Below are 55568 nucleotides of genomic sequence, written 5' to 3' on the forward strand. Positions count from 1 at the left end.
CCGCGGTCGGAGTGCCGACGACCGTGTACGCGGTGGGGAGTCCCGCGGCCGTCGAGGCCTCCGCGAGTTCGGCGATGTCGTCGAGCCCGAGCGTCGAGGCGCCGTCCGCGGTCTCACCGCCGGGCGTGCGCAGCGTCTCCAGCAGCTGCCGCAGCTCGTGGATCGCGTCGCGCGCCGAGCCCTCGACGCCCGACAGGATCTCGGCGGCCCGCGCGGGGTCCTGGGCCAGCACCAGGCGCGCCGCGCCGGCCTGCACGCCCATGACCGAGACGTGGTGGGCGACCACGTCGTGCAGCTCGCGGGCGATGCGCACCCGGTCGAGGGCGACGGCCTGCGCCGCCGTCACCTCGCGCTCGCGCTCCAGCTCGGTCGTGCGCTGCTCCAGCACCGACCGCTGCTCGGCGGCGGCCCAGGACCGTTCGCCGAAGTAGTAGGCCCCGCCGAAGTAGAGCCCATTGAGCAGGATCTGGATCAGCATGAAGGCGACGTAGGGCGACATCGCCCCGGCCACCACCTCGGCCTTGTCCGCCTCGCTGATCGCGTCGCGGTACATCGTGAGGAGCAGCCACACGAACATCCCGACGATGATCGCCACGCGCACGATGAGGGCGCGGCGCCGGTCGTTCATCCACGCGCCGACGGTGTAGAGGCCGATGAACATCGCGATGTTGCCGACGTAGATCTCCGGTACCCGGATCGTGACGGCCGCGAAGTAGGCGACGGATACGACCACGGCCACGGTGCCGGGCCAGCGTCGACGGAACGCGAGCGGACCGGACACCACGACGGCGTAGAGGAGGGCGGTCCACAGCGGGGCCTGCTCGTCGCCGTACACCTGGGCGATGGAGGAGAGCGCGGCGCTCAGGATCGCGCCGACGAACAGCACCCCGGCGAGCAGCAGGTCGCCGCGGCGGTCGCGCTCGGTCGGCGTGCGGGTGAAGGGCATCCCTCCACCGTAGGGCGGCGTTCGGCGGGGCCGCATCCCCCGGACGGCGGAGGCGGCGCGGAGGGGTCTTGACCGCGCACTTGTTTTTTGCAAGTATCACCGCATGAGCCTCTTCCTCACCTGCCCGGTCGAGAGCGTCGAACGCGCGACCGCCTTCTACACGGCCATCGGCTGGACCCTCAACGAGGAGATGTCCGACCACAACGTGTCGTGCTTCGCCATCGCGCCCGGGCAGTACGTCATGCTCGGCAGCCGCGAGATGTACGCCAGCGTCGGCGGCGTCGACGAGCTCGTCGGCGGCCCCGACACCCCGTCCAAGGTCACCGTCTCGTTCGACCTCGGCAGCCGCGAGGCGGTCGACGAGCTGGTCGAGCGCGCGAGAGCGGCGGGCGGCCGCATCGGCGAGACCGACGACTACCCCTTCATGTACCAGCGCCAGTTCGACGACCCCGACGGCTACCACTACTCGCCGTTCTGGATGAAGCCGGACGCCGACGCCGACGCGTGAGCGACCTCGGTGCCGCGCTCGGCGTGGTCGGGGCGCGCTGGGCGCTGCTGATCGTGGAGCGGCTGCTCGACGGACCCCAGCGCTACGGCGATCTGCAGCGCGACCTCGGAGTCCCTACGAACATCCTCGCCACGCGCCTGCGCGAGCTGGAGGCCGCCGGGGTGCTCGCGCGACTGCCGCTCCGGCACAACACCCGGGCGTACGCGCTCACCGACCGCGGGCTCGCACTGCGGGAGGCGATCGAGGCGCTGCGGGCGTGGGGTGCCGCGGAGGAGGATGAAGTTCCCTCGACGAGAACGGAGAAGTGACATGAGCGAAGACGCACCCGGTCGCATCCTGATCGACCTGTTCAGCACCCTCGACGGCGTGGCCCAGGGCCCCGGCGGCGTGGGGGAGGACACCTCGGGCGGATTCCGGTTCAGCGGATGGCAGGCCGGTTACCCCTCACCCGGCATGGGCGCCGAGGTCGACGCGGGGATGCGGGGCCTCGACGCGCTGCTGCTCGGCCGCCGCACCTACGACATCTTCGCCTCGTACTGGCCGCAGCACACCGATGGCGAGGAGGGTCACATCGGCCGGCTCTTCGACGCGGTGCCGAAGTACGTGGCGTCGCGGAACCCCGACCTCGCGCTCGACTGGCAGGGCAGCTCGCGCGTGGGCGACGACCTGGCCGCCGAGATCGCCCGCCTGCGCGCGACCCACCGCGAGGTGGCCGTGATCGGCAGCATCGACTTCGTGCACACCCTGCTCGCCGAGGGGCTGTTCGATCAGCTCAACCTGTGGGTGTACCCGCTGCTGCTCGGCACGGGGAAGAAGGTGTTCGACGACGCAGCGCTCCCGTCGGTGCTGCGACTGCTCGAACCGCCGGTCGTCGACGACGCGGGCGTGATGCTCCTCCGCTACGGCCGCACCGATCGCACCCCGGAGGTCGGCACGTTCGGCGCCTGAGGCGGGTCAGCCCAGCAGTCGCTCGATCACGCGCGCGACGCCGTCCTCGTCGTTGGTCGCGGTGACCTCGTCGGCGGCGTCCCGCACCACGGGCTCCGCGTGCGCCATCGCCACCCCGCGCCCCGCCCAGCGGAGCATCTCGACGTCGTTCAGCGCGTCGCCGAACGCGACGACCTCGGCGCGGTCGATGTCCAGGTGCGCGCACATCCGCGCGAGCCCGGTCGCCTTCGTCACGCCCTCGGCCATCACCTCCACGAACGGCGCACCGGACAGGGTGGCTTCGAAGCCGGTGAGCCCGAGCGAGCGCAGCGTGTCGAACAGTGCGGCGGGTGCGAGCTCCGGGTGGCGGATCACGAGCTTCAGGCTCGGCGCCGCGAGCACCTGCTCCAGCGGCACGCCGCCCATCGTCGCCGGATCGCGCTTGTGGTCGGACAGGCTCGCGATCGCCGCGTAGCCGTCCTGCGCGACGAAGGTCTCGCCGCCCTCGCGCACGCTCGCGAACAGCAGCCCGGGGATGCTCGCGCGGAGGGCATCGGCGAGCGTGCGGATCGTGTCGGACGGCAGCTCCTCGGCGAACAGCATCCGTCCGTCGCCGAGGTGCACCGCGTAGGCGCCGTTGCTGCACAGCGCCCACCCGTCGAATCCGGCGTCGGCGGCGATCGCGCGCAGTCCGATCGGCTGGCGCGCGGTGACGGGCACCACGGGGATGCCCCGCTCCCGCGCCGCGTCGAGCGCCGCGCGGGTGCGCGGTGTCACGGAGGAGGAGGGGTCGAGCAGCGTGCCGTCGAGATCGGTCGCGATCAGTCGCACGTCGTCGCGCTCCGTCAGGAGAAGATCATCGGCAGGTCGTCGTCGGCGTCTGCTCCGCCGAAGTCGAGGTCCACCACCACGGGCACGTGGTCGCTGGGCTGCTCGCCCTTGCGCTCGTTGCGATGGATCGACGCGCCGGTGACCGCGTCGGCCAGCGTCTTCGAACCGAGGATGAAGTCGATGCGGATGCCCTCGTTGCGCGGGAACTTGAGCCGCTGGTAGTCCCAGTAGGTGTAGCCCTCGGGCAGCAGCGGGCGCACCACATCGGTGACACCGGCATCGGCCAGGGCGAAGAACGCCTCACGCTCGGCGGGCGAGACGTGCGTCGAGCGGCCCACCACGATGTCGGGGTCGCCGTTGTCGTGGTCGAACGGGATGATGTTGAAGTCGCCGACGAGGGCGAGCGGCAGGTCGGGGTTCGCCGACAGCTCGGCCGCGGTGGACTGCCTCAGCTGCTCGAGCCAGTGCAGCTTGTACGCGTAGTGCGGGTCGTCGAGGGAGCGCCCGTTCGGCACGTACAGGCTCCATACGCGCACGCCGTCGACCATCACCCCGAGCGCGCGCGCCTCCTGCGGAGCGTCGGGGCCCTCGTGACCCTTGGCGAAACCGGGCATGCCGTCGAACGCGGTGCGCACGTCGGTGATGGGCAGGCGGCTGGCGATCGCGACGCCGTTCCACTGGTTCAGGCCGTGCACCTCGACGTGGTAGCCGGCCTCCTCGAAGGGGGCGAAGGGGAACTGCTCCGGCTTGCACTTCACCTCCTGCATCGCGAGCACGTCGATGTCTTCACGGACGGCGAACTCGACGGTGCGGGCGACACGGGTGCGGATGGAGTTGACGTTCCAGGTGGCCAAGCGCATGCGTCCAGCCTAGTTGCGGCCTCCTACACTGGATGCCGTGACCGCACTCGACGCAGACCGCCAGACCCTCCTCGACCTCATCACCGACGAGGCGGTGTTCCACGGCGACTTCACCCTCTCCAGCGGCAAGAAGGCCACCTACTACGTCGACATGCGCAAGCTCACGCTCGACCACCGCGCCGCTCCCGCCATCGGCCGGATCATGCTCGACCTGATCGCCGACCTCGACGTCGTCGCGGTCGGCGGTCTCACGCTCGGCGCCGACCCCATCGCGAACTCCGTGCTGCACGCCTCGGTCGGCACCGACCGTCCGCTCGACGCGTTCGTCGTGCGCAAGGAGCCCAAGGACCACGGCCGCGGCCGTCAGATCGAGGGCGCCGACGTGAAGGGCAAGCGCGTGGTCGTGCTGGAGGACACGTCGACCACCGGGCAGTCGGCGCTCAAGGCCGTCGAGGCGCTGCGCACGGAGGGCGCCGAGGTCGTGGCCGTCGCCGTGATCGTCGACCGCAAGACCGGAGCGCAGGCGGCCATCGAAGCCGAGGGGCTGGAGTGGCGCGCCGCGTTCGACCTCGACGACCTCGGGCTCGACCCGCAGTGACCCGCTACGCCCTGGCCGTCGACGTCGGCGGCACCAAGATGGAGGCCGCCCTCGTCTCGGCGGACGGCGTGCTCGTCGAAGGCAGCCGCAGCCGGCAGCCCACCGGGCGCGCGGCCACGCCCCCGGCCCTCGCCGCCGCGGTCGACGCGATCGTGCGGCATGCCCTGGCCGCACTGCCGGCCGGCGCGGAACTCGTCGGGGCGGGGATCGGCAGCGCCGGTCCGGTGGATCGCGTCGCGGGCACCATCGAGCCGGTGAACATGCCGCTCGCGCACGGCTTCGCCCTCGCGGCGGCGGTGCGGGACGCGGCGACGGCGGTGCTCGGCCGCGACCTTCCCACGACGCTGGGCCACGACGGGGGTGCCCTCGCCCTGGCGGAGTCGTGGCTCGGGGCGACCCGTGACGCGGGGGCCTCGCTGTCGATCGTGGTGTCGACGGGCGTCGGCGGCGGCTTCGTGGTGAACGGCGCCTACATCCCGGGAGCCACCGGCAACGCGGGTCACCTCGGTCAGGTGCGCCGCGAGGGAGGGCTCACGCTCGAGGAGATCGCCTCCGGCCCCGCGAGCGCCGCCTGGGCGCAGGAGCAGGGGTGGACCGGCGCGACGGGGGAGGACCTCGCGCGCGACGCGGCAGCCGGAGACGCGATCGCCCGCGCGGCCATCGAGCGCTCGGCCCGCGCGGTCGGCGAAGCGCTCGCGGACGCCGCGACCCTGGTCGACCTCGACGTGGTGGCCATCGGCGGCGGGTTCTCGCGGGTGTCGTCCGACTACATCGACCTCGTGCAGCAGGCGCTCACCGCGCACGCCGTGCACCCGTACTCCCGGCGTACCCGGGCCGTGCGCTCGGGCCTCGGCGACGAAGGGCCCCTCATCGGCGCCGCCGCCCTCGCGCTCCGTTGAACCCTCACGCGCACGCCCTCAGCGCGCGGCGGTCAGCAGGTGGCGGGGTGGTCCCTCGAGGCGGGCGACGGCGATCTTGAGGTCGGTGACGTCGGCGCCGACGGCGTCGAGGCGGGTGGTGAGCTTCTCCTCGACGGTGTCGATGCGGGTGGTGAGCTTGTCCTCGACGCTGTCGATACGGGTGGTGAGCTTCTCGTCGACGGCGTCGATGCGGGTGGTGAGCTTCGCGTCGACGGCATCGATGCGGCGCACGACCCAGGCCATGGCGGCGAACATGCCGGTGCCGAGGGTGAGCACGATGCCGATCGCGCTGATGACGACCGTCAGGCTGTCGGTGGACACGGATGCTCTCCTCGGGTGCGGTGTGTCTTCGACGATACGTCGCCGCGGGTGTGGCGACTCCCGGAATCCCGGCATCTGTGAGGAAGGGGAGAGAGGCGCGGATGGGGGAGGAGGAGCGCCTCAGCCGGTCGCCGACACGCGCCGTCCGGAGCGCGACGTCACGAGCATCAGGACCGGGACGACAGCGCACAGCACGGCCGAGACGACGAAGGTCGCAGGAGCCGCCGGATCCCGACCGATGAGCAGGATCAGCGTGGGCACGAAGGTGCCGCCCACCGCGCCGCAGGCGACCAGGGCTCCGGTCACGGCGGCGCTCCGTGCGGGGTCGAGGCGGTCGAGGGCGAGACCGAGGATCAGGCCGTAGCTCGGCGCGAGCAGCACGACCACCGCCGCCAGGGCCACGAGCGCTCCCACCGGCTGAGGGCCCACGAGCGCGCCGGCCACGCCCATCAGCACGGCCGCGCCCGCCGTGGCCGCGACCAGGATCGCGAGCGGGGGCACCGACGCGCGGCGCAGGGCCGCTGCCCCGAAACGGCCCGCCGCCATCAGGCCCCAGAACGCGGAGGTGCCGAGCGCGGCCGCGGCCGGTTCGAGCGTGAGCACGCGCTCCGGGATCACGGCCGACCAGCCGGAGAGCACGGTCTCGACCCCCACGTAGAGCGGCAGGGCGAGCGCGAACGGCAGCAGCACCGCGAGCGACCGCACGTCACGCGGCGCCGGGGCTTTCGCGGCGACCGTCGGCACGGGCGCGATGAGCACCGACACGGTCACCAGCGGCACCGCGGCGAGAAGGGCCAGCAGCGGACGGGTGTGCGCTCCCAGCACCACCGCGAGCGGGGTGGCCGCGGCGCACACGGCGACCGTGCCCATCAGCGCACTCAGCAGCCCGGTCGCGCTGCGCGTGCTCGCGGCCTTCGCGGCCACCGAGCCCGAGGCCTCCACGAGCCCGAAGCCGAACCCGGCGACGGCGGCGGCGGCGATGAACACGACCGCATCGCCCGCCCACGCGGCGGCGACGAGCGCCACGGCCTGCAGGGCGCTGCCGAGCAGCAGTGTCGTGCGCGGGGGCTTCCGCGTCAGCAGCGGACCCGAGGCCAGCACGCCCACCAGCAGCCCGGCGAAGAGCACGGGCACCGCGGCGCTGAGGTCGGCGCCGATGTCCCGCTGCGCCGAGGGCAGCACGGCGGGGACGAACGCCGCGGTCACGCCGAGTCCCGCGAACGCGCTGAACAGGCCGAGGCGGATCCGGCCGTCCGCGCCCGTCATGCGCCGTTGGCGCGCACGTGGTGCACGGCCGCGAACGTGTCGCGCAGCGCCTCCATCGAGCGGTCGTAGTTCGACTGGGCGACCCCGATGAAGATGCAGTCGACGACCATGAGCTGGGCGATGCGGCTGCCGAGCGCGCCGGAGCGGAACCCGGTCTCGCGCGCGGCGGTCGTCAGCACGATGTCGGCCTGCCCGGCCAGCGGCGCGCCCGCATGGTTGGTGATAGCGATCGTGGTGGCCCCCGCCTTGCGGGCCAGGAGCAGGAACTCGATGGTGTCGGTGGTCGCGCCGCTGTGCGACACCGCGATGGCGACGTTGCCGGGGCCGAGGGTGGCGGCGGAGGTCCAGGCGGCGTGCGGATCGGACCACTCCAGGGCCGTGCGCCCGATCCGGGTGAGCTTGCGCTGGAGGTCGAGGCCGACGATCGAGCTGGCCCCGACGCCGAAGATGTCGACGCGGCTCGACGACGTGATCGCCTCGACCGCGGCGCGCAGCGACTCGGTGTCGAGCACCTTGGCGGTGTCGGCGAGCGACAGCGTCTCGGCGAGGGACACCTTCGCCACGATGTCGGCGAGCGTGTCGTTGCGGTCGATGTCGCCCGACACGGCGGGGAGCGCGGCGGTGTCGTACGTCTCGCGCTCCACCTCGCGCAGCACGTGGTTGCGCAGCTCGCGCACGTGCTCGTATCCCAGGCGCTTGCAGAAGCGGACGACGGAGGTGGTGGAGGTGTCGCAGCGGTGGGCGAGCTCGGCGACCGAGAGGCCGGCGGTGGCGGCCGGGTCGGCGAGGAAGAGATCGGCGATGCGCTGCTCGCTCGGGCGGAGCTCGGGGCGGATCGCCCGCATGCGCACCAGCACGGGGGGAGCGCCGGCGTCGTCGCGGGCGGCGTCGTGGGACATGTGTTCTCCGATCGGTGTTCATAACAGTAGAGGAACTTCTGTTACACCGACAGCGACCTTCGTGTACTTTTGGTACCACCCAGACCGACGATGTTCACGGGACGTCAGGCAGCATCGCCTGAACCCAGCCAGGGCGACGCGGTCCCAGCCAGGAGGAAACAGCATGAGCACAGTACGGCGGGCGTCATTCGGCGCTCTCTCCGCCGCGGGCGTCGCGATGGCGCTCGTCATCACCGGGTGTTCCGCGCCGGCGTCGAACCCCTCGCCCTCCGAGGGCGGCACCGCGGGCGGCGACCTCGTCATCGGCGTCACCAGCGACCCGGACACCCTCTTCCCGTGGAAGGCCACGCAGTTCCAGGCGGTCAACGTCCTGCAGAACCTGTACGGCACGCTCACCGAGTTCGACGAGGACCTGAACGTGGTGCCCGGCCTCGCCGAGTCGTGGGACGTCTCGGAAGACGGCCTCACCGTCACCTTCCACCTCCGCGAGGGCGTCACCTTCGCCGACGGCAGCACGTTCGGCTCCGAAGACGTGAAGTACTCCCTCGACGCGATCGCCGCCGAGGCCACCGCGGCCGTCGCGCGCAGCTCGCTGGCGTCCGTCACCGCGGTCGAGGCGACCGACGAGACCACCGTCACCCTCACCCTCAGCGCCCCCGACGCGGCCCTGCCCGCCAACCTCGCCGTGATCAACATGGCCATGCTCTCCTCCGACGACACCGAGGAAGCGCTCAACACCACCCCGAACGGCACCGGCCCGTTCGTGCTCGAGGACCGCACCGCCAGCCAGTCGCTCACGCTCGCCAAGAACGACGACTACTGGGGCGACAAGGCGCTGCTCGACACGGTCGAGTTCCGCGTGATCCCCGACGAGTCGTCGATCGTATCGGCCATGCAGTCCGGCAACGTGCAGCTCGCGGTGTTCGACGACCCGCTGGTCGCCCAGACCGCCGAGGGCGCGAACGTCGAGGTCGCCACGACCCCGCAGCTCAGCTACCACGCCCTTCAGCTCAACGCCACGCGCGGCGACCTGGCCGACGTGAACGTGCGGCTCGCGATCCAGTGCGCGATCGACCGCGAGGAGGTGCTGGAGACCGCCGCGCTCGGCGAGGGCGAGGTCACCGGGCCCATCACGTCGCCGGCGTTCAAGTCCGACCCCGACGCGCGCCCGTGCCCCGAGCGCGACCTCGACAAGGCGGCCGAGTACCTGAAGAAGGCCGGCAAGGAGGACGGCGTCACGATCAAGACGATCGTGTCGCAGGGCGAGTACGCCACCTCCGTCAACGAGGCGCAGAACCTGAAGGCGCAGCTCGCCGACGCCGACATCACGCTCGACCTCGAGGTGCTCGAGTCCGGCGCGTTCGTCGACCGCTGGATCGCCGCCGACTTCGACGCCGCGGTCGCCCTCAACGGCGGACGCCCCGACCCCGACGGCATGTACGGGCGCTACTTCACCAGCACCGGCAACCTGAACAAGGTCGCGGGGTACTCCTCGCCCGAGCTCGACGCGCTGTTCGCCGAGGGCCGCCAGACCGCCGACACCGAGAAGCGCAAGGAGATCTACGCCGAGGTCTCCGAGAACCTCGAGGACAACGCCGCCTGGATCTGGCTGTTCACCAGCTACACCTACACGGCCACTGCCACCAGCGTGGACGGCTTCACCCCGATGGCGAACGGCTCGCTGCAGTACCTGCGGACCACCTCCATCCAGTAGCGGACCGGAGGGGGCGCGGCCGCCCGCGCCCCCTCCGTCCCCCTCCGACGACAGGCACCCTCACACGCGCATGTTCAGACAGCTCCTCCGCAACAGCGTGCTGCGACGCATCCTCGCAGCCCTCGGCACCCTCTTCGGGGTCGCCGTGTTCGTCTTCCTGATGCTGCGCGCCATCCCCGGCGACCAGATCAGCTCGGGACTCGGCACCGAGGCCGCCGCGCTCACCCCGGCGCAGCGTGAGGCTCTCGAGGCCTACTACGGCCTGGACCAGCCGCTGTTCGTGCAGTTCTTCTCCTGGCTGGGCAACATCTTCACCGGCAACCTCGGCTTCTCGTCGCGGGCGCAGACGAGCGTGCTCGACCTCACCGCGGCCGCCCTGCCCGTCACGTTCGAGCTCGCGATCCTCTCGATCGTGATCGCCCTCGCGATCGGCATCCCGCTCGGCATGCTGTCGGCCTCCAAGCCGGACTCGCTCCGCGACGGCGTCGGCCAGGTCGTGGGACTCGCGGGCCTCTCGATCCCGGCGTTCCTGCTCGGCACGGCGCTGCTGGCGATCCTGGCCCAGTCGCTCGGCTTCAACCCCAACGGCCAGGGCTACGCGCGGCTGTTCGACGACCCGCTGCTGAACCTGCAGCAGATGCTGCTCCCGTCGATCGTGCTCGGCTTCGGCATCGCGGCGCCGATCATGCGCACGACCCGCACCGCCGTGCTGGAGATCCGCGCGAACGACTTCATCCGCACGGCCCGGGCGAAGGGCGTGCCGCCCCGCCGCCTCCAGGTGCGCCACGTGCTCGGCAACGCGCTGGTCCCGATCGTCACCATGACCGGCCTGCAGTTCGGCTACCTGCTCGGCGGCGCCGTCGTGGTGGAGCAGATCTTCTCGCTCCCCGGCATCGGCCGTCAGGTGCTGCTCGGCATCCAACAGAAGGAGTACGCGCTCGTGCAGAGCACCGTGCTGGTGATCGCGCTCGCCTTCGTCATCGTCAACCTGCTCACCGACCTGCTGTACCGGGTCATCGATCCCCGGGTGCGTGCCGCATGACCGACATCTCTCAGACACCGGCCCTCGCCCCCGGCGGAGGGCGCACCATGGAGCGCGTGCGTCTCCTGCTGCGCAGCCGCAGCGGGCTCGCCGGCCTCATCATCGTGTTCCTGCTGGCGGTGCTCAGCGTCGTGTCGGCGTTCGGCCTGCTGCCCTTCGACCCGCTGGCGCAGGATCCGCCCTCGCGCCTGCAGCCGCCGTCGGCCGTGCACTGGTTCGGCACCGACCAGTTCGGCCGCGACGTGTTCTCGCGCGTGGCCGCCGGCGTCGCGAACTCGGCGCTGATCTCGGTCGTCGCGGTGGCGTTCGCGACCGTGGTCGGCACGGTCTGCGGCCTCATCGCCGGCTTCTACCGCGGCATCTCCGACGGTGCGATCACCGCGGTCACCAACGTCCTGTTCGCGTTCCCGCCGCTGCTGCTGGCACTGTCGCTCGCCTCGGTGTTCGACCGCAACTGGTTCACGATCGCGGTCGCCATCGCGATCGTCTACGTGCCGATCTTCATCCGCGTCACGCGCGGCCCGGTGCTGTCGCTGCGCGAGGTCGAGTACGTCAAGGCCGCCAAGAGCACGGGGCAGGGCCGCATGGCCACGATGTTCCGGCACGTGCTGCCCAACATCACGTCGATCATCATCGTGCAGGTCACGCTGTCGCTGTCGTGGGCCGTGCTGACCGAGGCGTCGCTGAGCTTCCTCGGCCTCGGCACGCCGCCGCCCGCGCCGTCGCTCGGCTCGATGATCTTCGAGGCGCGCACGCTCGTCACCATCGCGCCGTGGACCATGATCGCGCCCGGCGTGGTCGTGGTGCTGCTCGTGGTCGGGCTCAACCTGCTGGGCGACGGGCTGCGTGACAGCCTCGACCCGCGGAACCGGGGGAAGCGATGACCCTGGAGGATCTCGGCGCCCTCGCCACCGAGGCCAGCGACCCCCGCTACGCGCGACTCGACCAGATGAGCGTGGCGGAGCTCGCCCAGACCATGAACGACGCCGACGCCACGGTGCCCGCGGCCGTGCGGCGCGCACTGCCGCAGATCGTCCCGGCCATCGAGGCCACCGCGGAGCGGATGGCGCGGGGCGGACGGCTGGTCTACGTCGGGGCAGGGACGCCCGGTCGCATCGGGGTGCTCGACGCCTCGGAATGCCCGCCCACGTTCAGCACGCCGCCCGAGCTGGTGTTCGCCATCATGGCCGGCGGGCCCGGCGCGATCGTGAACCCGGTCGAGGGCGCGGAAGACGACGCCGAGGCCGGAGCCGCCGCGATCGACGCCGCCGACATCGGCCCGCTCGACACCGTGATCGGCATCGCCTCGAGCGGCCGCACCCCGTACGTGGTCGCGGCCGTCCGCCGGGCGCGCGAGCGCGGGGCGCTGGGCATCGGGCTGTCGTGCAACGCGGACACCCCGCTGAGCGCCGTCGCCGAGCACGGCATCGAGGTCGAGGTCGGCCCCGAGGTGCTGTCGGGTTCCACCCGCCTCAAGTCGGGCACGGCGCAGAAGCTCGTGCTCAACATGTTCTCGACCATCTCGATGGTGCGAGGCGGCAAGGCCTACGGCAACCTGATGGTCGACGTGAAGGCCACGAACCACAAGCTCCGCGAGCGCGCGATCCGCATGGTGCGCACGATCGCCGAGGTCGATCGCGACACCGCGGTCGCGGCGCTGGAGACCGCCGCCTGGGACGTGAAGCTCGCGTCGATCATGATCCGCCGCGGCGAGGACCTCGCCGCGGCCACCACCCGACTCACCGCGGCAGGCGGACGCCTGCGCACGGCACTGGAGGAGAACTGATGCGCGTCCTCGGACTGATCTCCGGCACCTCGCACGACGGGATCGATGCCGCCGTCGTCGACTTCGCGACCAGCGGGGGCTTCACCGACCACGGCGTCGACCTGACCGGCACCGTGCTCGCGGCCACGAGCGTGCCGTACGCGCCGGAGCTGCGCGCCCGGCTGATCGCCGCCCTCCCGCCCGCGCCGACCACGCTCGCTGAGGTCGCGGAGCTCGACACCCTCATCGGCCAGGCGTTCGCCGACGTCGCGGCCGACATCGCCGCGCAGGTCGGCGGGGTCGACGCGATCTGCTCCCACGGGCAGACCGTGTACCACTGGGTCGACGGCGCCCACGCCCTGGGGACCCTGCAGATCGGGCAGCCCGCCTGGATCGCGGAGAGGGTCGGGGTGCCCGTGGTGTCGGACATCCGCATCCGCGACATCACCGCGGGCGGCCACGGCGCCCCGCTGGTGTCGTTCCTCGACGAGCTGCTGCTGCGCGGACGAGCCGGGGTCACGGCGGCCCTCAACCTCGGCGGCATCTCGAACATGACGGTCGTGCGACAGGACGGCCTGGTCGCCTACGACATCGGTCCCGCGAACGCGCTGGTCGACGCGGTCATCGTGGAGCACGGGCTCAACCCGCTCGGCTACGACGACGATGCGGCCGTGGCGCGCACCGGCCGCGTCGACGAGGCGCTGCTGTCGGCCCTCCTCGACGACCCGTACTACGCGCTGACGCCGCCGAAGAGCACCGGCAAGGAGCACTTCCACCTCGGCTACGTGCACGAGCACCTGGCCGCGCAGGGCCGCGACATCCCGGTCGCCGATGTCGTGCGCACGCTCACCGAGCTCACCGTCCGCACGGTCGCCCGCGACGTCGCCGCGGCGGGCATCGGCTTCCTCGCCGTCTCGGGCGGCGGGTGCCGCAACCCGCTGATCCTCGAGGGTCTGCGCGCCGCGCTGCCGGAGACCGAGGTCGTGCTGGCCGACGAGCTGGGGGCTCCCGCCGACAGCAAGGAGGCGATCCTGCTCGCGCTCATCGGCTGGTCCACGATGCACGGCGTCCCCGCCATCGTCCCCGGCGGCACGGGCGCCCGCGAGCCCCGCATCCTCGGCACGATCACGCCCGGCGCCGGCCCGCTGCATATGCCGGAGCCGGTCGCGGCGATCGATTCGCTCACGCTCGGGGAGGCGACGGCGTCGTGAGCGGCCACGGAGCAGGCCAGGTGCGCGGCGCGAGCGCTGCGGGGGCCGTCGCGGCGGTGATGCGCGGCGACACCGCCCCCCGCGCGGTGGTCGCCGGGGTGGTCACGAGCACCTCGCGTGACGTCGCGGTGGGTGGCCTCGCGGACCTTGCGGGAACCCCGGTCACGCGCGACACCGCCTTCGACCTCGCCTCGGTGTCGAAGGTCGCGGCGACCACCACGGCTCTGCTGCGCCTGGTGAGCACGGGCGACCTCGGCGTCGACGACCCGGTCGACCGCTTCCTCCCGGGCACCGCGTGCGCTCCCGGCACCACGGTGCGCCACCTGCTGCAGCACCGCGCCGGACTGTGGGAGTGGCAGCCGCTGTACCTCGACCCCGCCCCCGCCGACGCGGTCGTGGACGCCCTGCCGTTGCGCTACGGCCTCGACGAGGGGCGGCACTACTCCGACCTGGGCTTCATCCTGCTCGGGCGCCTCATCACCGCGGTGACCGGCCTTCCGCTCGACGCCGCCGTGCGGGAGCTGGTGACCGCGCCGCTGGGACTCGCGCACACGGGCTACGGCCCCGTCGGCCCTCCCGTCGCGTCCTCCGGCATCGGCGACGCCGCCGAGCGCCGCATGGTGGCCACGGGCGACCCCTACCCGATCCTCACGTCGCGCCGGCACTTCCCGTGGCGGGAGGACGAGATCGCCGGCAGCGTCAACGACGGCAACTGCTTCCACGCGCTCGGCGGCGTCTCCGGGCACGCGGGCCTGTTCGGCACGGTCGATGACCTGCTCACGCTCGGCGCCGCGCTCGCCGACGCCGACCGGCACACCGACCTCTGGCACCCCGACGCGGTCGCCGACTTCTTCCGCGACGGCCCGGACGCCGGTCAGGCCCTGGGCTGGCGCAGCGACACCGTGCCGGTCGACGGCCGCCCCACCCGTCTGCTGTGGCACCCGGGCTACACCGGCTGCGCGCTCGGCCTCGTGCCGGCGACGGGCACCGCGGCCGTGCTGCTGAGCACCCGTCTCCTCGCGGCCGAGATCGCCCCGACCGAGACCCTGTGGCGTGCGGCGCTGCCCGCCCTCCTGGACCCCGAAGGAACGAGTACCCCATGAGCACCACCCCGCCCGTGCTGAGCATCGACGGCCTCGCCGTCGCCTTCCGGACCGGTTCCGAGCTGATCACCGCGATCAGCGACGTGAACATCGACATCGCCGCGGGCGAGACCGTCGCGGTGGTCGGCGAGTCCGGCTCGGGGAAGTCCACGACCGCCGCCGCCGTCAACCGGCTGCTCCCCGAGAACGGCGTGATCACGGCGGGCAGCATCCGCTTCGACGGGCGCGAGCTGACCGAGCTGCCCGAGAGCGCGATGATCTCGCTGCGCGGCGCCGGGATCGGGCTCGTGCCGCAGGACCCGATGTCGAACCTCAACCCGCTCATGCGCGTGGGGGAGCAGATCGGCGAGGCGCTGGAGGTGCACGGTCACACCAGCGGCGAGGCGACGAAGGTCCGCGTGGTCGAGCTGCTGGAGATGGTGGGCATCGCCGACGCCGCCCGGCGCGCACGGCAGTACCCGCACGAGTTCTCCGGCGGGATGCGCCAGCGCGTGCTGATCGCGATGGGGCTCGCGTGCAAGCCCCGGCTGCTGATCGCCGACGAGCCCACCTCGGCCCTCGACGTCACGGTGCAGCGCCGCATCCTCGACCAGCTCGACCAGCTCACCGACGAGCTCGGGACCGCGGTCTTCCTCATCACGCACGACCTGGCGCTCGCGGCCGAGCGCGCCGACCGCATCGTGGTCATGTTCCGGGGCCGCGTGGTCGAGGAGGGCACGTCCGCCCAGGTGCTGGGCAACCCGCAGCACGAGTACACCAGGCAGCTGCTGGCCGCGGCGCCGAGCCTCTCCTCCCGGCGCGACGCCCTGCCCGTGCGCACGGCCGCGACCGACGCCGTGCCGTTCGTGGAGATCCGCGACCTGCGCAAGGAGTTCCCGGTGCGCGGCGCCAAGGCCGGGGAGCCCCAGACCTTCACGGCGGTCGACGGTGTGAGCCTCACGATCCGCCGCGGCACGACCGTGTCGATCGTGGGGGAGTCCGGGTCGGGCAAGTCCACGACCGCGAACATGGTGCTGGGGCTGGAGGACGCCACCTCCGGATCGATCCTGTTCGACGGGCTCGACCTCACCACGCTGCGCCGCAAGGAGCTGTTCGCCCTGCGCCGCCGCGTGCAGCCGGTGTTCCAGAACCCCTACGCCTCGCTCGACCCGCGGTTCACCGTGGAGCAGTCGATCGCGGAACCGCTGCGCGTGCACCGCATCGGCACCGCGGCCTCGCGTCACGCCCGCGTCCTGGAGCTGCTGGAGCAGGTGGCGCTCCCGGCCGCGATGGCCGAGCGGCTGCCGCACGAGCTCTCCGGCGGACAACGGCAGCGCGTGGCGATCGCGCGGGCGCTGGCGCTCGAACCCGAGCTGGTGGTGCTCGACGAAGCCGTGTCGGCGCTCGACGTGCTGGTGCAGGCGCAGATCCTCGATCTGCTGGCGGAGCTGCAGACGCGCCTCGGCCTCAGCTACCTCTTCATCAGCCACGACCTCGCGGTCGTGCGGATGATCTCCGACGAGGTGCACGTGATGCAGCGCGGGGTCGTGGTCGAGAGCGGCACACCGGAGCGCATCTTCGACGCTCCGCAGCACCCGTACACGCGGGAGCTGCTGGCCGCGATCCCCGGGGCCTCGCTGGCGTCCTGACCGCGGCCGGAGGCGACGGCCGCGGGCTCAGCGCTGGCGGTCGTCGTCGTCCCAGGGGCCTTCCCACCAGCCGGCACGACCGTCGTCCGAGCCGCGGCCGCGACGGGAGCGCACGAACTGCACGATGATCACGGTGAGCGACGTGAGCCCGATCAGGATCAGCACGAGGAACAGCAGGTCGTTCTGGGTCATGGGCGTTTCCCCTCCGCGGCGTCCGCCACGATCTTCGCGATGCGGGCGGCCTTCGTCTCCGGTCGCTTGGCCATCGCGATGTGCGTGAGCCCGAACTTCTTCACCGACTTCGGGAACGCGTCCCAGTTCTCACGGGCGGCGGGGTCCGCGTCGAGTGCGGCCGTGAGCTCGGGCGGCTCGATGCCCGCCTCCGGTCCGTCGAGCAGGGTCCACGAGCCGTTGGCCTTTGCGACCTCCAGGGCCCGGACGCCCGCGGGGGCCAGCAGCGCGGCGGCCTCCAGCTCGGCGATGCGCGCCTTGTTCGTCGCCGCCCACCCGCTGCCGGGCCGCCGCGGCGAGAACCATTGGCCGTTCGTCTCCTCGTCGAAGCTGCGCACCGGGCCGTCGATCCACCCGAAGCACAGCGCCTGCCGCACTGCGTCCTCGTAGCCGACACCGGCGGCGGAGCGGCCGCGCACGCTCAGCAGCCACACGCCGGCCGTGCGCTCGTGATGCTCCTCGAGCCAGGCGCGCCAGGCCGCGGCATCCGCCGCGGTGATCCGCTCGCCGTCGTCGAGGGCGCCCACGTCAGTCCTCGTCCAGGGTGGGGATCGACTCCGTGATGGTCGGCAGCAGGTCGGCGACGGAGTCGACGATCTCGTCGGGACGGAACGGGTACTGCTCGATGCTGCGCCGGTCGCTGATGCCGGTCATCACGAGCACGGTGTGCAGGCCCGCCTCGATGCCGGCGACGATGTCGGTGTCCATGCGGTCGCCGATCATGCCCGTCTTCTTGGAGTGCGCACCGATCTTGTTCAGCGCGGAGCGGAACATCATCGGGTTGGGCTTGCCGACCACGTAGGGCTCCTTGCCGGTCGCCTTCGTGATGAGCGCGGCGATCGCGCCGGTGGCCGGCAGCACGCCGTCGACGCTCGGGCCCGTCGCGTCGGGGTTGGTGACGATGAACCGCGAGCCGTTGATGATGTGACGGATGGCCTTGGTGATCGCCTCGAACGAGTAGTTGCGGGTCTCGCCGACCACCACGAAGTCGGGGTTCGTCTCGGTCATGATGAAGCCCGCCTCGTGCAGGGCCGTGAGGATGCCGGCCTCGCCGATCACGAAGGCGGAACCGCCGGGCAGCTGCTGGGCCAGGAAGTCGGCCGTCGCGAGCGCCGAGGTCCAGATGCGCTCCTCCGGCACGACCAGGCCGCTCTGCCGCAGGCGCGCGGAGAGGTCGCGGGCGGTGAAGATCGAGTTGTTCGTCAGCACCAGGTAGGGGATGTCGTTGCGCTCCCACCCGGCGAGCAGTTCGGAGGCCCCGGGGATGGCGTCGTTCTCATGGACGAGCACGCCGTCCATGTCGGTGAGCCAGCATTCGATGTCGTCACGGTGTGCCATGTGCTCAGCCTAGAGGCCGCGTGTTTCCGGCAGGTCTCAGGCGGTGATCCACACGACGCCGGCGCTTCCGTCGGGAAGGGCTCGCTCGACGCCGTCCAGGCGCACGCCGTCGGCGAGGACCTCGACGGTGCTGCCGACCGTGAGCCCCTCGGCCTCCAGGGCCCGCAGCAGGTCGGAGTCGCGGTCGTCGACCCGCAGCACGCGACCGCTGTGCCCCTCCGCGGCGTCGGCGAGCAGCACGAACGGCTCCCGCTCGATGTGCCCGTCGGCGTCGGGGATCGCGTCGCCGTGCGGGTCGAAGCGCGGGCGGCCCAGGCGGGCGTCGATGCCCTCGAGCAGCCGGTCGCTGATGGTGTGCTCCAGCACCTCGGCCTCGTCGTGCACCTCGTCCCACCCGTAGCCGAACTCCTGCACGAGCCAGGTCTCGATGAGGCGGTGGCGCCGCACCATCGCGAGGGCTCTGGTCGTCCCGGCTTCGGTCAGCCGCACGGCACCGTAGGGCACGTGCGACACGAGCCCCGCGGCGGCGAGCTTCTTGACCATCTCGGTGACCGACGACGGGGCGATGCCGAGCTTGGCCGCCAGCACCGACGGGGTGATCGGGGCGTCCTGCCATTCGGTGTGGGCGTAGACGGTCTTGAGGTAGTCGTCAGCTGCGGGGGAGGCCACCCGTCCAGCCTACGCGGTGGCGTCGGAGGCTCTTTCGGCGCGCGCCCACGCGGTGAGGCCGTGGATGAGGGCGCGCACGCCGATCTCGAACGTGCGGCGGGCGGGGTCGGAGCTGAGGCGGGCGCGAGCGCGCTCGGCCTCGGCGAAGGTCGGGTAGGCGGGGGCGAGGTCGCCGGGGGACATGTTGTCCGCCGGGGCGAGGGCGTCGAGGGCGGATCCGATGATGAAGGACTCCAGGGCGACGATCGCGTCGACGATGGTGTCGGTGGGCCAGCCGTCGTCGGCGAGCAGGCGGGCGATCTGCTCGTAGTCGGCGAACGAGCCCTCGTCGGCGTCGATGGGGGAGGTGGCGAGCATGACCATCGCCTGGGGTGCGGCGATCGTGGCGTCGCGGTAGCTGTGCGCCCAGGCGAGGAGCGCGTCCTCCAGTGGCAGGGCCCCGGGCTCGGGGGTGGCGAGGTCGCGGCTGATCCGCCCGCGCATCGCCCGGATCACGGCGTCGCGGCTCTCGAAGTGGTGGTAGAGCGCCGAGGTGCGCACGCCCAGGGACTCCGCGAGCGCCGTCATCGTGAACTGCCGTGGTGTGCGCTCGGCGCTGAGCCGGAACGCCGCCGTGAGGATCCGCTCCTCGGTGAGCACCCTGGTCGACGGGCGGCCCACGCTGCGCGGGGATGTCGTCATCGTGGCTCACTCCTGCTCGGTGTCTGCTACTTTATTGAAACTCTTTCAATTCGCTCGAGGAAGAACGCCATGACGGGTTTCGACGCCGACACTATCGTCACCGGCGCGCGCGTCGTGACCATGGACCCCCGCCGCCCGGAGGCCTCGGCGTTCGCCGTGCGCGACGGCCGCTTCCTCGCGGTGGGTGACGACGCGCTCGTGCGGGAACTGCGCGGCCCGCGCACCGTCGTCCACGACCTCGCGGGAGCCGCGGTCACCCCGGGGCTCATCGACGCCCACCTCCATCCGCTGCAGGGGCTCGAGCTCACCGCCGGGGTCGACCTCGGCGGCATCACCACCGGCACCGGCTTCCTGGCGGCTCTGCGCGCCGAGGCCGACCGCGCGCTGCGCGACGACCGCGACCCCTGGGTGCGCGGCTGGAACCTCGACTACGACGTCTTCCACGAGCTCCCCATGACCGCCGATGCGATCGACGACGCCGTGCGCGGGCTCCCCGCCCTGTTCATCGTGTTCGACGGGCACACCGCCCTCGCCAGTCACGAGGGTCTCCGCCGCGCCGGCATCACCGGGCCCCGCGAGACCGACGACTCCTCGTGCATCGTCGTCGACGGCGACGGGCGGCCGACCGGGGAGCTGCGCGAGCTCGCGGCGTACGAGCCCGTGCGCCTCGCCGCCCCCGCCCTCGACCGCACGCAGACCCTCGCGGCGGGCCACGAGCTGCTGCGCGGACTGCGGGACTCCGGCCTCACGGGCGGCACCATCATGGACGGCGGCTTCGCCACGCTCGACCTGCTCGACGGTCTCGAGCACGGCCCGGGTCTGCCCCTCCGCATCGTGTCTGCGATCGACCACGAGCCCGGGTTCGACGCCGACCGCACGGCGGAGAACCTGCGGATGCGCGACCGCCGCGGCGAGCGGTGGCGCGGCGGGGTCGTGAAGCTGTACGCCGACGGGGTCGTCGAGACGGGCACCGCGTGGCTGTACGAGCCCGATACGGCCGGCGGCGGCACGGAGCCCTTCTGGAAGGACGCCGCCGCCTACGCCCGCACCGTGCGGCGCTACGCCGACGCCGGCTTCCAGGTCGCGACCCACGCGATCGGCGACCGCGCGGTCGGCGAGGTCGTCGACGCCTACCTCGCCGCGGGCGCGCGCTGCGCCACCGGAGCCCCGCACCGCATCGAGCACCTGGAGACCACGACCGACCGCGACGTCGCCCGCATCGCCGCCGCCGGCATCACCGCATCGATGCAGCCGCTGCACCTGCAGTGGCGCAAGGCCGACGCCTCCGACGACTGGTCGCGGCGCCTCGGCCCCGCCCGGGCCGCCCGGGCCTGGCGCGTGCGCGACTACTGGGACGCGGGTGCCCCGGTCGCCCTCGGGTCGGACTGGCCCATCGCGCAGAACGACGCCCGGATCGGCCTCGCGTGGGCCATGCTGCGCCGCCGCCCCGGCGACCGCGACGCCCCGGTGTTCGAGCCCCACCAGGTGCTCACCCCCTTCCAGGCGCTGCACGGCTACACCGTGGGCGCTGCGCGGGCGCAGGGCGACGGCGACCTCGGTCGCATCGCCCCCGGCTACCGCGCCGACTACGCCGTGTGGGCGGAGAACCCGCTGCACGTCGCACCCGACGACCTCCCCGACCTGCCCGTACAGCGGACGGTCGTCGGCGGCGTCGAGCCCTGACCCCCGGCTCGACCACCCCCTCCCTTTCCTTTCACACCGAGGTGAACCCCATGCCCGAATTCGGCGCCCTCGCGCTCCTGCCCATCGCGGTGATCCTCGTGGTCGCCGTCGCCACCCGCCGCACCCTCTTCGCGCTCCTCTGCGGCACCGTCGCCGGAGCTCTGATCCTCGGCGGCTGGGGCGGCTTCGACGTCTGGGTCGAGTACACCGGCAAGGCCCTGTCGAACGAGACGGCGCAGTGGCTGCTGCTGATCGTCGCCCTGTTCGGCATCCTGATGATGCTGTTCGAGAAGTCGGGCATCGTCACCGACTTCGCCCGCTGGGTCGAGCGGTTCGTGACCTCGCGGCGCAAGTCGACCCTGCTCACGTTCCTGCTCTCGATCGTGCTGTTCGTCGACGACTACCTCAACGTGCTCACCACCGGCACGTCGATGAAGCAGGTGACCGACCGCTACCGGGTTCCCCGCACCCAGCTCGGCGCGATCATGAAGATGACCGCTGCCCCGATCGCCGTGCTCGTCCCCGTGTCGACGTGGGCACTGTTCTTCTCGGGCCTGTTCGAGGCGCAGGGGGTCACCGTCGGCGGCAGCGGCTTCGGGGCCTACCTGCAGTCCATCCCGTTCATCTTCTTCGGCTGGGCGGCCATCGCGGTGGCGCTGCTGATGAGCATCGGCTGGCTGCCGAAGCTCGGCCTGATCAAGAAAGACGCGCTGCGCGCCGAGCGCGACGGCGACGTCTTCCCGCTCGGCACGACAGACGCCGAACGCCGGGCCGAGGGCGCGGCGCTGCTCTCCGAGCTCCGCGCGGACGACGCGGACGGTTCGACCGCGCAGCGCGTCGCCGTGGCGCTCGAGACGACCACGGACACCGCGCGCAAGCCGCAGCCGTGGTCGTTCCTGATCGCGATGGCCGTGCTGGTCGGCGTCACGATCGCGACGGACGCCAACGTGGTCGCCGGTACCGCGGCGGCCCTCGCGGTCACGGTCGTGCTGGTGCTCGTGCAGCGTCGGCTCTCGGTGCGCGGCGTGCTGGACGCGGCGCTCGAGGGCATCGAGAGCATGCTCTTCGTGATGGTGCTCACCGTGCTCGCGTTCATGGTGCAGGAGATGAACATCGCCCTGCAGCTCGCCGAGTTCGTGATCCAGGTGACCGAGCCCGTGCTCACCCCCGCCCTGCTGCCGGCGATCGTGTTCGCGGTGTGCGGCGTCTACGCCTACGCGACCGGGTCGTTCTGGGACCTCGCGGCCGTCATCACCCCGGTCGTGCTGCCGCTGGCGCTCGCCCTCGGTGCCGACCCGATCCTGGCCGGTGCCGCGGTGTTCTCGGGCGCCGCGCTCGGCAGCACCACGTGTCTGTACGGCGACGGCATCATCCTGGCCTCGCGTTCGATCGGCATCAAGCCGATCAACCTCATGCTGGCGATCCTGCCCTACGCGGGGATCGCGGCCGGGCTCTCGCTCGTGCTCTATCTGGTGACGGGGTTCGTCGCGGCCTGAGTCACGGATTCGCGACGGCGACCAGCAGGCCGAAGGCCACCTGCCCCGCGAAGAACACCACGAGGAAGCCGAGGAGGGCGGCGGCGAGCGACAGGCGCCCGTCGAAGCCCTCCACCTCGGCGATCCCGACCTTGCGCGCGCGGAAGGCGAGCACGAGCGTGGCGATGCCGAGGGCGAGCTGCAGCCACGGTCCGAGCGGGCCGACGACCTTCGGGAACGCGATCAGCACGGCCCCGATCACCCCGGTCGCGATTCCGATCCAGGTGAGGATGCGGACGGTGCGGCGGGCGTTCTCGGCGGGCATGGTGTCGAGCCTATCCGGGCTCATGCCCCCGTCAGGACCAGCCAGAGCAGCGCGGCGTTGAGGGCGATGAGCAGCACCGAGGCGACGACGCCGGCGATGGTGGTCCACGCGCGGTTGGCCCACACCCCGAGCGTGCGCCGCTGCGCGGTCAGCGCCACCAGCGGGATGAGCGCGAACGGGATGCCGAACGACAGCACGACCTGGCTCAGCACGAGCGCGAGGGTGGGGTCGACGCCGAGTCCGAGGATCGCGAGGGCGGGGATGAGGGTCACCAGCCGCCGTGCGAGCAGCGGGATGCGCACGTGCAGCAGCCCGTGCATGATCTCGGCGCCCGCGTAGGCGCCGACCGAGGTGGACGCCAGGCCGGAGGCGAGCAGCCCCACCGCGAAGAACGTGGCGACGACGGGACCGAGACCGGCGGCCAGGGCGGCGTGCGCGCCCTCCAGGGAGTCGGTGCCCTCGACCCCGGCGAGGTTCGCCGCGGCCAGCAGGAGGATGCCGAGGTTGACCGACCCCGCGATGACCATCGCGATCGACACGTCCCAGCGCGTGGCGGTGAGCAGGCGGCGGATCCGGGAGGCCTCGGTCCGCGTGGCCTCCTCGTGGGGCAGACCCGCGCTCCCGAAGCGGTCGCGGGCGAGCGAGGAGTGCGCATAGATCGCGTGCGGCATGATCGTGGCGCCGAGGATGGAGGCCGCGAGCAGCACCGAGCCGGTGCCCTCGAAGCGGGGCACGAGTCCGCCGATGACACCCGCGGGGTCGGGCGGGGCGAGGAACAGGCCGGCCAGGAAGCCGACCGTGATGACGAGCATCAGTCCGATGATCACGAACTCGAAGGGGCGGGCGCCGCGGCGGCTCTGCACGGTGAGCAGGATCATCGACACGGCCCCGGTGATGAGGCCGCCGAGGAGCAGCGGCACGTCGAACAGCAGGTACAGCGCGACGGCGCCGCCGATCACCTCGGCGAGGTCGGTCGCCATGGCCACCAGTTCGGCCTGGAGCCAGTACGCGCGTCGCGCCCATGGGTGCTTCAGGCGTGCACCGAGGACCTCCGGCAGGCTCTGCCCCGTGACCACGCCGAGCTTGGCGGAGAGGTACTGGATGAGCCAGGCCATGACGTTTCCCGCGATGACCACCCACACCAGGAGGTAGCCGTACTGCGCGCCGGCGGTCATGTTGCTGGCGACGTTGCCCGGGTCGAGATACGCGACACCGGCCACGAGGGCGGGGCCGAGCAGCCACAGGCTGCGCGGGGCGGTGGCGGCGGTCGGGGTCACGGGGGCGACGAGATTTTTCGGCACACCGAAACCTTAGCGTATTTTTCGGCTTGCCTAAATATCCGGATCTGGGCCACCTCGGTGACGACGATCGCTCCGCCGAGACAGGCGGCAGTGGGGCGGCGATAGCCTGGCGGGATGGATGCACGCACGCCCGAGAGCCCGGCGACGGACGACCCCGCGGCCCCGGTCCCGGACGGCGCGGGCGGGTCCCTCGCCCAGCCCGGCTACGGCGTCGGCCCGTGGCCGGGAGGACGGGACGCCTGGCCCGAGGGGGAGCAGTACGACCCGGAGCTGCTCGCCAACGGCGACACCCGCAACGTGATCGACCGCTACCGCTACTGGCGGATGGAGCGGATCGTGGCCGACCTGGACACGCGGCGGCACCCGTTCCACGTCGCGATCGAGAACTGGCAGCACGACATGAACATCGGTTCGATCGTGCGCAGCGCCAACGCATTCCTCGCCGACACCGTGCACATCATCGGGCGCCGCCGCTGGAACAAGCGTGGTGCCATGGTCACCGACCGCTACCAGCACGTCGTGCATCACGAGGACGTGCCGTCGTTCGCCGCCTGGGCTGCGGCGGAGGGGCTGCCCGTGATCGCGGTCGACAACGTCGAGGGCGCCGTCCCCGTCGACCGGGCAGACCTGCCGCGTGCGTGCGTGCTGCTGTTCGGGCAGGAGGGTCCGGGGCTCTCGGACGAGGCGCTCGCCGCGGCCTCCGCGCACGTGGAGATCACGCAGTACGGCTCGACCCGCTCCATCAACGCCAGCGCCGCGGCCGCCGTGATCATGTACGAGTGGTGTCGCCGCCACGCCGCGGACTGAGGCGCGCGTGTTCGGCCCGCCGCGCCGCGACGGTCAGGCGGCGGCGGAGAGCCAGCGTCCCGACCGCACCCGCCAGCCGAGCGTGCCGAGCCGCGCGAGCAGGTATACGCCGAAGAAGGCCACCGCGAGCCAGATCAGGCCAGCCGCGCCATCCACTCCCGTCGCCGCGATGATCCACAGCACGGGCAGGAACGGCACCAGGTTCAGGCCGCCCGCGATCGCGAGGTAGCGCGCATCGTTCGCGCCCATCAGCACACCGTCGAGCACGAACACGACACCGGCGATCGGCTGGGCGACCGCGAGCACCAGCAGCGCCGGCTGCACGAGTGCCGCGACGTGCGGGTCGCCCGTGAACACGATCCCGAGCACGCCCGACAGTGCGGCGATCACAGCGCCGACCGCCACGCCGAACCACGCGCCCCAGGCGACCGTCCGGCCGAGGACGCGCTGCACCTGCTGCTCGTCTCCGGCGCCCAGCTCCTTGCCGATCAGCGCCTGCGCGGCGATGGCCAGGGCGTCGAGGGCGAAGGCGGCCGCGGAGAAGATGGTGAACACGATCTGCCACCCGGCGAGCTCGTCGGTGCCGACCCCGGTCGCGACCGCCACGGTCGCCAGCAGCGCCACGCGGAGGCTGACCGTGCGCAGGAACAGCCATCCGCCCGAGGTGGCGGTGTTGCGCAGGCCGTCGCGCTGCGCCCGGAGCGAGGCGCTGTGGCGGGAGGCGAGCCGCTGCACCACCAGCACGTACGCGGCGACCATGCCCCACTGCGCGGCGACCGTGCCGGCCGCGGATCCGGCGATGCCCCAGCCGAAGCCGTAGATGAAGAGCCAGTTGAGCAGCGCGTTGGCACCGAAGCCGAGGCCGGCGATCCAGAGCGGGGTCATCGTGTCCTGCATGCCGCGCAGCAGCCCGGTCGCCGCGAAGACGATGAGCATCGCCGGCAGCCCCCACATCGAGATCACCAGGTACTCGTCGGCCTGGGCGGCCACGGCCTCGCTCGCGCCGAACAGCGACACGAGCCATGGCGACGACACCGCACCGATCACGGCCAGCACGGCCCCGAGGCCCAGGGCCAGCCACATGCCGTTGATCCCGACCGACACGGCCTCGCCCGGCTGCCCCGCGCCGAAGCGCCGCGCGACCGCCGGGGTGGTCGAGTACGCGAGGAACACCATCAGGCCCACGATGGTCTGCAGCACGGCGCCGGCGATGCCGAGCCCCGCGAGCGGCGTGGTGCCGAGGTGGCCGACGAGCGCGGCGTCGACGATGAGGAACGCCGGCTCGGCGATCAGCGCACCGAGTGCCGGAACCGCCAGTCGCAGGATCTCTCGGTTGAGGGAGGTGCGCGCGGCCATCCTCCGAGCCTATGACCTCGCGCCGACACCCGTGCCGTGCCCCCGGACCGCACGTAGGCTGGAGGAGAGCAGGATGCGGCGGAGGTGCATCATGTCCGATCCCCGAGACGAGGCGGCGCGGTACCTCGCGCGCCGCCGGTCGCAGGGCGACGGTGCCGACGACGAGGCGACCGTCTCCTCGACGCCTGGTGCGGCGGCGGCCGTGGATCGGGCGGCGTTCATCGAGAGCGCGATCCAGGTGGCGATCCGCCGCGGCGACTTCGACGACCTCCCCGGTGCCGGCAAGCCCATCGAGGGGCTCGGCACCCACCACGACCCTGACTGGTGGATCCGGCGCAAGATCGAGACCGAGAACCTCACCGGGCTCGGGCCGCCCGCGCTGCTGCTGCGCACGGAGGACCGCGAGCTCGACGGACAGCTCGACCTCCTCGGACGAGAGTCCGACGTGCGGGCGGTGCTCGAGGACTTCAACCGCCGCGTGATCGAGGCCCGGCGGCAGCTGCAGGGCGGCCCGCCCGTGGTCACGGCGCCGCGGGACGTGGAGGCCGAGGTCGCCGCGTGGCGCGAGCGCCGCTCCGCCCGCGGGGTCGCATCGTCGGCAGAGGCCGCCGCCGCGCGTCCGCGTCGCCGGCTGTTCGGGCGACGGCCGCGCTGATCCGTGTCGGGGCGTGTCCGCCCTCGACACCGTGGGGGACCCCCGTCATAGGCTGGAGCGCATGACCGACGCGCTTCCCGTGGGCCTCGCCCTCGACGAGTTCAGCCCCGACATCCGCCCGCAGGACGACCTGTACCGTCACGTGAACGGCGCCTGGATCTCCCGCACCGAGATCCCCGGCGACAAGGCGCGCTGGGGCTCCTTCCACCTGCTGGCCGAGCAGGCGGAGAAAGACGTCCGCACGATCATCGAGGAGTCGCAGGACGCCGAAGAGGGCACGCTCGCCCGCAAGATCGGCGACCTGTTCGCGAGCTTCATGGACACCGACCGCATCGCGGCCGCCGGGGTCGCGCCGCTCGCGGAGACCCTCGCCGAGATCGACGCGATCGCCGACATCCCCGGCTTCCTGCGCACCGTGGGGGCGTACGACCGTGACGGGCGCGCCGCGGTGATCGGCCTCTACGTCGACGGCGACCCGGGAGACCCGGAGCGCTACATCCCGGTGCTCGTGCAGGCCGGGCTGTCGCTGCCGGACGAGAGCTACTTCCGCCTCGACACCTTCGCCGACACGCGCGCCGCGTACCGCGCCCACCTCGAGCGCCTGCTGTCCCTGGCGGGCATCGCCGACGCCGCGGACCAGGCCGAACGCTCCATCGCCCTGGAGACCGAGCTCGCGGGCCACCACTGGGACAACGTGCGCAGCCGCGACGCGGTCGCCACCTACAACCTCAAGACCTGGGACGAGCTGCAGGAGCTCGCGGGCGTCGACCTCGCACCGTGGCGCGAGGCCGTCACGCTGTCGAACCCCTCCGCGTTCGACGAGGTGGTCGTGTCGCAGCCCAGCTTCTTCGAGGGGCTGGGTGCGCTGCTCACCGCCGAGCGCCTCGACGACTGGAAGGCCTGGCTGCGCGCCAAGGTCGTGCACGCCGCCGCGCCCTACCTGACCGACGACCTGGTGCTGGAGAACTTCTCGTTCTACGGCACCGAGCTCACCGGCGTCCCCACGATCCGGGAGCGCTGGAAGCGCGGCGTCTCGGTCACCGAGGGCGCGCTCGGCGAGGCGATCGGCAAGGTGTACGTCGAGCGGCACTACCCGCCGACGGCGAAGGCCGCGATGGACGAGCTCGTCGGCAACCTCATCGAGGCGTACCGGCAGAGCATCGAGACGCTGGAGTGGATGACGGCGGAGACCCGGCAGCGTGCGCTCGCCAAGCTCGACGCGTTCACGCCCAAGATCGGCCACCCCGAGGTGTGGCGCGACTACTCCAGCCTCGTGATCGACCGCGAGGATCTGCTCGGCAACGTGCGTCGCGCGGCGACCTTCGAGCACGACCGCAACATCGACAAGGTCGGCAGGCCCATCGACCGCACCGAGTGGCACATGCCGCCGCAGATGGTCAACGCGTACTACAACCCGTCGATGAACGAGATCGTCTTCCCCGCCGCGATCCTGCAGTATCCGTTCTTCGACGCGGGTCGCGACGCGGCCGCGAACTACGGCGGCATCGGCGCGGTCATCGGACACGAGATCGGTCACGGCTTCGACGACCAGGGCAGCCGCTACGACGGCGACGGACGTCTGCAGGACTGGTGGACCGACGCCGACCGTGCCGCGTTCGAGGAGCGCACCAAGGCGCTGATCGCCCAGTACGACGAGCTCGTCCCGGAGGGGCTGGACGCGGAGCATCACGTGAACGGCGCCCTCACGATCGGCGAGAACATCGGCGACCTCGGCGGTCTGGGCATCGCGCTCCAGGCGTACGACCTGTCGCTGGGTGGGCAGGAGGCGCCGGTCATCGACGGCTACACGGGCGTGCAGCGGCTGCTGCTGTCGTGGGCGCAGGTCTGGCAGCAGAAGAGCCGGGAGGCGGAGACGCTGCGGCTGCTCACGATCGACCCGCACTCGCCCAACGAGTTCCGCTGCAACCAGATCGTGCGCAACATCGACGCGTTCTACGAGGCCTTCGACGTGACGCCGGACGATGCCCTGTGGCTGCCCGAGGCGTCGCGGGTGACCATCTGGTGACCATTCTCCTCAGGCTGTGAGGTGTCCCCCGGCGGTGGGGTTACGATAGCCCTGCCGCTGGGGAGCGACTCCCTTGGCATGCCGATCAGCCCCCTCCCGAAGGATCACGCGTGGCCGCACTCGAGCCTGGCGACGGGTTCCGGAACTCCCCGGTCCCCGAGTCGATGGGAGGCGCGTCCGCGTCATCGAGCGGGCGTCGTTCGCAGCAGCGCACGAGTCGTCGTCTGCCCCGTCGGGCCGCCCTCGGCCGCCGATCGTTCACGGCCACGCTCAAGGCTCTTGAGGGCCTGGCCGATGCGGGCGCCCAGGTGTCGGTGCACGTGGTCGACCTCGACTCGCACGTGCATGTCCTGGCGGGCGACGACCACGTCACCATGCCCGTCGGCGGGCTCGGGGTCGTCCCGCTGCTGATCGAGGTCGCGGCGGCGTTCGAGTCCGGAGCGCTCGACCCGCTCGAGATCGTGGAGCGCGCGAGCGTCGACGCGGTCGAGTCGTCCGGGTTGTGGCGGCACCTGCGGGCTCCCGCGCTGCCCTTGGAGGATCTGGCGGTGCTGGCCGCGACCGCGGGCGACCCCATCGCGGTCAACATCCTGTTGGAGAAGGTCGGGCACGACCGGGTGCGCGAGCGCATCGAGGGGCTCGGCCTGCGCCGCACCGCGCTGCTCGACCGGTTCCGCGACCGCCGTGGCCCCGACGACGCGCCGCAGGTGGCGGTGGGGTCAGCGCGCGAGTTCGCCGGGCTGTTCTCCGCGCTCGTCAACTCCCAGGTGGTCGATGCCGCGGTGAGCGCGCAGGTGGCCGAGTGGCTGAGCCTCAACCAGGACCTGAGTCTGGTGGCCTCCGCGACCGGGCTCGACCCGTTCGCGCACGACCACGACGCGCACGGGCTGCTGTTCGTGAACAAGACCGGCCGCGACCGCGGTGTCCGTGCCGAGGCGGGCGTGCTGGCGGGACCGCGCGCGGGCGTGGGCTACGCGCTCATCGTGTGCTTCGACGACCTGTCGATCACGCACCGCCTGCGTGCGCACGACGCGTTCCGTGTGCTGGGCGTCGAGCTCATGGAGTACACCCACTGAGGCGACCGGCAGGGCAGCTCTCGACGAACCAGCCACTCATGTCCTCCGAAAGGTGGACAGACATGTGACGCATGACATGTAACACTCTACAGGTCCACTGCGCTCACCCTTCGTCCAAACTCGATGCGGGTGCGCCCGAAGAGTTCAAGGAGATCAGCATGCGCTCAACGGATTTCGGGGTCCCGGGATCGAGCGGGAAGGTCGACCAATGAGGCGGGGTTTGCAGATGTTCCTCGGCGCTGCCGTCGTACCTTGCACGGCACTCGCGACGGTGTCGCCCGCCAGCGCGCGAGAAGACGTGGCGGCGACGCCGAAAACGAGCGGTAGCGTCGCAGGTGCCCCTCCCGCAGGAGCGGTGGGCGGGGACGCATCGATCAATGCGCTTGTATCGCGGATCAATCAACTCGTGGCCGCCTACGACCACGACGCGCACCGGTTTGATCTCGCTGCAGTGCCGAGCGAGGTCTTGAACAGCGACGAAGGGCAGGCGTTCCTCGCGGTTGTGTCTCTGGGAGAGGCTGGCGCAAGCCCCGCCGAACTGAGTGAGGCATTTGCAGAGTTGCGCGACGGACTTCGAGAAACGAACGCACCCTCGTCGGTGGAGATCGATCGCAATGGCGTCGTCTCCACCTATGAGCTCGCGCCCGGGATGACCATCGTCTTTCCGACGGCTCTGGCCGCGGGAAGTGCGGTCCGCGGCCTCATGAGGGCGGCGGTGGTTGGCGGTGCTGACCCCTGGCCGTACATTCAGCTCACGAATGCCGAGCAACAGGCAATGGTGACCGGCGCATCTGGTGCGTTGGTCGCAGCGATCTGTGCGCTGCTCGCGCCGACCACCGCCGGTGTCGGTTGCGGCGTCGGTGCCGCTGTGATCGCAATGATCGTGGGAATCATCGTCGCCAATGGGGTATGCCCGTACAACCGACAGATGAGGATCTATCCGCTGGTCGGGCCGACTGGATTCAGTTGCCAGCGATGAAACGGAGACGAATGAGGCCGGCGCTGTTCGCGACACTTGTCATCGCACCGATCGTCGTCCTTCAGGGATTCTTCGTTGCGGTAGGGCTCTGGGCTGCATCGATCGAGTTGCTGTCCGTGCTCGCAATCGATGCCGGATTCTGGGTTGTGACCTACGTCCTCTGGTCTCAATCGGGTCGCATTCGCCATTGATCCGGCCCGCCCGCAGCGCACAGACTGGAGAGGCTCGCGCACGACGCGTTCCGCGTGCTGGGCGTCGAGCTCATGGAGTACACCCACTGACGCGTCGCGCCGAGGGCGTCACTCGGGCAGCGACGGATGCTGCTCGGCGGCGCGGCGCCGCGGGATGAACAGCGACAGCACGACCGCGAGCACCCCGGCCGCGATCGCGAGCCAGAAGCACACCTCGAACGCGCTGCGCGTAGGGACGGCCACCCCGTCGACGTCGATGCTCATGGCGGCGAGGACGCCGCCCATCACGGCCGAGGCGGTCGAGGTGCCCACCGAGCGGAACAGCGCGTTGAGCCCGTTCGAGGCGCCGGTCTCGTTCGCCGGCACCGAGCGCATGATGATCATCGGCATCGCGGCGAACGTGAACCCGATGCCGATGCCGATGAAGATGTTCGCGACGAACACGTGCCACACGGCCGTGGACCACAGCAGCACGAACACGTAGGCGAGCACGATCGCGATCGCGCCCACGGTGAAGAGGGGGCGCGGTCCGACGGTGCGCTCCAGCCAGCCGGACAGCGGGGAGATCACCATCATCACCAGGCCGGCCGGCATGATCACGAGCGAGGCCGCGACCATGTCGAGCCCGAAGCCGCCGCCGACCACCGGCATCTCCAGCATCTGCGGGAACGTGACGTTCGACGCGAACAGGGCGAAGCCCATCCCGATCGCGGCGATGTTGGTGAACAGCACGGCGGGCCGCGCGGCCACGCGCAGGTCGAGCAGCGGATCCCTCGTCCTGAGCTGGTACCAGCCCCACACCAGCAGCACGGCGACGCCGCCGATCACGCACGCGAGGGTCACGGGCGACGTCCAGCCCCACTCGGCGCCGCGCGACACGAAGAGCAGCAGCCCGGTGAGGCCGATCGCGAGGCCGACGGCGCCGAGCACGTCGAGCCGACCGGGGGAGCGGAGCACGTCTTCCGGCACGACCGCGAGCACGAGCGCGAGTCCGGCGACGCCGAGCGCTGCGGCGAGCCAGAAGAGCATGTGCCAGTCGGCGTTCTCGGCGAGCAGGGCAGCCACGGGCATGCCGATCGCGCCGCCGACGCCCATGGTCGCGCTCATGAGGGCGACCGCGGTGCCCAGGCGCTCGGGCGGGAGCACGTCGCGCATGATCGCGATGCCCAGCGGCACCACGCCCGTCACGGCACCCTGCAGGGCGCGGCCGATGATCACGCCGACGATCGAGCCGGACACGGCGGCGATCACGGAGCCGAGGATCAGGATCGCGAGCAGCACGATGACCACGCGGCGCTTGCCGTACATGTCGCCGAGGCGGCCCGAGATCGGGGTGGCGACGGCGGCGACGAGCAGCGTGATCGTGACGACCCACGTGGTGTCTTCGCGCGAGGCGTTCAGCAGCTGCGGCAGCTCGGCCTGCAGCGGCACGACGAGCGTGAACATGAACGACGAACACAGGCCCGCGAAGGCCAGCACCGCGATGATCGCCCACCGGGGCGGGGTGCGGGAGAGGCGCTTCCTGGCTCTGTCGTCGCTCGCACCCACCGGCCCAGGCTATCGGCCCGTGCGCGGTGCGGGGCCGTTCGGCCGTGGCTAGCATGTGGTCATGGTCACGAGCAGCGTCGCTCCGGACGATCCCGCCGCCCACCGCGGCATCTCCCGGCGTACCCAGTCCGACATCTATCGCGCCGGGATCAGCGGCACCCGACCGGCCGTCCCGGTCGCTCCGGCCACGCTGGAGGAGGCGGCGCGGAAGACGCTGAGCGCCGAGGCCTTCGCGTACATCGCCGGGGGTGCGGGAGCGGAGCACACGGTGACGGCGAACCGGGCGGCGTTCGATCGGTGGCAGGTCTGGCCGCGGCCGCTGCGCGACGTCAGCGAACGCGACCTCGGCGTCGAGTTCCTCGGGACACGACGGACGAGCCCGCTGATCCTCGCGCCGCTCGGGGTCATGGAGCTCGCGCACCCCGACGCCGACCGTGCGGTCGCCCGCGCCGCCGCCTCCCTCGGCGTCCCGTACACGCTGTCGAACCAGGCGTCGCTCCCGATGGAGCACGTGGCGGCCGCCGCGCCATCCGGGTCACGGCTGTTCCAGCTGTACTGGTCGTCGTCGAACGACCTGAACCGTTCCCTGCTCGCCCGCGCCGCGGCGTCCGGCTGCGAGGCGATCGTCGTCACGCTCGACACGCACCTGCTGGGGTGGCGCACCCGGGACCTCGACCTCGCCTACCTGCCGTTCACCCGGGGCCTGGGCATCGCGCAGTACACCAGCGATCCCGTGTTCCGCGAGCTCGTGCGACAGCGGGCGGCCGCCCCGAAGAGCGACGCCTCCGCGGTGAAGGTCACCCCGACGGCAGTCGCCGCCGCGCTCAGCATCGCCAGGAAGGGCGCGGCCCTCACCGAGGGCGGACGCCTGCGCGACAACCTGCGCTCGCCGTTGCCGCGGGCGGCCGTCGAGACGTTCCTCGACGTGTTCTCCACCCCCGCGCTCACGTGGGACGACCTCGCGAAGGCGCGCGAGTGGACCACGCTGCCGATCATCCTCAAGGGCATCGTGCACCCGGACGATGCGCAGCGCGCGCTGGACGCGGGCGTGGACGGCATCTGGATCTCCAACCACGGCGGACGCCAGATCGACCGGTCCGTGCCCACCCTCGACGTGCTGCCGACGATCGCGGAGCGGGTGGCCGGGCGGGTGCCGATCGTGTTCGACTCCGGGGTGCGCGGCGGCGCCGATGTCGCGATCGCCCTCGCGCTCGGTGCCACGGTGGTCGCGCTCGGCCGGCCGTACGCGTACGGCCTCGGGATCGCGGGCGAGCAGGGGGTGCGCGAGGTGGTGCGGAACGTGCTCGCCGAGCTCGACATCACCCTCGGCCTCGCCGGGCTGACCGCGGTCGCGCAGCTCGACCGCGATGCCCTGCGCGCCGTGTGACCGGGTGGACAGTGCCGTGGTTGCATGAACGGATGAGCGACGACGCCCCACCCACGCAGCACCCGGCCGATTCCCCGTTCCACCGCCGGCTGCCGATCGGAGAGGTGCTCGACGCCTCGGCGATCGCCGACGGTCTGCCGTGGGCCTTCGAGACGGTGACGATGCGACCGCTCGAGCCGATGCTGGTGCCGGAGGAGCCGAGGGCGGGGGAGCTCGACCCGCGCGAGTGCGGGCACTGCGGTCCGAGCCCGCACACGATCTGGCACGACGACCTCTGGCAGGTGCGCGCCGGCTGGGACGTCGGCGGCCTGCCGTTCATCGGCGGCGTCGCCCCGCGCGAGCACTGGCTGCTCGAGGACGCCCCGCATGACGTTCTCGCGGCGCTGGGCCCGCTGCTGCAGCGGGTGTCGCAGGCGGTGAAGAGCGTCCCCGGGGTCGCCCGCTGTCACTTCGGACGCTGGAACGATGGTTCCGCGCACTTCCACATGTGGGCGATGGGGCGCCCCGCCGGCATGATGCAGGGGCGCGGCGCGGTGCTCGCGTTCTGGGACGAGATCCTTCCCCCGCTGCCGCCCGAGATGGCGTCGGAGCACCTCCGCGTCGTCGCCGATGCGCTCGCCGCGGGCGGGGGAGAGGCGTTCCCGTACCGCTGAGGCCCGCCCGGGTTTCCGCGAACCCGCCGTGGAGGGGCAGACTGGAGCCGTGCGTACCATCCGTGACCTCGACACCGTTGAACTCATCCTCGACGCGCAGGGCCTGCTCGACTCCATCCGGGGTCCGCAGCGCGTGGTCGATGCCGGCACCCTCCGCGCCCTGCAGCAGTCGGGCAACTACGTCGTCGGGTTCTTCGACGGCGAGGGCGATGAGGAGCGCATGGTCGGTGCGTCCATCGCGTTCTTCGGCGAACCGGCCCGCCGGGCGATGCACTCGCACATCACGGCGCTGCTGCCGGAGTACCGCGGCCGCGGCTGGGGTCGCGAGCTGAAGGAGCACCAGCGGCAGTGGGCGTTCTCGCGCGACGTCGGCCGCATCACGTGGGTGTTCGACCCGCTCGTGGCCCGCAACGCGCACTTCTTCTTCTCGGTGCTCGGGGCCCGCGCCACCGGCTACTCCGTGAACCGCTACGGCATCTTCGGCGGCGGTGACGCGGGCGATGAGAGCGACCGGCTCGATGTCGAGTGGGCGCTGGCCGACATCGCCAAGCCCCCGGCCGATGGTGATGTCGTGGAGACCCTGGAGATCCCGGACGACATCGAGGCGATGCGGGTCTCCGACCCGGCGGCCGCGCACGAGTGGCGGCTGCGGCTGCGCGCGCAGATGGAGGGTCTGCTCGGCAGCGGGCTGCGGATCGCCGGTTTCGAGTCGGGGCGCGGCTACCTGTTCACCGCCTGAGCCCCTCGCCGGGTGACGGCGCGGCTCAGCGCACGCCGCGCATGAGGCGCAGCACCGGCTTCACGCTCAGCAGCATCCCGACGCCGACGAGGATCGCGATCCCGCCGAGGATCGAGAAGAACGGCACCTCGTTCTCGGGGTCGTAGAACTGCACGAGCCACCCGGCGATCGCCGTGCCCAGCGCCACCGACAGGAAGAACAGCGCCACCATCTGCGTGTGGAACACCGCGGGGGCGAGCTTGGTCGAGGCGGAGAGCCCGACGGGGGACAGCAGCAGCTCGGCGACCGTGAACACGAAGAGGATGCCGACGATCGCCAGCAGCGGCGTGGAGTTCTCGCCGCCCCCGGAGAACGGCAGGAACAGCAGGAACGCCGCGCCCATGATGATGGCGGCGAGCCCGAACTTCACCGGCGTCGACGGCTGCCGGGTGCCGAGCTTGGTCCAGATCGCGGCGAAGACGCCCGACAGGATGATGATGAACACCGGGTTGATGGACTGCACCCACGACACCGGCATCTCCCACCCGAACAGGTTCCGGTCCAGGCGCTTGTCGGAGTAGACGGTCAGCACGGTGAACTGCTGCTGGTACAACGACCAGAACGCCACGCTGGTGAGGAACAGCGGGACGAAGCTCCAGACGCGCGAGCGCTCGGTGGCGTCGATGCGGTGGCTGGACAGGATGACCGCGAAGTAGGCGATCGCCGCGACGATCGTGCCGATGATCACGATGAGTGCGAGGTTGTCGGCGTGGATCAGCCCGGTGAGCACGCACACGGCGATGACGAGCACGGCGCCGCCCGCGATGATCCCCACCAGCGGGTAGCGCGAGCGGGGCAGCGGGTTGGGCACCTCGCGCGCCGTGTCCGGGAGCCCGCGCCGTCCGAACGCGTACTGCACGAGGCCGAGCGTCATCCCGAGCGCGGCGAGTCCGAAGCCCCAGTGGAACCCGAGCGTGGACTGGAGCAGACCGGTGAGGATCGGCCCGAGGAAGGCGCCGAGGTTGATGCCCAGATAGAACAGCGAGAACCCGGCGTCGCGGCGCACGTCGTCCGGGGCGTAGAGGGTGCCGACGACCGCGGTCGCGTTGGCCTTGAGGCCGCCGGAGCCGAGCGCCACGAGCACGAGTCCGACCCCGACGCCCACGAAGCCCGGCAGCAGGGCGAGCGCGAGGTGCCCGGCGACGATCACCATCGCGCTCACGAACAGCACGCGCTCCGAGCCGAACAGCCGGTCGGCGAGCCAGGCGCCGAGGATCGTCGCGAGGTAGACCGAGCCGCCGTACGCGCCGAGGATCCCGCCGGCCGTGGCCTCGGGCAGACCGAGACCGCCCTGCGTGACCGAGTGGTAGAGGTAGATGAGCAGGATGCCCTGCATGCCATAGAAGCTGAAGCGCTCCCACATCTCGACGCCGAAGACGTGCACGAGGGGCCAGGGCTGCCCGAAGAAGCGGGTGTCCTCGTCGCGGGAAGCGGGCTGTCGCTCGGTGGTGCTCATGCGTGGGACGGTACTCTCCGGCGGCGACCGCGGCCAGGGGGCGCGCTGCGACCACCGATAGAATGGGGATGCCCGTGCTCACGGGCGTTCTCCGCATCCGACCATTGGAGCCACCGTGGCCGAACAGTCCCGTCTTGACAAGGTCATCGCCCTCGCCCGCCACCGCGGGTTCGTGTTCCAGGCGGGTGAGATCTACGGCGGTTCCCGGTCGGCCTGGGACTACGGACCCCTCGGCACCGAGCTCAAGGAGAACATCCGTCGCCAGTGGTGGCAGACGTTCGTGCGCGGCCGTGGCGACATGGTCGGCCTCGACTCCAGCATCATCCTGCCCAAGCGCGTGTGGGAGGCGTCGGGTCACGTCGCCACCTTCACCGACCCGCTGGTGGAGTGCCTGCAGTGCCACAAGCGCTTCCGCGCCGACAACCTGATCGAGGACTTCGAGGCGCGCAAGGGCCGCAAGGCCGAGAACGGTCTCGCCGACATCCCGTGCCCGAACTGCGGCACCAAGGGCCAGTACACCGAGCCCAAGGCGTTCTCCGGTCTGGTGAAGACGTACCTCGGCGTGGTCGATGACGAGTCCGGCCTGTACTACCTGCGTCCCGAGACCGCGCAGGGCATCTTCGTCAACTTCTCCAACGTGCTCACCGCGAGCCGCAAGAAGCCGCCGTTCGGCATCGGCCAGGTCGGCAAGGCGTTCCGCAACGAGATCACCCCCGGCAACTTCATCTTCCGTACGCGCGAGTTCGAGCAGATGGAGATCGAGTTCTTCACGCCGCCCGCCGAGGCCCCGCAGTGGTTCGACCACTGGGTCGAGGCGTGCTGGAACTGGTTCATCGACCTCGGCATCGACCCGGAGAACATGCGGCAGTTCGACGTGCCCGAGGAGGACCGCGCGCACTACTCCGCCGGCACGATCGACGTGGAGTACCGCTTCGGTTTCGCGGGCAAGGAGTGGGGCGAGCTCATGGGCGTCGCCAACCGCACCGACTACGACCTCTCCAGTCACAGCGAGGCGTCCGGCCAGAGCCTGACCTACTTCGACCAGGCGACGGGCGAGCGCTACACGCCGTACGTGATCGAGCCGTCGTTCGGCCTCACGCGAGCCATGATGGCGTTCCTCGTCGACGCGTATGTGGAGGAGCAGGTGCCCAACGCCAAGGGCGGCACCGACACCCGCACGGTGCTCAAGCTCGACCCGCGTCTGGCTCCCGTCAAGGCCGCGGTGCTGCCGCTCAGCCGCAACGAGAACCTGTCGCCGCTCGCGCGCGAGGTTGCCGACACCCTGCGCGGCTCGTGGGCCGTGGACTTCGACGACGCCGGCGCGATCGGTCGCCGCTACCGTCGTCAGGACGAGATCGGCACCCCGTTCTGCGTGACGGTCGACTTCGACTCGCTCGACGACCGGGCTGTCACGGTGCGCGACCGCGACACGATGGCGCAGGAGCGGGTGCCGATCGACGGCCTGCACGCGTACCTCGCGGAGCGCCTGCGCGGGGCCTGAGCTCCGGGTCAGGAGCCCGCGACGGCCCTGGCATACCGCTCCGACAGCAGCTGGAGTCGGGGCAGCAGTTCGGGCGGCGACTCGACCGTGAAGTCCATCATCAGCATCCCGATGTAGGCGGCGATCGTGTCGAGGCTGTCGGCGCCGGTGACGAGGATGCAGTGTTCCTCGTCGACCGGCTCGACCACGCCGACCGCGGCGTGGATGCGGTCGAGCACGGCCTCGGCGGGCGCGTCGATGCGCAGTCGCGCGTGCACCTGCCAGCCGCTCACGGCGATGGTGCGCATGGCGAACGCGGTGTAGTCGCCCCCGGGCAACGGCTGCGGGTCGAAGCGGCGGCGCGTCGGCATCCGCGGCTCCATCCAGTCCACGCGGTACGTGCCCCATTCGCTCGTCTGCGGGTCGCGGGCCACGAGGTACCAGCGTCGCACCCAGGTGAGCAGGCGGTACGGCTCGACCAGCACGGGGCGGCCGTCGTAGTCGAAGCGCAGCCACTCCTGGTCGCGGATCGCTCCCGCGACGGCCCGCAGCACGGCAGCGTCGACCTCCGGGTCTGGCGCGTCGGTGTCGTTGTTCTCCGGCGCGCGGTCGACGCTCGTGCGCAGTGCGTCGACGGTGGGGCGCAGGTGCGAGGGGAGGACCTGTTCGAGCTTGGCGAGCGCTCTCGCGCCGGAGTCGGCGATGCCCGCGATGCCGGCGGCGGCGCGCAGGCCGACGGTCACCGCCACCGCCTCCTCGTCGTCGAGCAGCAGCGGGGGGAGCTTGCCGCCCGCCCCGAGCCGGTAGCCGCCGGTGGAGCCGCGACGGGCGTCGACCGGGTATCCGAGTTCGCGGAGGCGCTCGACGTCGTGGCGCACGGTGCGGGGTGAGACGCGGAGCCGCTGCGCGAGCTCGCTGCCGGATCGCTCCGAACCCGTCTGCAGCAGGGCGAGCAGCGCCAGGAGCCGTGCGGTCGGGTCCGCCATGAGGCCTCCGAAAGTCGCCGAATCATTAGGAACGTATCCAGCCTAATGGGCTTCTATCGTCGGAGACATGAACACCACGACCCTCGCCTTCCGCCCCTTCTCCGTCGACGTCTTCGACGCCGAGGTCGCCGACCTCCGCGACCGCCTCGCCCGCACGCGCCTGCCCCGCACCGCGCCCGTCGACGACTGGGACGCCGGCACCCCGAACCACTTCCTGCGCGAGGCGCTGACCGCGTGGCGGGAGTTCGACTGGGCTGCCGCGCAGGAGCGGCTCAACGCCCACCCGCAGTTCACCACCGAGATCGACGGCCAGACGATCCGCTTCCTCCACATCCGCTCGCGGCACGAGAACGCGACCCCGCTGCTGCTCGCACATACCTACCCTGGTTCCTCCGTCGACTACCTCGACCTCATCGACCGGCTCACCGACCCCGAGGCGCACGGCGGTCGCGCGGAGGAGGCGTTCCACCTCGTGATCCCGGATGCCCCCGGCTACGGTTTCTCGCAGCCGCTCGCCTCCGCCGGGTGGACGGTGGCGAAGGTCGCCGCCGCGTACGACCGGCTCATGCGCGGCCTCGGCTACGACAGCTACGGCATCCACGGCTCCGACAACGGCGCGATGGTCGCGCGCGAGCTCGGGCTGCTGGCGCCGGAGGGCTTCCTCGGGCTGCACGTGCTGCAGCTGTTCTCGTTCCCGTCGGGCGACCCCGCGGAGTTCGAGAAGCTCGAGCCGCAGGACTACGCGGGATTGGAGCACATGCAGTGGTTCCAGTCGGTGGGCGGCTACAACGCGATGAACGCCTCCCGTCCGCAGACCGTCGCGGTGGGCCTGAGCGATTCCCCGGTCGGGCTCCTCGCCTACAGTGAGCTGTTCACCTCCTTCGGCAACGGCACCTCGCTCGTGCCGCTGGAGAGCATCCTGCTGGAGGTGAGCGTGAACTGGTTCGCGAACGCCGCCTCGGGCATGAGCCGCAGCTACCTGGAGAACGCGCGCGCCGAGGCCGAGCCGCAGGTCAACCACGCGCGGACCGGGGTCGCGGTGTTCGCGGACGACTTCCAGACCATCCGGGTCTTCGCCGAGCGCGACAACGACAACATCGTGCACTGGAGCCGTTTCGACGAGGGCGGGCACTTCGCCGCGCTGGAGCGCCCCGATCTGCTCGCCGCCGACCTCCGGGTCTTCTTCGCCGACCCGCGCTGAGCTCGTGCCATCATCGCCCCCGCGCCCCCACGCGCGGGGGCGATCGCGTGCCGACCCTGGCGTCGGGAGCCCGGGGCTGCTACGGTCTCTCTCCGTGGGTACTCTGATTCGCTAGATCGGGACACTGCGTCGAGACGTCTTCTCCGCGGTGGGTCCTGAGCGAACGCGTCCTCTTGTGACGCGATCGAGGTCCGTTTCCCTGCGTCGTCCGACGCGTATCCGCGGTGCCGTCCGCACCGCAGCGAGGACCCCTCATGTTCCCTGTACTCCCTTCCCCTTCTCCCTCCACCGTCCCGGCGATCCGTCCGCACCGCGTGTGTGAACTGCGCGCGGCCGGCGTGCGCTTCGCCGCGCACCGGGTGCTCGACGGGATCGATCTCGTCGTCGGTCCCGCGGATCGTCTGGCGATCATCGGCGACAACGGCGCCGGCAAGTCCACGCTGCTCGAGCTGCTCGCCGGAACGCTCGCACCGACCGCCGGGGAGGCGCGGCTGCACCTCCCGGGCGGTGTGGCCCACGCCCTCCAGAATCCGGAGTTCCCGCCGGGGGCGACGGTCTCCGCGGCGATCGACGACCTGCTGGGCGACCTGCGCGCGCTGGAACGCGAGCTCGCGCGGGCCTACGAGCAGCTCGCCTCGGCCCTTCCCGCCGAGCAGGCGCAGCGCCTGGCAGCCGTATCCGACCTGCAGGACCGTTTCGAGACCAGGGCCGGCTATGACGTCGACCACCGCATCGACGTCGCGCTCGACCAGCTCGGCGTCGGAACCCTGGACCGCACGCGTCCCGTGGCCGCGCTGTCCGGCGGGGAACGTGCCCGGCTCGCGCTCGCGGTGGCACTGTCCTCCCGCGCCGAGCTGCTGCTGCTCGACGAGCCGACCAACGATCTCGACGAGCACGCGCTCGCCTGGGTCGAGGAGCGGATCGCCGCGCATCGCGGGGCCCTGGTCGTGGTGACCCACGACCGCGACTTCCTCGACCGCTTCGCGACCGCGGTCGTGCACGTGAGTGACGGCGGCATCCGCCGCTACGGCGACGGCTACGCGGGGTTCCTGCGGGCGCGGGAGACCGAGCGACGACGACTCGCGGAGCGACACGAGGCGTGGAAGGCCGAGGTCGCCCGCACCGAGGAGCTGCTCGCGACGAACGCGTTCCGCCTGGACGCGATCCCGCGCAAGCTCGAGCTCGACGGCTTCGGTCACGGCGCCTTCCGCGCCCGCAGCCGCGACCACGGCGCGGTCGGCCGCATCCGCATGGCGAAGGAGCGACTGTCTCGGCTGCGGGAGGATCCGGCGCCGCCCCCACCCGAGCCGCTGCGGTTCGTGCTGCCGGACGGCCCGGCTCCGGACGCGGAGTCGTCCGGCGAGGACGACGCCCTCGTCACGCTGCACGATGTCGTGTTCCAGGAGCCGGGCCGCCGGCTCACCGTGACCGCGTGGACCGTGACGCCGGGTGACCGCTGGCTCGTGACCGGTCCGAACGGGGCAGGCAAGACCACGCTGCTCGACCTCCTCGCGGGCGAGCTGAGCGCCGCATCGGGTTCGATCGACCGGCGCCCGGGACTCCGTGTCGCCCGGCTGCGGCAAGACGTGGGGGCGGCCGCACGCGGCTCCGCGGTGGAGGTGTTCGCGCGACGGGCGGCGGTGCCCCCGAGCGATGCCCGTGCGGCTCTGCTCGCCCACGGCCTGTTTCGCGAGGACGAGATCGAGCGCCCGGCGCGGGCCCTGTCGGTCGGGCAGCGGCGCCGGCTCGACCTCGCGATCGCGCTGGCCTCCACGTTCGACGTGCTGCTGCTCGACGAGCCGACCAACCACCTCGACCCGGAGCTGGTCGAGCAGCTGGAGCGGGCGCTCGACGACCACCCGGCCGCGGTCGTCACGGTCACCCACGACCGGCGGTGGCTGCGGCGGGCGCGCCAGCAGGGTGCCGCGGCGGTCCGTGTGACGGAGGGTGCGGCCGTGGTGGCGTCGTGACCCGGCGGCCGCGGGGGCGTGCGGTCAGCCGGTGACGGTGACCGTCGCGCCCACGTCGCCGCCCGCTTCGGCCCAGGCGAGCGAGTGCTCCAGGATCCCGCGCAGCACCGTCAGGTCCACCTGCTCCAGGTCGGAGAGGTAGAGGCAGCCGACGCCGGTGGTGTGCGGCCCGAGCCGTGCCAGGTCGTCCGCGTGCGCATCCGTCCCCTCGAAGAGGTAGATCGTGGTGGCGGCTCGGCGCGGCGCGAAGCCGAGGAGCGGGCTGTCGCCCTCGGTACCGGTCGGGTAGCGGTAGTGGCAGGAGCCGAAGCCGATGATGGTGCCCCAGGTCTGCGGCTCGCGGCCGGTGATCTCCTGCATGAGCGCGGTGAGCGTCTCCGCGTCTCGGCGCCGAGCGGCGGGGGAGGAGCGGGCGATGAGCCCGGCGACGTCGTTCCCCGTGGGCTTCACTTCGCCGCCTTGGCCGCGGCCTTCATCGCCTTCTTGTACTCGCGCACCTTCGTGAGCGACTCGGGGGAGACGATGTCGGCGACGCTGCGGTACGAGCCGTCCTCGCCGTAGGGCGCCGAGGCCTCGCGCCAGCCCTCGCCCGTGAAGCCGTACTGCTTGCCGAGCAGCGCCAGGAAGATCTTGGCCTTCTGCTCACCGAAGCCGGGCAGTGCCTTCAGGCGCTTCAGCACCTCCGCACCGTCCGGGTCGCCCGCGGTCCACAGCGCTGAGGCGTCGCCACCCCACTCGTCGACGATCGCCTGGCACAGCGTCTGCACGCGGGCGGCCATCGACCCGGGGAACCGGTGCACGGCGGGCGTCTGGCGGAACGCCTCGAGGAACTCCTCGGGTGCCATCCCCGCGATGGCCGCGGCATCGGCCGCACCGGTGCGCTGTTCGATCTTGAGCGGACCGGCGAAAGCGGTCTCCATGGGCACCTGCTGGTCGAGCAGCATCCCCACGAGCAGCGCGAGCGGGTTCTCGGTCAGCAGGGTGTCGGCGGCGGTGTCTCCGGTGATGTGAAGGGCCATGCCCCCAGTGTCCCATCCCGGGCGGATGCCGCGGGGGCGGTGGCAGGACCGTGCAGTGCAACGTCAGCGCGTATGACGCGATGTACCTCGTGCTCGCGCGCGCGGCGCAGTGCTCATTGCTGACTCTCGATGCTCGTCTCGCGGCATCCGCTGCGGATTGCGCACTGCTGCCGTAGTTCTTCGCGCATGACTGGCGTCGCCGCCTCCGGCTGAGCGGCTACGCGCTGATCCCGGGCGACCGTGCCGTCAGGCGGAGGCGGCGTCCTCGGCGGCGGGGGCCTCGGGGCTGAGGCCGTACAGGGCGGACAGCGCGGCGGCGAACTCGTCGGCCCTGCCCTCCGCGGCGAGCTCGTGGGCGCGGACGGTCGGGGTGTGCAGCAGCACGCCGACGAGGTGCCGCAGCGCCTGCTCGACCTTGCCGTCCTCGTCGCCGCGCGCACGGGCCCGGTCGATCTCGGTGTCGAGCAGCGAGAAGATGTGCGACCGCAGGGCCACGACGGAGGGGGTCACGCTCTGGCGGGCACCCACGACGTGGAAGGTGTCCGCGGCCTCACGAACGACGGTGCGGGCGGCGTCGGTCGCCTGCAGCTCCTCGAGCGGCGCGTGCAGGCGGATGGTCTCGAGGTCGAGCAGCGCCACGCCCTCCAGGGTCGCGACAGCGGGGTCGACGTTGCGCGGCATCCCGAGGTCGACCACGAGCCGGCTGTGCGAGCCCACCGGGCACCCGGCCGCGGCGAGACCGACGGGGAGCTGCAGGTGCTCCGGTCCCAGCACCGGTTCGGTGGCGGACGTGCAGGTGATGAGCAGGCTGGAGTGTGCGGCTGTGCGGGCGTAGTCCGCGGCTGCGACCGCGCGGATGCCGTGCTTCGCCGCGAAGATCTCGGCCCGACCGGAGGGCGAGTACACGGAGATGTCGACCGCGCCGCGCTCGCGTAGCGTCGCGAGGGTCACGGCCGCATAGGCGCCGGTGCCCACCAGGAGCACGCGCTCGGCGGACCAGTCGGCGATGCGGCTGTCGGCCAGTTCGAGTGCCAGGCGCACGAGCGAGCGACCGGCGCGCCCGAGCGCGGTGACGTTCTTGACCTTGCGCTGCGCCTGGCTCGCGCGCTGGAAGAGGCGCTCGAGCTCGGGGGAGGTGGTGCCGTCCTTGCGGGCCGACTTCAGGGCCCGGCGCACCTGGCCGGCGATCTCGCCCTCACCCGACACGACCGACTCGAGGCCGGAGGCGACGGAGAACAGGTGCTCGGCCACCCGGCGCCCGGCGTGGACGGTATAGGCGCCGTCGAGCTCGGCGGCCGGGATGCCCGTGGCGGACTCGACGGCTTCGAGCACGGCCTCGACGCCGATCGCGCCCGCGGCGGTCATCGGCTCGTCCATCTCGACGTACGCCTCGAACCGGTTGCACGTCGCCAGCACCACGGCACCCTGCACGCACGGCGTCATGCCCACCAGGGTGGGGGCGACGTCGTCGGGGGTGCGGCTCAGGCGTTCGAGCAGTTCGAAGGAGGCGGTCTTGTGACTCGCCGTCACACACAGCAGCACCCCTCGATTGTACCGGAGCGTTCGGACAGGCGGACTCGGCGGCCCCATAACCGGGCAATGGGAGGATGGGGGCATGGCCCTTTCCGACGCTCCGCTGCTGCGCGCCCTCACGGGTGACCGCCCCGACACGACGCCCGTCTGGTTCATGCGGCAGGCCGGCCGCTCGCTGCCCGAGTACCGGGAGCTGCGGGTGGGCACACGGATGCTCGACGCCTGCCTCACGCCCGACCTCGCGGCGGAGATCACCCTGCAGCCGGTGCGGCGGCACGGTGTGGACGCGGCGGTGTTCTTCAGCGACATCGTGATCCCGCTGCGCCTTGCCGGCGTCGAGGTGGAGATCGAGCCGGGGCGCGGGCCGGTGTTCGCGAACCCCGTGCGCACGAGGGCCGATGTCGAGCGGATCACCGCGATCGATCCGGAGTCGCTCGACGGCACGGCGATCGCGGAGGCGGTGGGCATCGTCGCGGCGGAGCTCGGCGACACCCCGGTGATCGGCTTCGCCGGCGCGCCTTTCACGCTCGCGGCCTACCTCGTCGAGGGCGGCCCGTCGAAGGAGCACCTGCGGGCACGCGGCATGATGCACGCGGACCCCGACGCCTGGCACCGTCTGGCGGGGTGGCTCGCCCGCGTCTCCCGACGATTCCTGGAGACGCAGCGCGACGCGGGTGCCGGGGTCGTGCAGCTCTTCGACAGCTGGGCCGGCTCGCTCAGCCCCGCCGACTACCGCACGTTCGTGGCGCCGCATTCGACCGCCGCGCTCGACGGCATCGGTGTCCCCACCATCCACTTCGGCGTCGGCACCGGCCCGTTCCTCGCCGACATGCGCCTCGGCGGCATCGCCGACGGGGTCGGCGTGGACTGGCGTCTTCCGCTCGACGAGGCCGCGGCGATCCTCGGACCGGACACGAGCGTGCAGGGCAACATCGACCCCGCGCTGCTCGGGGCGCCGTGGCCCGTGCTGGAGGCGCATGTGCGCGACGTCCTGGAGCGCGGTCGTGCGGCCCGCGGGCACATCGTCAACCTCGGTCACGGGGTGCCGCCCGAGACCGACCCCGACCAGCTGACGCGCATCGTCGAGCTGGTGCACGGCGCCTGAGCACGCGTCGCCCCCGGGCGCGGTGGAAGGATGGACGGCATGAGCCCTGACCCCTCCGGTGCACACCCGTCCGCGGCCGAGCCGGCCGACCTGGCCGCACGCGCCGCGGAGAAGCACGTCGTCGTGATCGGCGGGGGCATGGGTGGTCTCGTCGCCGCCCGCGAGTGCGCCAAGGTCGGCATGCGGGTCACGGTGCTGGAGGCTGCCGAGGCGCTGGGCGGTGCCCTGCGTCGCGTGGAGCTCGACGGTGTGACGCTCGATGCGGGCGCCGAGAGCTACGCGACCAGGGGCGGCCTCGTCCGCGCCCTGGTCGACGAGCTCGGACTCGCGGATCGGGTCGTGCCCCCTCGCGCGGGCGGCGCCTGGCTCTCCGGCATCCCCGGCACGGGTGCGGCTCCCCTCCCGGTGGGCGGGGTCCTCGGCATTCCCGGCAACCCGTTCCAGGACGACGTGCGGCGCATCATCGGATGGTCGGGGGCATGGCGCGCCTACCTCGACCGCGTGCGGCCGCCGCTGACCATCGGCCACGAGCTGAGCCTCGGGCGGCTCGTCGCCTCCCGCATGGGCCCGAAGGTGCGCGACCGCCTGGTCGCCCCGGTCACGACGGGCGTGTACTCCGCGTCGCCCGACGACGTGGACATCGACGTGGCCGCCCCGGGGCTGAACGCCGCCCTGACGCGCGTCGGCTCGCTGTCCGGCGCGGTGCTGGCGCTGCGCGGGAACGGCGGCTCCGGTGGCGCGAAGGCTCCGGGTGCCGCGGTGGAAGGCCTCCGTGGCGGCATGACCGTGCTGGTGGACGCGATCGCCGACGACCTCGCCCAGCTCGGGGCGACCGTGCGCACGGGAGTGCGGGTGCTCTCGGTCGTGTCGGAGGACGGCGGTTGGCGGGTCACGGCCGCGACGCAGCTCGACGCCCCGACGCAGACGCCGGAGCCGTGGGTTGCCGAGTCGGGGCCTCTGGCCGACGCCGTCGCGGTGACGGACGAGCCGGTGGAGGAGCTTCTCCGTGCGGACGCTGTGATCGTCGCGACCGCGGAGTCCGTGGCGCGCGAGCTTCTCGCCGGCGCGGTGCCGGCGCTCGCTCTGGCCGAAGCGGCTGCGTCCCCGGAGATCGAGATCGTCACGCTGCTGCTGGATGCCCCGGCTCTGCGCAGCGTGCCGCGTGGCACCGGGGTGCTCACGGTGCCCGGGAGCCACACGGCCAAGGCGCTCACCCACTCGACGGCGAAGTGGGAGTGGGTGCGGGAGGCCGCGGGCGACAGGGAGGTCGTGCGGGTGTCGTTCGGCGCGCAGGGGGAGCCCGCCGCCACCGCCGCCCTCGACGACGCGGCGGCGATCGACCTCGCGCGGCGGGAGGCGGCCGCGCTGCTCGGCGTACCGCTGGAGCCGACCCAGGTGATCGCAGGGCACCGCGGACGGTTCGTGCAGTCGCAGCCCGCGTCGCTCCTCGGATCGGGGGCGCGGCGCCAGGCTGCGCGCGATGCGATCCAGGCGATCCCCGGCCTGGCGGTGGTCGGAGCCTGGGTGGCCGGGACCGGCCTCGCACAGGTGGTCCCGGACGCCACGGAGGCGTCCGATCGCCTCCGTCGCGCGCTCCTGTGGGACTGATCGGGCGACCTCCGCGCACCACGAAGCGCACAAGCGTGAGTGACGAAGGGCCCGCTGTCAACCCTCTCCGGGATTGATGCCGAAATCGGCATACGGGGTTACGCTGGGTACCTGATCGCGGCGGAGACGTCGGCGATCGGCGTCCGAACCGGACGACCACCGCCGGAACAACGTGAGGAGACCCCATGAAGGGGAAGATCGGACTCGTCGTCGGACTCGGCGTCGGCTATGTGCTGGGCACCCGTGCCGGACGCGAGCGTTACGAGCAGATCCGGACGCAGTGGCTCAAGGTCTGGAACACGGATCCCGTCCAGGACCAGGTGGAGAAGGTCAAGGACTTCGTCGGCGACAAGGCCGCGGCCGTCCCGGGTGCCGTGTGGACGGGCGCGGTGAAGATCGTGAAGTCGGTCACGGGCAACGGCACTCCCGGCCAGAAGCTCGACGCCGTGATCGCGTCGGGCAAGGAGGCCGCCGAGGAGGTCTCGGAGGCGGCGGAGGACGCGGTCGACGAGGTCAAGGAGCGCGCCGCTGCGGCTGACAAGCCCGCTGCGAAGAAGCCCGCGACGAAGCCGGCAGCGCAGAAGTCCGGCGACTGACATGCCCCGCGGATACCGGGATCGCGCCGACGACAGTCTGCTGACCCTGCTCGGGGATCTGCCCGAGCTGGTCACCAACCTCGTGAAGGCGGAGATCGACGCCGCCAAGGCGTGGGTCTCGCGCACGGCGAAGGATGCGGGGATCGGCTCGGTCTGGTTCCTCGTCGCCCTGTTCTTCCTGTTCTGGGCCGTGCCGGTGATCCTCGTGTTCGCGATCGCCGGCCTGTCGTCGTGGTGGCCCGTGTGGCTGTCGGCGATCGCCGTGTTCGGCATCCTGATCCTCGCCGTGCTGCTGTTCGCGCTGCTCGGCATCCTCAAGTTCCGCAAGGTGCTCAAGCGCCAGAACCCGGCGCAGGCCGTGGCCGAGGACATCCGAATCGTGAAGGAGGCCGGCGATGAGCACCCCTGAGTCGCTGCCGCGCACCGCCGTCCCCGCGGGCATCGTCGATCCCGTGACGTCGGCCCGCGCCGAGCTGAAGGCGGCGCTCGCCGCGATCGAGATCAAGGGCAACATCCCGCGCCGGGTGGAGAAGGCGTCGGCGCGTGCCGCGGTCAAGGCACGCGCGTTCGCCGATCGGAACCCGGTGGGCGCGGTCGCCGCGGCCGTCGGGATCGCCGCCGTCGTCGGCGGCGCCGTGTGGGCGATCGCTCGGGCCATCGCACGCTGACGGTCGGCCGTTCCTCGCGGTATTCCCCTGATTAGGGGCTTCTCCGTGAAAGGGGCAGACTGGGATCATGTCCGAAGTGCGCGAAGAGAACCCGTCCGGCTTCACCCTCTGGGCTGTGTGGCGACGCAATCCCGATGCTCCCGTCACCGAGAACGACGCCACGGAGCTCGAGTCGATCGTCTCGCACATCGAGGACTCCGGCGTCACCGTCCGTGGCTTCTACGACGTCTCCGGGCTGAAGGCTGACGCCGATCTGATGGTGTGGCTGCACGGCGACACCGCCGAGGAGCTGCAGAAGGCGCTGCGCCGCCTCCGTCGCACGGAGCTGCTGCGCTCGCTGCTGCCGGTGTGGAACGTGATGGGCGTGCACCGCGACGCGGAGTTCAACCGCTCGCACGTGCCGGGGTTCCTCCGCGGCGTCGCACCGAAGGACTGGCTCTGCCTGTACCCGTTCGTCCGCACCCCGGAGTGGTACCTGGCGCCGGAGGCTGACCGCCGCGCGATGCTCGCCGACCACGGGCGCAAGGGCGCTGCGTTCACGGGCGTCATCGCGAACACCGTCGCCGCGTTCGCGCTGGGTGACTACGAGTGGCTGCTGCCGATGGAGGCCGACGACGTGACCGACCTGGTCGACATGATGCGCGACCTCCGCTACACCGAGGCGCGGATGTTCGTGAAGGAGGAGGTGCCCTTCTACACGGGGCGCCGTCTGCGCTTCGACGAGATCGCCGACGTGCTGCAGTAACCGCACCATGAGCACCCCCATCCGTCTCGGCACCCGACGCAGCGCGCTCGCGCAGGCGCAGTCGGGCCATGTCGCCGCCGCCCTCGAGAAGGTCACGGGGCGTGCCGTCGAGCTCGTCCCGATCACCAGCGAGGGCGACACCAATCGGGCGTCGCTGTCGGAGATCGGCGGTCTGGGCGTCTTCGCGACCCGGCTGCGCGAGGCTCTGCTCGCCGGCCGTTGCGACTTCCTCGTGCACTCCCTCAAAGACCTCCCGACCGCCGTGCCGGAGGGTCTCGTGATCGCCGCGACGCCCCGCCGAGAGGATGCCAGGGACGTGGTTCTCACGCGTCACGGCGCGCCCCTGCACGAGCTCGGCTCGGGCAGCACCGTCGGCACGGGCTCGCCGCGACGCATCGCCCAGGTCCGGCGCCGGGCACCGCAGGCGGAGGTCGTGGACATCCGCGGCAACGTCGACTCCCGGCTCGCGCGGGTGGCCTCGGGCGAGCTCGACGCCGTGATCCTCGCGGCCGCCGGCCTGTCGCGTCTGGGGACCGACTCGCCGCTGAAGCGCGAAGAGCTCGGGCTCGCGGAGTGGCCGACCGCGCCGGGACAGGGGTCGCTCGCGGTGGAGACCAGGGCGGACGCCCCGGAGGAGCTGCGGGAGGCGCTCTCCGCCCTCGACGATCACGACACCCGACTGGCCGTCACGGTCGAGCGCGCCATTCTGGAGGGACTCGATGCCGGGTGTCAAGCCCCCATGGCGGCGCACGCACGCGTCGAGGGCGCCGAGATCCGCATCAGGACGGTCGTGTACGCCCCGGACGGGGGTCGGCGGATCGGGCTCGACGTCACGGAAGCCCTGAACGGGGAGTATATTCATCGGAACGGCAGTGGCAATGGAGCGGATGCTGCCGATGGTGCAGGCCCGATGCACGCAGCGCGCGAGCTCGGGCTCGCTGTTGCCCGTCGGCTGCTCGATCAAGGGGCGGCCGACCTCGTCCCCCGAGAGCACCCCGATTTCTCATGACCACATCCGAAACCAAGCAGGACCGACCGCTGGACGGCTGGCGCATCCTCGTGCCCCGTGGCGGGCCCTGGGGCGACAGTGTCGCCGCGAGCCTGCGTGCCCTGGGCGCCGTGCCGGTCGTCGCCCCGCTCATCAACTTCGCCCCCACGACCGATCAGGACACGCTCGACCGCGCGCTGGAGCAGCTGGCCGCCGGTGAGTTCGACTGGCTGACGGTGACGAGTGCGACCACGGTCGACGTGCTGTTCGCGCATCGCGCGGTCGTGCCCAGGTCCACGAAGATCGCGGCGGTGGGCGAGACCACGGCCGCAGCGCTCCAGGCCGTGGGCTACGAGGTGGCGCTGGTCCCCGAGCAGGACAACTCGGCGCAGGGCATGGCTCAGCAGCTGATCGCGCTCGAGCAGGAGCCCCGGCGCATCCTGGCGCTGCGCAGCGAGATCGCGAAGCCGGTGCTGAGCATCATGCTGTCCGAGGCCGGACACGACGTGCACGGTGTGGTCGCCTACCGCACGGTGGGCGTGCCGGTCACGGAGCGCATCCGTCGCGATGTGGAGAACGGCCGCATCAACGCCATCCTCATCACGAGCGGTTCGGTGGCGGAGCAGGTGCGCGAGCAGTTCCCCGACATCCCGGACGAGACCCTGCTCGCCGCGATCGGCCCACGCACCGCGAAGGATGCCGAGCGTGCCGGTTTGCCGGTGTCGGTGGTGGCCGATCGGCAGACCATCGATGCGTTGATCGATGCCGTGTCCCAGTTCACGCTTCCGCACGCGGCAGACGAGTTCGCGCCGTGAGCTTCCCCGACATCCGCCTCCGTCGGCTGCGCCAGTCCCGCGCTGTCCGCGACCTCGTGCGCGAGACCTCGCTCGAGCCCCGTCAGCTCGTGCTTCCGCTCTTCGTGCGCGAGGGACTGACCGAGCCGGCGCGCATCGGCTCGATGCCCGGCGTGGCGCAGCACTCGCTCGACTCGTTGCGTGCCGCCGCCGTCGAGGCGGCCGAGGCCGGCGTCGGCGGGGTCATGCTGTTCGGCGTCCCGGCGGTGCGCGATGCGGTCGGCTCCGGAGCGGACGATCCGCGCGGCATCCTGAACGTCGCGACCGAGGCCCTCGCGGCCGAGGTGGGCGATGCGCTCGTGGTGCAGACCGACCTCTGCCTCGACGAGTTCACCGATCACGGGCACTGCGGGGTGCTCGCGGCGGACGGCTCGGTCGACAACGACGCGACCCTCGAGCGCTACACCTCGATGGCGTTGGCACAGGCGCGGGCCGGGTCGCAGCTGCTCGGGCTGTCCGGCATGATGGACGGCCAGGTCGCGGTGATCCGCCGGGCGCTCGACGCCGAGGGCTTCACCGACACGCTGATCCTGGCGTACGCGGCCAAGTACGCGAGCGCGTTCTACGGCCCGTTCCGTGAGGCCGTGGACTCCCAGCTGACCGGCGACCGGCGCACGTATCAGCTCGATCCGGGCAACCGCCGCGAGGGCGTGCGGGAGGCGCTGGTCGACGAGCAGGAGGGCGCCGACATCGTCATGGTCAAGCCGGCGATGGCGTTCCTCGACGTGCTGCGCGAGGTGCGCGACGCCGTGACCGTGCCCGTGTGGGCCTATCAGGTGTCCGGCGAGTACGCGATGGTCGAGGCCGCCGCGGCCAACGGCTGGATCGACCGCCGGGCGGCGATCCTCGAGTCGCTGCTGTCGATCCGGCGCGCGGGTGCCGACGCCGTGCTGACCTACTGGGCGACCGAGGCCGCCCGCTGGCTTCGCGGCTGACCGCCCCGCGGCGTCACCGCGCGGACTCCGGCGTCGGTACGGCGGGTTAGCCTGGAAGGGATGCCCGGGAGAGCTCCGCGCATCACCGAGGAGTTGCCATGACCGACCGCAATGACGACCTGTTCTCCGCTGCCCGCGCTGTGATCCCGGGTGGGGTGAACTCACCGGTGCGCGCCTACGGCTCGGTGGGCGGGACGCCGCGGTTCCTCGCTTCGGCGAAGGGAGCGACCGTCACCGACGCCGCCGGCCGAGAGTACGTCGACCTGGTGGCCTCGTGGGGCCCGGCGCTGCTGGGCCACGCGCAGCCCGAGGTGGTCGCCGCCGTGCAGGACGCCGCAGCGCGGGGTCTGTCGTTCGGTGCCCCGACCGAGGGCGAGGTCGAGCTGGCCGCGCTGATCGCCGACCGGGTTCGTTTCGGCGACATCCGACCCATCGAGCGCGTGCGCCTGGTGTCCACGGGGACCGAGGCGACCATGACCGCGATCCGACTCGCCCGTGGCGCGACCGGTCGCGACCTGCTGGTGAAGTTCGCCGGGCACTACCACGGCCACTCCGACGGGCTGCTGGCCGAGGCGGGGTCGGGCGTCGCCACGCTCGCGCTGCCCGGATCCGCCGGGGTGCCGGCACCCATCGCCGCACAGACGCTCGTCATCCGCTACAACGACCCCGAGGCGCTCGACGCGGTGTTCGCCGAGCACGGCCAGCGCATCGCCGCCGTGATCGTCGAGGCGTCCGCGGCGAACATGGGCGTGGTCCCCCCGCGGCCCGGATTCAACCGCCTGATCGCCGACACCGCACACGCTCACGGCGCGCTCATGATCCTGGACGAGGTGCTGACGGGCTTCCGCGTGCACCCCGCGGGGTTCTGGGGTCTGCAGGCCGCGGCGGGCGAGGACTACCTCCCCGACATCATCACGTTCGGCAAGGTCGTGGGCGGTGGCATGCCGCTGGCCGCGCTCGGCGGTCGCGCCGAGGTCATGGACCTGCTGGCTCCGCTCGGCCCGGTGTACCAGGCGGGCACGCTGTCGGGGAACCCGCTGTCGGTCGCCGCGGGTCTCGCCACGCTGCGCCTCGCGACGCCCGAGGTCTACGCCACGGTCGACGCCGCGGCGACCCGGGTGGCGACCGCGCTCGACACCGCCCTCAGCGACGCGGGCGTGACGCACGCGGTGGCGTCGGCCGGCAACCTGTTCAGCCCCTCGTTCCGCGCCTCGATCCCGCGCGACTACGCCGAGGCGCAGGCGCAGCAGTCGTTCCGCTACTCGGCGTTCTTCCACGCCATGCGCGAGCACGGTGTCGCGCTTCCGCCGAGCGTCTTCGAGGCGTGGTTCCTCACGGCTGCGCACGGTGAGGACGAGTTGCAGCGCATCGAGGCGGCGCTGGCGTTCGCGGCCAGGGCCGCGGCAGACGCCCGGCCCTGATGTATCCGTGCCCACAACGGATCGTTGCTTTCCTGTGAGCAACTTCCAGCCAACCGGGAGCGCCGCGCTGGCAGACTAAGGGGCATGGTGACGTTGCTGCTGGACCAGACGCAACTCGAAGTCGTGCTCTCGCCCATCGAACGTGCCGCCACCTTCCACCGTGAGAACGTGCGGATCCCGCGCGACACCATCACCAAGGTGCAGCTGACCGACGACGCCTGGACCTGGCTCCGCGGTGTGCCGAACCCCGGGACCCACATCCCGACCGTGCTCGCCGCCGGCAGTTGGAAGGCCGCCGGAACCCTCGACTTCGTGCTCATCCGGCGGCGTCGCCCGAGCGTCGTGATCGACCTCGAGGGCGACCCGCAGTACAACCGGCTGATCCTCACCACGCGGCACGGCCTCGCACTCACGCAGGCGCTGCGGCTCGAGGTGTCGGACGAGCCGGCGAGCGTCGAGGAGATCGTCGCCACCGCACCGACGCCCGTGTCGAAGGGCAGCCGTCGTCCGGTCATCCGCCCGCGGCCGGCCTAGCAGCCCCACGAACGACAGACGCCCTCCCGGCCGTAGCCGGGAGGGCGTCTCGTGTCTCGGGCTCAGCCGCGGTGCTCGTCGCCGTCGGTGTGCTGCTCGCGATCGTGCCCGTCGTGATCGTGCGCGTCGCTCTGCCCCTCGTCGTGACCGGGGCCTTCGCTCTGCCCGTCGTCGAGTCCGTGGCCTTCGCGGTCACGGTCGTCGCCGCTGTGCGCGCCGTCGTGCTCGCCGCTGTGCTCGTCGTCGTGCTCGGGCACCGCGTGCCCCTCGCTCTCGTGCCCCTCGCCGTCCTGCACCTCGGCGACACCGTCGTGGGGCTGGTGGTGCGCGTCGGCGGTGCCGTGGTCGTCCTGACCATCGGTCGCGGTGTCGCGAGCCAGCGGGACCGTGTCGATCACGCCGGTGGTCGCGACGCTCCAGTGGGCCCCGGCGTCGTGCGGCTCTCCCGACGCGCCGGTCGCGGGCATGCTGTCGGCGGTGCTCAGCGGGTAGTCCCGCGGCTCGTCCTCGTAGTACGCGCGTGCGGCAGCGGAGAGCAGGGAGCTGACGGCGGCCGCGCGGGGGTCTTCGTCCTCGTCCGGGGTTTCGGCTCCGTCCGTGCCGCCCGCCTCGAGCGGCGCCTCCTCGGCATCGCGGTCGCCGTGGTCGGCCTCGTCGGTCTCGTCCGCCTCCTCGGCGTCGTCCAGCTCGGCGAAGAACTCGATGCCCGCGGGGTCTTCCTCGATGGACTCGTCATCGGCGGTACTCACCGGCTCGTCGTCCGCCGGAACC

At 72.0% G+C, this 55568-nt stretch carries 57 protein-coding genes (1 of these 57 running past the window's edge); 36 read left to right on the forward strand and 21 right to left on the reverse strand.

What is annotated here, in order from left to right:
- The coding region (locus ACFV3I_RS13735) for a sensor histidine kinase (protein ID WP_378823267.1) at positions 1 to 946 on the reverse strand (946 nt) is incomplete at its 3' end.
- A gap of 103 nt (positions 947 to 1049) precedes the next feature.
- On the opposite strand from ACFV3I_RS13735, the gene ACFV3I_RS13740 reads away from it, so the two are divergent.
- From ACFV3I_RS13740 to ACFV3I_RS13750, 3 genes are read left to right on the forward strand one after another with little or no spacing between them, the layout of a single operon-like run.
- The gene (locus ACFV3I_RS13740; protein ID WP_378802919.1) at positions 1050 to 1454 is read left to right on the forward strand and encodes a VOC family protein; all 405 of its coding nucleotides are present in this window, start codon (positions 1050 to 1052) and stop codon (positions 1452 to 1454) included.
- Complete coding sequence (locus ACFV3I_RS13745) at positions 1451 to 1762, forward strand: helix-turn-helix domain-containing protein (protein ID WP_136044179.1); 312 nt, start codon at positions 1451 to 1453, stop codon at positions 1760 to 1762. The genes ACFV3I_RS13740 and ACFV3I_RS13745 overlap by 4 nt, the downstream gene beginning before the upstream one ends.
- 1 nt (position 1763) lies before the next feature.
- The gene (locus ACFV3I_RS13750) at positions 1764 to 2402 is read left to right on the forward strand and encodes a dihydrofolate reductase family protein (RefSeq protein WP_378823269.1); all 639 of its coding nucleotides are present in this window, start codon (positions 1764 to 1766) and stop codon (positions 2400 to 2402) included.
- A gap of 6 nt (positions 2403 to 2408) precedes the next feature.
- Here ACFV3I_RS13750 and ACFV3I_RS13755 read toward each other — a convergent pair whose 3' ends face one another.
- Both ACFV3I_RS13755 and ACFV3I_RS13760 read right to left on the reverse strand, forming a co-directional pair.
- The gene (locus ACFV3I_RS13755) at positions 2409 to 3212 is read right to left on the reverse strand and encodes an HAD family hydrolase (protein ID WP_378823270.1); all 804 of its coding nucleotides are present in this window, start codon (positions 3210 to 3212) and stop codon (positions 2409 to 2411) included.
- Between the two features lie 14 nt (positions 3213 to 3226).
- Complete coding sequence (locus ACFV3I_RS13760; RefSeq protein WP_136036466.1) at positions 3227 to 4072, reverse strand: exodeoxyribonuclease III; 846 nt, start codon at positions 4070 to 4072, stop codon at positions 3227 to 3229.
- Between the two features lie 37 nt (positions 4073 to 4109).
- Here ACFV3I_RS13760 and pyrE point away from each other — a divergent pair, with 37 nt between their 5' ends.
- Positions 4110 to 4670, forward strand: a complete 561-nt coding sequence (gene pyrE, locus ACFV3I_RS13765; protein WP_136036467.1) for an orotate phosphoribosyltransferase — start codon at positions 4110 to 4112, stop codon at positions 4668 to 4670.
- Positions 4667 to 5569 carry an ROK family protein gene (locus tag ACFV3I_RS13770; RefSeq protein ID WP_378802918.1) on the forward strand — a complete coding sequence of 301 codons (903 nt, stop codon included), beginning with the start codon at positions 4667 to 4669 and terminating at the stop codon, positions 5567 to 5569. Before pyrE ends, ACFV3I_RS13770 begins: the two co-directional genes overlap by 4 nt.
- Before the next feature lie 18 nt (positions 5570 to 5587).
- On the opposite strand, the gene ACFV3I_RS13775 is transcribed toward ACFV3I_RS13770, so the two are convergent.
- The 3 genes from ACFV3I_RS13775 to ACFV3I_RS13785 all read right to left on the reverse strand — a co-directional run bounded on the left by ACFV3I_RS13775 (position 5588) and on the right by ACFV3I_RS13785 (position 8076).
- Entirely contained in the window at positions 5588 to 5911 is a 324-nt protein-coding gene (locus ACFV3I_RS13775) for a hypothetical protein (protein WP_378802917.1), read from the reverse strand.
- A 120-nt stretch (positions 5912 to 6031) separates the two neighbouring features.
- Positions 6032 to 7177 carry an MFS transporter gene (locus tag ACFV3I_RS13780; RefSeq protein ID WP_378802916.1) on the reverse strand — a complete coding sequence of 382 codons (1146 nt, stop codon included), beginning with the start codon at positions 7175 to 7177 and terminating at the stop codon, positions 6032 to 6034.
- The gene (locus ACFV3I_RS13785) at positions 7174 to 8076 is read right to left on the reverse strand and encodes a MurR/RpiR family transcriptional regulator (RefSeq protein WP_136030814.1); all 903 of its coding nucleotides are present in this window, start codon (positions 8074 to 8076) and stop codon (positions 7174 to 7176) included. Before ACFV3I_RS13785 ends, ACFV3I_RS13780 begins: the two co-directional genes overlap by 4 nt.
- A 163-nt stretch (positions 8077 to 8239) precedes the next feature.
- Between ACFV3I_RS13785 and ACFV3I_RS13790 the strand changes: the two genes are divergently transcribed.
- The 7 genes from ACFV3I_RS13790 (at position 8240) to ACFV3I_RS13820 (ending at position 16539) form a co-directional block, all read left to right on the forward strand.
- Complete coding sequence (locus ACFV3I_RS13790) at positions 8240 to 9790, forward strand: ABC transporter substrate-binding protein (RefSeq protein ID WP_136035409.1); 1551 nt, start codon at positions 8240 to 8242, stop codon at positions 9788 to 9790.
- Between the two features lie 70 nt (positions 9791 to 9860).
- On the forward strand, positions 9861 to 10832 hold the full coding sequence (locus tag ACFV3I_RS13795) for an ABC transporter permease (protein ID WP_136030810.1): 972 nt from the start codon (positions 9861 to 9863) through the stop codon (positions 10830 to 10832).
- Positions 10829 to 11716, forward strand: coding sequence for an ABC transporter permease (locus ACFV3I_RS13800; RefSeq protein ID WP_136030808.1), 888 nt, complete (start codon positions 10829 to 10831; stop codon positions 11714 to 11716). Before ACFV3I_RS13795 ends, ACFV3I_RS13800 begins: the two co-directional genes overlap by 4 nt.
- Positions 11713 to 12618, forward strand: coding sequence for an N-acetylmuramic acid 6-phosphate etherase (gene murQ / locus ACFV3I_RS13805; RefSeq protein WP_136030806.1), 906 nt, complete (start codon positions 11713 to 11715; stop codon positions 12616 to 12618). Before ACFV3I_RS13800 ends, murQ begins: the two co-directional genes overlap by 4 nt.
- Positions 12618 to 13808, forward strand: a complete 1191-nt coding sequence (locus tag ACFV3I_RS13810; protein WP_206252451.1) for an anhydro-N-acetylmuramic acid kinase — start codon at positions 12618 to 12620, stop codon at positions 13806 to 13808. The genes murQ and ACFV3I_RS13810 overlap by 1 nt, the downstream gene beginning before the upstream one ends.
- Complete coding sequence (locus ACFV3I_RS13815; protein ID WP_378823273.1) at positions 13805 to 14911, forward strand: serine hydrolase domain-containing protein; 1107 nt, start codon at positions 13805 to 13807, stop codon at positions 14909 to 14911. Before ACFV3I_RS13810 ends, ACFV3I_RS13815 begins: the two co-directional genes overlap by 4 nt.
- The gene (locus ACFV3I_RS13820; RefSeq protein WP_378823275.1) at positions 14908 to 16539 is read left to right on the forward strand and encodes an ABC transporter ATP-binding protein; all 1632 of its coding nucleotides are present in this window, start codon (positions 14908 to 14910) and stop codon (positions 16537 to 16539) included. Before ACFV3I_RS13815 ends, ACFV3I_RS13820 begins: the two co-directional genes overlap by 4 nt.
- Positions 16540 to 16566: 27 nt before the next feature.
- Here the strand turns inward: ACFV3I_RS13820 and ACFV3I_RS13825 are convergent, their stop codons facing one another.
- The 5 genes from ACFV3I_RS13825 to ACFV3I_RS13845 are packed head-to-tail and all read right to left on the reverse strand — an operon-like array spanning position 16567 to position 19458.
- Complete coding sequence (locus tag ACFV3I_RS13825; protein WP_168387172.1) at positions 16567 to 16731, reverse strand: hypothetical protein; 165 nt, start codon at positions 16729 to 16731, stop codon at positions 16567 to 16569.
- Positions 16728 to 17297, reverse strand: a complete 570-nt coding sequence (locus ACFV3I_RS13830) for a YdeI family protein (protein WP_378823277.1) — start codon at positions 17295 to 17297, stop codon at positions 16728 to 16730. The genes ACFV3I_RS13825 and ACFV3I_RS13830 overlap by 4 nt, the downstream gene beginning before the upstream one ends.
- Position 17298: 1 nt before the next feature.
- Entirely contained in the window at positions 17299 to 18108 is an 810-nt protein-coding gene (locus ACFV3I_RS13835) for an HAD-IIA family hydrolase (protein ID WP_211542116.1), read from the reverse strand.
- Between the two features lie 36 nt (positions 18109 to 18144).
- A complete protein-coding gene (locus ACFV3I_RS13840; RefSeq protein WP_136044663.1) occupies positions 18145 to 18777 on the reverse strand; it encodes a metal-dependent transcriptional regulator in 633 nt (210 codons plus the stop codon).
- 9 nt (positions 18778 to 18786) lie between these two features.
- Entirely contained in the window at positions 18787 to 19458 is a 672-nt protein-coding gene (locus ACFV3I_RS13845; RefSeq protein ID WP_136030791.1) for a TetR/AcrR family transcriptional regulator, read from the reverse strand.
- A gap of 69 nt (positions 19459 to 19527) precedes the next feature.
- Here ACFV3I_RS13845 and ACFV3I_RS13850 point away from each other — a divergent pair, with 69 nt between their 5' ends.
- Together ACFV3I_RS13850 and ACFV3I_RS13855 are read left to right on the forward strand one after the other, a co-directional pair.
- The gene (locus tag ACFV3I_RS13850) at positions 19528 to 21141 is read left to right on the forward strand and encodes an amidohydrolase (RefSeq protein ID WP_136030789.1); all 1614 of its coding nucleotides are present in this window, start codon (positions 19528 to 19530) and stop codon (positions 21139 to 21141) included.
- Between the two features lie 50 nt (positions 21142 to 21191).
- Entirely contained in the window at positions 21192 to 22637 is a 1446-nt protein-coding gene (locus tag ACFV3I_RS13855; RefSeq protein WP_136030787.1) for a Na+/H+ antiporter NhaC family protein, read from the forward strand.
- Between the two features lies 1 nt (position 22638).
- On the opposite strand, the gene ACFV3I_RS13860 is transcribed toward ACFV3I_RS13855, so the two are convergent.
- Both ACFV3I_RS13860 and ACFV3I_RS13865 read right to left on the reverse strand, forming a co-directional pair.
- Entirely contained in the window at positions 22639 to 22941 is a 303-nt protein-coding gene (locus ACFV3I_RS13860) for a hypothetical protein (RefSeq protein WP_136030785.1), read from the reverse strand.
- Positions 22942 to 22961: 20 nt separating this feature from the next.
- Positions 22962 to 24242 carry an Nramp family divalent metal transporter gene (locus ACFV3I_RS13865; RefSeq protein WP_378823280.1) on the reverse strand — a complete coding sequence of 427 codons (1281 nt, stop codon included), beginning with the start codon at positions 24240 to 24242 and terminating at the stop codon, positions 22962 to 22964.
- A gap of 114 nt (positions 24243 to 24356) precedes the next feature.
- On the opposite strand from ACFV3I_RS13865, the gene ACFV3I_RS13870 reads away from it, so the two are divergent.
- Positions 24357 to 25049 carry a TrmH family RNA methyltransferase gene (locus ACFV3I_RS13870; protein ID WP_378823282.1) on the forward strand — a complete coding sequence of 231 codons (693 nt, stop codon included), beginning with the start codon at positions 24357 to 24359 and terminating at the stop codon, positions 25047 to 25049.
- Positions 25050 to 25082: 33 nt separating this feature from the next.
- Here the strand turns inward: ACFV3I_RS13870 and ACFV3I_RS13875 are convergent, their stop codons facing one another.
- Positions 25083 to 26405, reverse strand: coding sequence for an MATE family efflux transporter (locus tag ACFV3I_RS13875; RefSeq protein WP_136045133.1), 1323 nt, complete (start codon positions 26403 to 26405; stop codon positions 25083 to 25085).
- Positions 26406 to 26496: 91 nt separating this feature from the next.
- On the opposite strand from ACFV3I_RS13875, the gene ACFV3I_RS13880 reads away from it, so the two are divergent.
- The 4 genes from ACFV3I_RS13880 (at position 26497) to ACFV3I_RS13895 (ending at position 31141) form a co-directional block, all read left to right on the forward strand.
- Positions 26497 to 27060, forward strand: a complete 564-nt coding sequence (locus ACFV3I_RS13880) for a DUF1992 domain-containing protein (RefSeq protein WP_378823284.1) — start codon at positions 26497 to 26499, stop codon at positions 27058 to 27060.
- Between the two features lie 61 nt (positions 27061 to 27121).
- Positions 27122 to 29086 carry a M13 family metallopeptidase gene (locus tag ACFV3I_RS13885; RefSeq protein WP_378823286.1) on the forward strand — a complete coding sequence of 655 codons (1965 nt, stop codon included), beginning with the start codon at positions 27122 to 27124 and terminating at the stop codon, positions 29084 to 29086.
- A 110-nt stretch (positions 29087 to 29196) separates the two neighbouring features.
- On the forward strand, positions 29197 to 30162 hold the full coding sequence (locus ACFV3I_RS13890) for a serine hydrolase (RefSeq protein ID WP_136045959.1): 966 nt from the start codon (positions 29197 to 29199) through the stop codon (positions 30160 to 30162).
- 406 nt (positions 30163 to 30568) lie between these two features.
- Positions 30569 to 31141, forward strand: a complete 573-nt coding sequence (locus ACFV3I_RS13895) for a hypothetical protein (RefSeq protein ID WP_378823288.1) — start codon at positions 30569 to 30571, stop codon at positions 31139 to 31141.
- 299 nt (positions 31142 to 31440) lie between these two features.
- Here the strand turns inward: ACFV3I_RS13895 and ACFV3I_RS13900 are convergent, their stop codons facing one another.
- Positions 31441 to 32880 carry an MFS transporter gene (locus ACFV3I_RS13900; protein ID WP_136030769.1) on the reverse strand — a complete coding sequence of 480 codons (1440 nt, stop codon included), beginning with the start codon at positions 32878 to 32880 and terminating at the stop codon, positions 31441 to 31443.
- A 61-nt stretch (positions 32881 to 32941) separates the two neighbouring features.
- Between ACFV3I_RS13900 and ACFV3I_RS13905 the strand changes: the two genes are divergently transcribed.
- From ACFV3I_RS13905 to ACFV3I_RS13915, 3 genes are read left to right on the forward strand one after another with little or no spacing between them, the layout of a single operon-like run.
- Complete coding sequence (locus ACFV3I_RS13905; protein WP_378823289.1) at positions 32942 to 34267, forward strand: alpha-hydroxy-acid oxidizing protein; 1326 nt, start codon at positions 32942 to 32944, stop codon at positions 34265 to 34267.
- Between the two features lie 32 nt (positions 34268 to 34299).
- Positions 34300 to 34920 carry a hypothetical protein gene (locus ACFV3I_RS13910; protein ID WP_247637876.1) on the forward strand — a complete coding sequence of 207 codons (621 nt, stop codon included), beginning with the start codon at positions 34300 to 34302 and terminating at the stop codon, positions 34918 to 34920.
- 49 nt (positions 34921 to 34969) lie between these two features.
- The gene (locus tag ACFV3I_RS13915; RefSeq protein ID WP_136030761.1) at positions 34970 to 35659 is read left to right on the forward strand and encodes a GNAT family N-acetyltransferase; all 690 of its coding nucleotides are present in this window, start codon (positions 34970 to 34972) and stop codon (positions 35657 to 35659) included.
- 25 nt (positions 35660 to 35684) lie between these two features.
- On the opposite strand, the gene ACFV3I_RS13920 is transcribed toward ACFV3I_RS13915, so the two are convergent.
- Positions 35685 to 37154: a peptide MFS transporter gene (locus tag ACFV3I_RS13920; RefSeq protein WP_206252480.1), complete on the reverse strand. Its 1470-nt coding sequence runs from the start codon at positions 37152 to 37154 to the stop codon at positions 35685 to 35687.
- 115 nt (positions 37155 to 37269) lie between these two features.
- Between ACFV3I_RS13920 and ACFV3I_RS13925 the strand changes: the two genes are divergently transcribed.
- Complete coding sequence (locus ACFV3I_RS13925) at positions 37270 to 38655, forward strand: glycine--tRNA ligase (protein ID WP_136030756.1); 1386 nt, start codon at positions 37270 to 37272, stop codon at positions 38653 to 38655.
- 8 nt (positions 38656 to 38663) lie between these two features.
- Here ACFV3I_RS13925 and ACFV3I_RS13930 read toward each other — a convergent pair whose 3' ends face one another.
- Entirely contained in the window at positions 38664 to 39620 is a 957-nt protein-coding gene (locus tag ACFV3I_RS13930) for a YafY family protein (RefSeq protein ID WP_247637875.1), read from the reverse strand.
- Between the two features lie 67 nt (positions 39621 to 39687).
- Here ACFV3I_RS13930 and ACFV3I_RS13935 point away from each other — a divergent pair, with 67 nt between their 5' ends.
- The gene (locus tag ACFV3I_RS13935; protein WP_247637874.1) at positions 39688 to 40821 is read left to right on the forward strand and encodes an epoxide hydrolase family protein; all 1134 of its coding nucleotides are present in this window, start codon (positions 39688 to 39690) and stop codon (positions 40819 to 40821) included.
- Between the two features lie 254 nt (positions 40822 to 41075).
- The gene (locus ACFV3I_RS13940; protein ID WP_247637873.1) at positions 41076 to 42791 is read left to right on the forward strand and encodes an ABC-F family ATP-binding cassette domain-containing protein; all 1716 of its coding nucleotides are present in this window, start codon (positions 41076 to 41078) and stop codon (positions 42789 to 42791) included.
- Positions 42792 to 42815: 24 nt separating this feature from the next.
- Here ACFV3I_RS13940 and ACFV3I_RS13945 read toward each other — a convergent pair whose 3' ends face one another.
- The 3 genes from ACFV3I_RS13945 to ACFV3I_RS13955 form a co-directional block, all read right to left on the reverse strand.
- A complete protein-coding gene (locus tag ACFV3I_RS13945) occupies positions 42816 to 43241 on the reverse strand; it encodes a DUF1801 domain-containing protein (RefSeq protein ID WP_247637872.1) in 426 nt (141 codons plus the stop codon).
- Positions 43238 to 43810, reverse strand: coding sequence for an HhH-GPD-type base excision DNA repair protein (locus ACFV3I_RS13950; RefSeq protein WP_136030746.1), 573 nt, complete (start codon positions 43808 to 43810; stop codon positions 43238 to 43240). Before ACFV3I_RS13950 ends, ACFV3I_RS13945 begins: the two co-directional genes overlap by 4 nt.
- Before the next feature lie 246 nt (positions 43811 to 44056).
- Positions 44057 to 45352: a glutamyl-tRNA reductase gene (locus ACFV3I_RS13955; RefSeq protein WP_378802901.1), complete on the reverse strand. Its 1296-nt coding sequence runs from the start codon at positions 45350 to 45352 to the stop codon at positions 44057 to 44059.
- Positions 45353 to 45425: 73 nt separating this feature from the next.
- Here ACFV3I_RS13955 and hemE point away from each other — a divergent pair, with 73 nt between their 5' ends.
- The 11 genes from hemE (at position 45426) to ACFV3I_RS14010 (ending at position 54797) form a co-directional block, all read left to right on the forward strand.
- Entirely contained in the window at positions 45426 to 46448 is a 1023-nt protein-coding gene (gene hemE / locus ACFV3I_RS13960; protein WP_378823292.1) for a uroporphyrinogen decarboxylase, read from the forward strand.
- Positions 46449 to 46487: 39 nt separating this feature from the next.
- A complete protein-coding gene (locus ACFV3I_RS13965) occupies positions 46488 to 48056 on the forward strand; it encodes a protoporphyrinogen/coproporphyrinogen oxidase (RefSeq protein ID WP_378823294.1) in 1569 nt (522 codons plus the stop codon).
- Between the two features lie 185 nt (positions 48057 to 48241).
- Entirely contained in the window at positions 48242 to 48652 is a 411-nt protein-coding gene (locus ACFV3I_RS13970) for a hypothetical protein (protein WP_136036608.1), read from the forward strand.
- A gap of 1 nt (position 48653) precedes the next feature.
- A complete protein-coding gene (locus ACFV3I_RS13975; protein WP_136030735.1) occupies positions 48654 to 49061 on the forward strand; it encodes a phage holin family protein in 408 nt (135 codons plus the stop codon).
- Positions 49048 to 49320: a hypothetical protein gene (locus ACFV3I_RS13980; RefSeq protein WP_136036607.1), complete on the forward strand. Its 273-nt coding sequence runs from the start codon at positions 49048 to 49050 to the stop codon at positions 49318 to 49320. Before ACFV3I_RS13975 ends, ACFV3I_RS13980 begins: the two co-directional genes overlap by 14 nt.
- 67 nt (positions 49321 to 49387) lie before the next feature.
- On the forward strand, positions 49388 to 50065 hold the full coding sequence (gene hemQ, locus ACFV3I_RS13985; RefSeq protein WP_206252488.1) for a hydrogen peroxide-dependent heme synthase: 678 nt from the start codon (positions 49388 to 49390) through the stop codon (positions 50063 to 50065).
- Positions 50066 to 50072: 7 nt separating this feature from the next.
- Entirely contained in the window at positions 50073 to 51074 is a 1002-nt protein-coding gene (hemC, locus tag ACFV3I_RS13990; protein WP_136036605.1) for a hydroxymethylbilane synthase, read from the forward strand.
- The gene (locus ACFV3I_RS13995) at positions 51071 to 51868 is read left to right on the forward strand and encodes a uroporphyrinogen-III synthase (protein WP_378823295.1); all 798 of its coding nucleotides are present in this window, start codon (positions 51071 to 51073) and stop codon (positions 51866 to 51868) included. The genes hemC and ACFV3I_RS13995 overlap by 4 nt, the downstream gene beginning before the upstream one ends.
- On the forward strand, positions 51865 to 52842 hold the full coding sequence (gene hemB, locus ACFV3I_RS14000; protein WP_378823297.1) for a porphobilinogen synthase: 978 nt from the start codon (positions 51865 to 51867) through the stop codon (positions 52840 to 52842). Before ACFV3I_RS13995 ends, hemB begins: the two co-directional genes overlap by 4 nt.
- A 98-nt stretch (positions 52843 to 52940) precedes the next feature.
- Positions 52941 to 54263 (forward strand): glutamate-1-semialdehyde 2,1-aminomutase, encoded by a 1323-nt coding sequence (locus tag ACFV3I_RS14005; protein ID WP_378823299.1) that lies wholly within the window; start codon positions 52941 to 52943, stop codon positions 54261 to 54263.
- Between the two features lie 84 nt (positions 54264 to 54347).
- Positions 54348 to 54797, forward strand: coding sequence for a hypothetical protein (locus ACFV3I_RS14010; RefSeq protein ID WP_136030722.1), 450 nt, complete (start codon positions 54348 to 54350; stop codon positions 54795 to 54797).
- A 62-nt stretch (positions 54798 to 54859) separates the two neighbouring features.
- Here the strand turns inward: ACFV3I_RS14010 and ACFV3I_RS14015 are convergent, their stop codons facing one another.
- Positions 54860 to 55568, reverse strand: the 3' end of a protein-coding gene (locus ACFV3I_RS14015) for an ATP-binding cassette domain-containing protein (protein ID WP_378823301.1). It continues 1829 nt past the right edge of the window; only the last 709 of its 2538 coding nucleotides appear in the window; its start codon lies beyond the right edge, outside the window — the gene reads right to left on this strand; it ends in the stop codon at positions 54860 to 54862.

The organism is Microbacterium sp. NPDC059771 (assembly GCF_042732495.1).
Taxonomy (GTDB): domain Bacteria; phylum Actinomycetota; class Actinomycetes; order Actinomycetales; family Microbacteriaceae; genus Microbacterium; species Microbacterium sufflavum.

Coding starts and splice junctions, on each gene's coding strand:
- ACFV3I_RS13740 (WP_378802919.1), top strand. CDS start 1,050: ATGAGCCTCTTCCTCACCTGCCCGGTCGAGAGCGTCGAACGCGCGACC.
- ACFV3I_RS13750 (WP_378823269.1), top strand. CDS start 1,764: ATGAGCGAAGACGCACCCGGTCGCATCCTGATCGACCTGTTCAGCACC.
- ACFV3I_RS13760 (WP_136036466.1), bottom strand. CDS start 4,072: ATGCGCTTGGCCACCTGGAACGTCAACTCCATCCGCACCCGTGTCGCC.
- ACFV3I_RS13780 (WP_378802916.1), bottom strand. CDS start 7,177: ATGACGGGCGCGGACGGCCGGATCCGCCTCGGCCTGTTCAGCGCGTTC.
- ACFV3I_RS13785 (WP_136030814.1), bottom strand. CDS start 8,076: ATGTCCCACGACGCCGCCCGCGACGACGCCGGCGCTCCCCCCGTGCTG.
- ACFV3I_RS13790 (WP_136035409.1), top strand. CDS start 8,240: ATGAGCACAGTACGGCGGGCGTCATTCGGCGCTCTCTCCGCCGCGGGC.
- ACFV3I_RS13795 (WP_136030810.1), top strand. CDS start 9,861: ATGTTCAGACAGCTCCTCCGCAACAGCGTGCTGCGACGCATCCTCGCA.
- ACFV3I_RS13800 (WP_136030808.1), top strand. CDS start 10,829: ATGACCGACATCTCTCAGACACCGGCCCTCGCCCCCGGCGGAGGGCGC.
- murQ (WP_136030806.1), top strand. CDS start 11,713: ATGACCCTGGAGGATCTCGGCGCCCTCGCCACCGAGGCCAGCGACCCC.
- ACFV3I_RS13810 (WP_206252451.1), top strand. CDS start 12,618: ATGCGCGTCCTCGGACTGATCTCCGGCACCTCGCACGACGGGATCGAT.
- ACFV3I_RS13820 (WP_378823275.1), top strand. CDS start 14,908: ATGAGCACCACCCCGCCCGTGCTGAGCATCGACGGCCTCGCCGTCGCC.
- ACFV3I_RS13825 (WP_168387172.1), bottom strand. CDS start 16,731: ATGACCCAGAACGACCTGCTGTTCCTCGTGCTGATCCTGATCGGGCTC.
- ACFV3I_RS13835 (WP_211542116.1), bottom strand. CDS start 18,108: ATGGCACACCGTGACGACATCGAATGCTGGCTCACCGACATGGACGGC.
- ACFV3I_RS13845 (WP_136030791.1), bottom strand. CDS start 19,458: ATGACGACATCCCCGCGCAGCGTGGGCCGCCCGTCGACCAGGGTGCTC.
- ACFV3I_RS13850 (WP_136030789.1), top strand. CDS start 19,528: ATGACGGGTTTCGACGCCGACACTATCGTCACCGGCGCGCGCGTCGTG.
- ACFV3I_RS13855 (WP_136030787.1), top strand. CDS start 21,192: ATGCCCGAATTCGGCGCCCTCGCGCTCCTGCCCATCGCGGTGATCCTC.
- ACFV3I_RS13860 (WP_136030785.1), bottom strand. CDS start 22,941: ATGCCCGCCGAGAACGCCCGCCGCACCGTCCGCATCCTCACCTGGATC.
- ACFV3I_RS13870 (WP_378823282.1), top strand. CDS start 24,357: ATGGATGCACGCACGCCCGAGAGCCCGGCGACGGACGACCCCGCGGCC.
- ACFV3I_RS13875 (WP_136045133.1), bottom strand. CDS start 26,405: ATGGCCGCGCGCACCTCCCTCAACCGAGAGATCCTGCGACTGGCGGTT.
- ACFV3I_RS13880 (WP_378823284.1), top strand. CDS start 26,497: ATGTCCGATCCCCGAGACGAGGCGGCGCGGTACCTCGCGCGCCGCCGG.
- ACFV3I_RS13885 (WP_378823286.1), top strand. CDS start 27,122: ATGACCGACGCGCTTCCCGTGGGCCTCGCCCTCGACGAGTTCAGCCCC.
- ACFV3I_RS13905 (WP_378823289.1), top strand. CDS start 32,942: ATGGTCACGAGCAGCGTCGCTCCGGACGATCCCGCCGCCCACCGCGGC.
- ACFV3I_RS13910 (WP_247637876.1), top strand. CDS start 34,300: ATGAGCGACGACGCCCCACCCACGCAGCACCCGGCCGATTCCCCGTTC.
- ACFV3I_RS13920 (WP_206252480.1), bottom strand. CDS start 37,154: ATGAGCACCACCGAGCGACAGCCCGCTTCCCGCGACGAGGACACCCGC.
- ACFV3I_RS13930 (WP_247637875.1), bottom strand. CDS start 39,620: ATGGCGGACCCGACCGCACGGCTCCTGGCGCTGCTCGCCCTGCTGCAG.
- ACFV3I_RS13935 (WP_247637874.1), top strand. CDS start 39,688: ATGAACACCACGACCCTCGCCTTCCGCCCCTTCTCCGTCGACGTCTTC.
- ACFV3I_RS13940 (WP_247637873.1), top strand. CDS start 41,076: ATGTTCCCTGTACTCCCTTCCCCTTCTCCCTCCACCGTCCCGGCGATC.
- ACFV3I_RS13950 (WP_136030746.1), bottom strand. CDS start 43,810: ATGGCCCTTCACATCACCGGAGACACCGCCGCCGACACCCTGCTGACC.
- hemE (WP_378823292.1), top strand. CDS start 45,426: ATGGCCCTTTCCGACGCTCCGCTGCTGCGCGCCCTCACGGGTGACCGC.
- ACFV3I_RS13965 (WP_378823294.1), top strand. CDS start 46,488: ATGAGCCCTGACCCCTCCGGTGCACACCCGTCCGCGGCCGAGCCGGCC.
- ACFV3I_RS13970 (WP_136036608.1), top strand. CDS start 48,242: ATGAAGGGGAAGATCGGACTCGTCGTCGGACTCGGCGTCGGCTATGTG.
- ACFV3I_RS13975 (WP_136030735.1), top strand. CDS start 48,654: ATGCCCCGCGGATACCGGGATCGCGCCGACGACAGTCTGCTGACCCTG.
- ACFV3I_RS13980 (WP_136036607.1), top strand. CDS start 49,048: ATGAGCACCCCTGAGTCGCTGCCGCGCACCGCCGTCCCCGCGGGCATC.
- hemQ (WP_206252488.1), top strand. CDS start 49,388: ATGTCCGAAGTGCGCGAAGAGAACCCGTCCGGCTTCACCCTCTGGGCT.
- hemC (WP_136036605.1), top strand. CDS start 50,073: ATGAGCACCCCCATCCGTCTCGGCACCCGACGCAGCGCGCTCGCGCAG.
- ACFV3I_RS13995 (WP_378823295.1), top strand. CDS start 51,071: ATGACCACATCCGAAACCAAGCAGGACCGACCGCTGGACGGCTGGCGC.
- ACFV3I_RS14005 (WP_378823299.1), top strand. CDS start 52,941: ATGACCGACCGCAATGACGACCTGTTCTCCGCTGCCCGCGCTGTGATC.
- ACFV3I_RS14010 (WP_136030722.1), top strand. CDS start 54,348: ATGGTGACGTTGCTGCTGGACCAGACGCAACTCGAAGTCGTGCTCTCG.